At 45.4% G+C, this 57,671-nt stretch carries 60 protein-coding genes (1 of these 60 running past the window's edge); 46 read left to right on the top strand and 14 right to left on the bottom strand.

Going from position 1 to position 57,671, the window contains the following annotated elements; all coding sequences use genetic code 11:
• Positions 1-24 carry the 5' portion of a MarR family winged helix-turn-helix transcriptional regulator gene (locus C1T21_RS26340; RefSeq protein ID WP_076264991.1) on the bottom strand. It extends 531 nt beyond the left edge of the window, so only the first 24 of its 555 coding nucleotides appear in the window; it begins with the start codon at positions 22-24; the stop codon falls past the left edge of the window.
• 351 nt (positions 25-375) lie between these two features.
• On the opposite strand from C1T21_RS26340, the gene C1T21_RS26335 reads away from it, so the two are divergent.
• The 4 genes from C1T21_RS26335 to C1T21_RS26325 all read left to right on the top strand — a co-directional run bounded on the left by C1T21_RS26335 (position 376) and on the right by C1T21_RS26325 (position 4,089).
• Positions 376-1,722, top strand: a complete 1,347-nt coding sequence (locus C1T21_RS26335; protein ID WP_103050322.1) for a cytochrome ubiquinol oxidase subunit I — start codon at positions 376-378, stop codon at positions 1,720-1,722.
• Positions 1,719-2,750 (top strand): cytochrome d ubiquinol oxidase subunit II, encoded by a 1,032-nt coding sequence (locus C1T21_RS26330; protein ID WP_103050321.1) that lies wholly within the window; start codon positions 1,719-1,721, stop codon positions 2,748-2,750. The genes C1T21_RS26335 and C1T21_RS26330 overlap by 4 nt, the downstream gene beginning before the upstream one ends.
• A gap of 6 nt (positions 2,751-2,756) precedes the next feature.
• The gene (gene cydS, locus C1T21_RS28520) at positions 2,757-2,867 is read left to right on the top strand and encodes a cytochrome bd oxidase small subunit CydS family protein (protein ID WP_007432143.1); all 111 of its coding nucleotides are present in this window, start codon (positions 2,757-2,759) and stop codon (positions 2,865-2,867) included.
• A 211-nt stretch (positions 2,868-3,078) separates the two neighbouring features.
• Positions 3,079-4,089, top strand: a complete 1,011-nt coding sequence (locus C1T21_RS26325; protein ID WP_025718701.1) for an MBL fold metallo-hydrolase — start codon at positions 3,079-3,081, stop codon at positions 4,087-4,089.
• Positions 4,090-4,184: 95 nt separating this feature from the next.
• Here C1T21_RS26325 and isdG read toward each other — a convergent pair whose 3' ends face one another.
• The 4 genes from isdG to C1T21_RS26305 are packed head-to-tail and all read right to left on the bottom strand — an operon-like array spanning position 4,185 to position 7,313.
• A complete protein-coding gene (isdG, locus tag C1T21_RS26320; protein WP_061831483.1) occupies positions 4,185-4,535 on the bottom strand; it encodes a heme oxygenase in 351 nt (116 codons plus the stop codon).
• A gap of 1 nt (position 4,536) precedes the next feature.
• A complete protein-coding gene (locus C1T21_RS26315; protein WP_103050320.1) occupies positions 4,537-5,328 on the bottom strand; it encodes an ABC transporter ATP-binding protein in 792 nt (263 codons plus the stop codon).
• Positions 5,325-6,323, bottom strand: a complete 999-nt coding sequence (locus tag C1T21_RS26310; protein ID WP_180984656.1) for a FecCD family ABC transporter permease — start codon at positions 6,321-6,323, stop codon at positions 5,325-5,327. The genes C1T21_RS26315 and C1T21_RS26310 overlap by 4 nt, the downstream gene beginning before the upstream one ends.
• A gap of 9 nt (positions 6,324-6,332) precedes the next feature.
• Positions 6,333-7,313, bottom strand: coding sequence for an ABC transporter substrate-binding protein (locus C1T21_RS26305; RefSeq protein WP_103050318.1), 981 nt, complete (start codon positions 7,311-7,313; stop codon positions 6,333-6,335).
• A gap of 400 nt (positions 7,314-7,713) precedes the next feature.
• Between C1T21_RS26305 and isdC the strand changes: the two genes are divergently transcribed.
• The 9 genes from isdC to C1T21_RS26260 all read left to right on the top strand — a co-directional run bounded on the left by isdC (position 7,714) and on the right by C1T21_RS26260 (position 19,705).
• Positions 7,714-8,229, top strand: a complete 516-nt coding sequence (isdC, locus tag C1T21_RS26300; protein ID WP_103050317.1) for a heme uptake protein IsdC — start codon at positions 7,714-7,716, stop codon at positions 8,227-8,229.
• A 72-nt stretch (positions 8,230-8,301) separates the two neighbouring features.
• Positions 8,302-8,769, top strand: a complete 468-nt coding sequence (locus tag C1T21_RS26295; protein WP_103050316.1) for an NEAT domain-containing protein — start codon at positions 8,302-8,304, stop codon at positions 8,767-8,769.
• 32 nt (positions 8,770-8,801) lie between these two features.
• Positions 8,802-9,299 carry an NEAT domain-containing protein gene (locus C1T21_RS26290; RefSeq protein ID WP_103050315.1) on the top strand — a complete coding sequence of 166 codons (498 nt, stop codon included), beginning with the start codon at positions 8,802-8,804 and terminating at the stop codon, positions 9,297-9,299.
• A gap of 98 nt (positions 9,300-9,397) precedes the next feature.
• Positions 9,398-13,003, top strand: coding sequence for an NEAT domain-containing protein (locus C1T21_RS26285; protein WP_103050314.1), 3,606 nt, complete (start codon positions 9,398-9,400; stop codon positions 13,001-13,003).
• Positions 13,004-13,285: 282 nt separating this feature from the next.
• Entirely contained in the window at positions 13,286-14,245 is a 960-nt protein-coding gene (gene isdE, locus C1T21_RS26280) for a heme ABC transporter substrate-binding protein IsdE (protein WP_103050313.1), read from the top strand.
• A gap of 14 nt (positions 14,246-14,259) precedes the next feature.
• Positions 14,260-15,243 carry a FecCD family ABC transporter permease gene (locus C1T21_RS26275; RefSeq protein WP_103050312.1) on the top strand — a complete coding sequence of 328 codons (984 nt, stop codon included), beginning with the start codon at positions 14,260-14,262 and terminating at the stop codon, positions 15,241-15,243.
• Entirely contained in the window at positions 15,233-16,012 is a 780-nt protein-coding gene (locus C1T21_RS26270; protein WP_103050311.1) for an ABC transporter ATP-binding protein, read from the top strand. The genes C1T21_RS26275 and C1T21_RS26270 overlap by 11 nt, the downstream gene beginning before the upstream one ends.
• 463 nt (positions 16,013-16,475) lie before the next feature.
• Positions 16,476-17,381: a hypothetical protein gene (locus C1T21_RS26265; protein ID WP_223821953.1), complete on the top strand. Its 906-nt coding sequence runs from the start codon at positions 16,476-16,478 to the stop codon at positions 17,379-17,381.
• A gap of 695 nt (positions 17,382-18,076) precedes the next feature.
• Positions 18,077-19,705, top strand: a complete 1,629-nt coding sequence (locus C1T21_RS26260) for an ABC-F family ATP-binding cassette domain-containing protein (RefSeq protein WP_103050310.1) — start codon at positions 18,077-18,079, stop codon at positions 19,703-19,705.
• 156 nt (positions 19,706-19,861) lie between these two features.
• Here C1T21_RS26260 and C1T21_RS26255 read toward each other — a convergent pair whose 3' ends face one another.
• Complete coding sequence (locus tag C1T21_RS26255) at positions 19,862-20,047, bottom strand: hypothetical protein (RefSeq protein ID WP_029517162.1); 186 nt, start codon at positions 20,045-20,047, stop codon at positions 19,862-19,864.
• Between the two features lie 410 nt (positions 20,048-20,457).
• Here C1T21_RS26255 and C1T21_RS26245 point away from each other — a divergent pair, with 410 nt between their 5' ends.
• Positions 20,458-21,327 carry a cation diffusion facilitator family transporter gene (locus C1T21_RS26245; RefSeq protein ID WP_103050308.1) on the top strand — a complete coding sequence of 290 codons (870 nt, stop codon included), beginning with the start codon at positions 20,458-20,460 and terminating at the stop codon, positions 21,325-21,327.
• A 191-nt stretch (positions 21,328-21,518) separates the two neighbouring features.
• The gene (locus C1T21_RS26240; protein ID WP_061831469.1) at positions 21,519-22,685 is read left to right on the top strand and encodes a C40 family peptidase; all 1,167 of its coding nucleotides are present in this window, start codon (positions 21,519-21,521) and stop codon (positions 22,683-22,685) included.
• Positions 22,686-22,806: 121 nt separating this feature from the next.
• Here the strand turns inward: C1T21_RS26240 and C1T21_RS26235 are convergent, their stop codons facing one another.
• Positions 22,807-22,974: a DUF1328 domain-containing protein gene (locus C1T21_RS26235; protein WP_028541846.1), complete on the bottom strand. Its 168-nt coding sequence runs from the start codon at positions 22,972-22,974 to the stop codon at positions 22,807-22,809.
• 260 nt (positions 22,975-23,234) lie between these two features.
• On the opposite strand from C1T21_RS26235, the gene C1T21_RS26230 reads away from it, so the two are divergent.
• The 11 genes from C1T21_RS26230 (at position 23,235) to C1T21_RS26180 (ending at position 35,281) form a co-directional block, all read left to right on the top strand.
• Positions 23,235-23,756, top strand: a complete 522-nt coding sequence (locus C1T21_RS26230; protein ID WP_103050307.1) for a DUF948 domain-containing protein — start codon at positions 23,235-23,237, stop codon at positions 23,754-23,756.
• A 51-nt stretch (positions 23,757-23,807) separates the two neighbouring features.
• Positions 23,808-24,326 (top strand): hypothetical protein, encoded by a 519-nt coding sequence (locus tag C1T21_RS26225; protein WP_028541848.1) that lies wholly within the window; start codon positions 23,808-23,810, stop codon positions 24,324-24,326.
• Positions 24,327-24,422: 96 nt separating this feature from the next.
• Entirely contained in the window at positions 24,423-24,764 is a 342-nt protein-coding gene (locus C1T21_RS26220; RefSeq protein ID WP_023990277.1) for a YflT domain-containing protein, read from the top strand.
• 234 nt (positions 24,765-24,998) lie between these two features.
• A complete protein-coding gene (locus C1T21_RS26215; RefSeq protein ID WP_028541849.1) occupies positions 24,999-26,180 on the top strand; it encodes a PP2C family protein-serine/threonine phosphatase in 1,182 nt (393 codons plus the stop codon).
• The gene (locus C1T21_RS26210) at positions 26,164-29,883 is read left to right on the top strand and encodes a response regulator (RefSeq protein ID WP_103050306.1); all 3,720 of its coding nucleotides are present in this window, start codon (positions 26,164-26,166) and stop codon (positions 29,881-29,883) included. Before C1T21_RS26215 ends, C1T21_RS26210 begins: the two co-directional genes overlap by 17 nt.
• A 79-nt stretch (positions 29,884-29,962) precedes the next feature.
• Complete coding sequence (locus tag C1T21_RS26205; protein WP_103050305.1) at positions 29,963-30,832, top strand: CheR family methyltransferase; 870 nt, start codon at positions 29,963-29,965, stop codon at positions 30,830-30,832.
• A 19-nt stretch (positions 30,833-30,851) separates the two neighbouring features.
• The gene (locus C1T21_RS26200; protein WP_103050304.1) at positions 30,852-32,522 is read left to right on the top strand and encodes a response regulator; all 1,671 of its coding nucleotides are present in this window, start codon (positions 30,852-30,854) and stop codon (positions 32,520-32,522) included.
• A gap of 99 nt (positions 32,523-32,621) precedes the next feature.
• Positions 32,622-32,960, top strand: a complete 339-nt coding sequence (locus C1T21_RS26195) for an STAS domain-containing protein (protein ID WP_023990272.1) — start codon at positions 32,622-32,624, stop codon at positions 32,958-32,960.
• Positions 32,961-32,978: 18 nt separating this feature from the next.
• The gene (gene rsbW, locus C1T21_RS26190; protein WP_023990271.1) at positions 32,979-33,431 is read left to right on the top strand and encodes an anti-sigma B factor RsbW; all 453 of its coding nucleotides are present in this window, start codon (positions 32,979-32,981) and stop codon (positions 33,429-33,431) included.
• Positions 33,428-34,201, top strand: coding sequence for a sigma-70 family RNA polymerase sigma factor (locus C1T21_RS26185; protein ID WP_013311929.1), 774 nt, complete (start codon positions 33,428-33,430; stop codon positions 34,199-34,201). The genes rsbW and C1T21_RS26185 overlap by 4 nt, the downstream gene beginning before the upstream one ends.
• Positions 34,202-34,321: 120 nt before the next feature.
• Entirely contained in the window at positions 34,322-35,281 is a 960-nt protein-coding gene (locus C1T21_RS26180; RefSeq protein WP_103050303.1) for a magnesium transporter CorA family protein, read from the top strand.
• A gap of 115 nt (positions 35,282-35,396) precedes the next feature.
• Here C1T21_RS26180 and C1T21_RS26175 read toward each other — a convergent pair whose 3' ends face one another.
• From C1T21_RS26175 to C1T21_RS26160, 4 genes are all read right to left on the bottom strand, one after another.
• Positions 35,397-35,876 (bottom strand): DUF5665 domain-containing protein, encoded by a 480-nt coding sequence (locus tag C1T21_RS26175; protein ID WP_103050302.1) that lies wholly within the window; start codon positions 35,874-35,876, stop codon positions 35,397-35,399.
• A 94-nt stretch (positions 35,877-35,970) separates the two neighbouring features.
• Positions 35,971-36,372, bottom strand: a complete 402-nt coding sequence (locus C1T21_RS26170) for a YtxH domain-containing protein (RefSeq protein WP_068938232.1) — start codon at positions 36,370-36,372, stop codon at positions 35,971-35,973.
• A gap of 50 nt (positions 36,373-36,422) precedes the next feature.
• Positions 36,423-36,680, bottom strand: a complete 258-nt coding sequence (locus tag C1T21_RS26165) for a GlsB/YeaQ/YmgE family stress response membrane protein (protein ID WP_013311925.1) — start codon at positions 36,678-36,680, stop codon at positions 36,423-36,425.
• Positions 36,681-36,817: 137 nt separating this feature from the next.
• Entirely contained in the window at positions 36,818-37,522 is a 705-nt protein-coding gene (locus tag C1T21_RS26160; RefSeq protein ID WP_103050301.1) for a phosphatase PAP2 family protein, read from the bottom strand.
• Between the two features lie 231 nt (positions 37,523-37,753).
• On the opposite strand from C1T21_RS26160, the gene C1T21_RS26155 reads away from it, so the two are divergent.
• Positions 37,754-38,422 (top strand): pirin family protein, encoded by a 669-nt coding sequence (locus tag C1T21_RS26155; RefSeq protein ID WP_103050300.1) that lies wholly within the window; start codon positions 37,754-37,756, stop codon positions 38,420-38,422.
• Positions 38,423-38,669: 247 nt separating this feature from the next.
• Here the strand turns inward: C1T21_RS26155 and C1T21_RS26150 are convergent, their stop codons facing one another.
• A complete protein-coding gene (locus tag C1T21_RS26150) occupies positions 38,670-38,897 on the bottom strand; it encodes a DUF1128 domain-containing protein (protein ID WP_013373034.1) in 228 nt (75 codons plus the stop codon).
• 120 nt (positions 38,898-39,017) lie between these two features.
• Here C1T21_RS26150 and yyaC point away from each other — a divergent pair, with 120 nt between their 5' ends.
• Positions 39,018-39,608 carry a spore protease YyaC gene (gene yyaC / locus C1T21_RS26145; protein WP_103050299.1) on the top strand — a complete coding sequence of 197 codons (591 nt, stop codon included), beginning with the start codon at positions 39,018-39,020 and terminating at the stop codon, positions 39,606-39,608.
• 88 nt (positions 39,609-39,696) lie between these two features.
• Positions 39,697-40,491 carry an alpha/beta fold hydrolase gene (locus C1T21_RS26140; protein ID WP_103050298.1) on the top strand — a complete coding sequence of 265 codons (795 nt, stop codon included), beginning with the start codon at positions 39,697-39,699 and terminating at the stop codon, positions 40,489-40,491.
• Between the two features lie 93 nt (positions 40,492-40,584).
• Here C1T21_RS26140 and C1T21_RS26135 read toward each other — a convergent pair whose 3' ends face one another.
• A complete protein-coding gene (locus C1T21_RS26135; RefSeq protein ID WP_061831457.1) occupies positions 40,585-41,151 on the bottom strand; it encodes a pyridoxamine 5'-phosphate oxidase family protein in 567 nt (188 codons plus the stop codon).
• 397 nt (positions 41,152-41,548) lie between these two features.
• On the opposite strand from C1T21_RS26135, the gene C1T21_RS26130 reads away from it, so the two are divergent.
• On the top strand, positions 41,549-42,205 hold the full coding sequence (locus tag C1T21_RS26130; RefSeq protein WP_103050297.1) for a DUF6483 family protein: 657 nt from the start codon (positions 41,549-41,551) through the stop codon (positions 42,203-42,205).
• Positions 42,192-43,406, top strand: coding sequence for a class I SAM-dependent methyltransferase (locus C1T21_RS26125; RefSeq protein WP_103050296.1), 1,215 nt, complete (start codon positions 42,192-42,194; stop codon positions 43,404-43,406). Before C1T21_RS26130 ends, C1T21_RS26125 begins: the two co-directional genes overlap by 14 nt.
• 82 nt (positions 43,407-43,488) lie before the next feature.
• Here the strand turns inward: C1T21_RS26125 and C1T21_RS26120 are convergent, their stop codons facing one another.
• Positions 43,489-43,812: a dehydrogenase gene (locus C1T21_RS26120; protein ID WP_103050295.1), complete on the bottom strand. Its 324-nt coding sequence runs from the start codon at positions 43,810-43,812 to the stop codon at positions 43,489-43,491.
• A 144-nt stretch (positions 43,813-43,956) separates the two neighbouring features.
• On the opposite strand from C1T21_RS26120, the gene uptA reads away from it, so the two are divergent.
• The 15 genes from uptA to C1T21_RS26045 all read left to right on the top strand — a co-directional run bounded on the left by uptA (position 43,957) and on the right by C1T21_RS26045 (position 57,291).
• On the top strand, positions 43,957-44,571 hold the full coding sequence (gene uptA, locus C1T21_RS26115; protein ID WP_103050294.1) for an undecaprenyl phosphate transporter UptA: 615 nt from the start codon (positions 43,957-43,959) through the stop codon (positions 44,569-44,571).
• A gap of 1 nt (position 44,572) precedes the next feature.
• Positions 44,573-45,142 carry a thioredoxin family protein gene (locus tag C1T21_RS26110; protein ID WP_061831455.1) on the top strand — a complete coding sequence of 190 codons (570 nt, stop codon included), beginning with the start codon at positions 44,573-44,575 and terminating at the stop codon, positions 45,140-45,142.
• 3 nt (positions 45,143-45,145) lie between these two features.
• Entirely contained in the window at positions 45,146-45,775 is a 630-nt protein-coding gene (locus C1T21_RS26105; RefSeq protein ID WP_103050293.1) for an MBL fold metallo-hydrolase, read from the top strand.
• A 243-nt stretch (positions 45,776-46,018) separates the two neighbouring features.
• Entirely contained in the window at positions 46,019-46,228 is a 210-nt protein-coding gene (locus C1T21_RS26100) for a hypothetical protein (RefSeq protein WP_061831453.1), read from the top strand.
• 81 nt (positions 46,229-46,309) lie between these two features.
• On the top strand, positions 46,310-46,696 hold the full coding sequence (locus C1T21_RS26095; RefSeq protein WP_103050292.1) for an ATPase: 387 nt from the start codon (positions 46,310-46,312) through the stop codon (positions 46,694-46,696).
• Positions 46,697-47,063: 367 nt separating this feature from the next.
• Entirely contained in the window at positions 47,064-47,351 is a 288-nt protein-coding gene (gatC, locus tag C1T21_RS26090) for an Asp-tRNA(Asn)/Glu-tRNA(Gln) amidotransferase subunit GatC (protein WP_013311910.1), read from the top strand.
• Between the two features lie 27 nt (positions 47,352-47,378).
• Complete coding sequence (gatA, locus tag C1T21_RS26085; RefSeq protein WP_103050291.1) at positions 47,379-48,836, top strand: Asp-tRNA(Asn)/Glu-tRNA(Gln) amidotransferase subunit GatA; 1,458 nt, start codon at positions 47,379-47,381, stop codon at positions 48,834-48,836.
• A 26-nt stretch (positions 48,837-48,862) separates the two neighbouring features.
• Entirely contained in the window at positions 48,863-50,308 is a 1,446-nt protein-coding gene (gatB, locus tag C1T21_RS26080) for an Asp-tRNA(Asn)/Glu-tRNA(Gln) amidotransferase subunit GatB (protein ID WP_013311908.1), read from the top strand.
• Between the two features lie 131 nt (positions 50,309-50,439).
• Positions 50,440-50,901, top strand: a complete 462-nt coding sequence (locus C1T21_RS26075) for a GNAT family N-acetyltransferase (protein WP_103050290.1) — start codon at positions 50,440-50,442, stop codon at positions 50,899-50,901.
• 98 nt (positions 50,902-50,999) lie between these two features.
• The gene (locus C1T21_RS26070; RefSeq protein WP_103050289.1) at positions 51,000-51,713 is read left to right on the top strand and encodes an MgtC/SapB family protein; all 714 of its coding nucleotides are present in this window, start codon (positions 51,000-51,002) and stop codon (positions 51,711-51,713) included.
• Between the two features lie 83 nt (positions 51,714-51,796).
• The gene (locus C1T21_RS26065; RefSeq protein ID WP_103050288.1) at positions 51,797-52,450 is read left to right on the top strand and encodes a hypothetical protein; all 654 of its coding nucleotides are present in this window, start codon (positions 51,797-51,799) and stop codon (positions 52,448-52,450) included.
• Positions 52,451-52,457: 7 nt separating this feature from the next.
• Positions 52,458-53,861, top strand: coding sequence for a DUF4097 family beta strand repeat-containing protein (locus C1T21_RS26060; RefSeq protein WP_103050287.1), 1,404 nt, complete (start codon positions 52,458-52,460; stop codon positions 53,859-53,861).
• A gap of 108 nt (positions 53,862-53,969) precedes the next feature.
• Positions 53,970-54,401 (top strand): Fur family transcriptional regulator, encoded by a 432-nt coding sequence (locus tag C1T21_RS26055; RefSeq protein ID WP_013311903.1) that lies wholly within the window; start codon positions 53,970-53,972, stop codon positions 54,399-54,401.
• A 180-nt stretch (positions 54,402-54,581) separates the two neighbouring features.
• The gene (locus tag C1T21_RS26050; RefSeq protein WP_103050286.1) at positions 54,582-56,300 is read left to right on the top strand and encodes a glycosyl hydrolase family 18 protein; all 1,719 of its coding nucleotides are present in this window, start codon (positions 54,582-54,584) and stop codon (positions 56,298-56,300) included.
• Positions 56,301-56,412: 112 nt separating this feature from the next.
• Positions 56,413-57,291, top strand: coding sequence for a nucleotidyltransferase-like protein (locus C1T21_RS26045; RefSeq protein WP_103050285.1), 879 nt, complete (start codon positions 56,413-56,415; stop codon positions 57,289-57,291).
• Positions 57,292-57,671: the final 380 nt, after the last annotated feature.

Below are 57,671 nucleotides of genomic sequence, written 5' to 3'. Positions count from 1 at the left end.
CCGCTTACTTTGTTTTGGTGGCATAAGTTCACTCTTTTCATATAATTAGGTTATCTAACTATATATCAATATAACGTATTGAAATGCATAAGACAATATCTAAAAAGAAATACGGCTACATTCAATGCAGAAGCAGGGTTAAAACTCGGAAGAATGAACCAAACTGTGAATAGGTTACCAAAACGCGCCAATAGATAAGTGAAGGAGGCGTTCCTATGTTCCGCAAGCAGGAAAGAACGCTCATTATTATATGTATAGTAATTGCGGCCATTATGCTATATGCCGTAATTAAAAGCATAGCTCGCTTGACTCCTTAGTTGGTAATCCAGAGTGATCCGCGATGTTTAAAATGTGAAATGAAGGAGTGAAACCCATTTGTCTTCACTGGACCCTGTATTGCTAAGCCGGATGCTGACCGGAATTACCCTGTTTGTTCATATCGTATTTGCATCCATCGGCGTCGGCGTACCCTTAATGATTGCACTAGCAGAATGGCGCGGGCTGCGAACTGGTGATCCGCATTATACACTGCTGGCCCGACGGTGGGCGCGAGGGTTTGTCATTACCGTTGCCGTGGGTGTCGTTACAGGCACCTCCATTGGTCTGCAGCTCAGCTTGCTTTGGCCCACCTTTATGAGGGTGGCTGGACAAGCGATTGCGCTACCCCTGTTTTTGGAGACGTTTGCTTTTTTCATCGAAGCTATATTCCTGGGCATCTACTTGTATACCTGGGATCGGTTTAAAAGCAAATATTTTCACCTGATGCTGCTCATCCCGGTAGCGATTGCCTCATCTGCATCAGCGGTTTTTATTACGACTGTGAACTCGTTCATGAACCAACCTCAAGGCTTTACACTCAAAAATGGAGTCATGACAAATATTCATCCCATCGAGGCTATGCTAAATCCGGCTACGCCGACCAAAGTGTCCCATGTATTGGCTTCCTCGTATACATTGAGCGCTGGTGTGCTGATGGGGCTGGCTGCTTACAGCATGCTGCGAGGGCGTAATCACCCTTATTTTAAAAAGGCGCTGAAGCTGACTGCCACCTGTACCATTGTGTTTGCCATCAGCACCGTGATGATTGGAGACGCATCCGGTAAATTTCTGGCCAAATATCAGCCGGAGAAGCTGGCTGCCGCCGAATGGCATTTTGATACGATGACGCACGCCCCCTTTGTATATGGTGGCTTTATGGATGAAAACGGTGAAATCAAATATGCCTTGAAAGTGCCTTATGCACTTAGTGTGCTGGCTGGTAATTTGCCCAGTACGGAGGTTAAGGGCTTAAATGATTATCCCGTAGATGAGCGTCCGCCACTGTCTATCCATTATATGTTTGACCTCAAAATCACCACAGGGGTGCTGATTCTCGTCATTCCGCTGTTATATCTGATCCGCAAGCGTTTGCCAGGTCGCAAACCATACCCCAGATGGCTGCTGTTGGCGCTCATTCTGGTGGGGCCGATGGCGATGGTAGCTATTGAGCTCGGATGGATGTTTGCGGAGGTCGGTAGACAGCCGTGGATTTTACGCGGATATATGAAGGTCTCCGAAGCAGCAACCACTTCTACGAGTGTCGGGTGGATGCTGGTGTTGTTTGTTATTTTGTATCTGGTGTTGTGTTTCTCGGCCATTAAGGTACTCAGCAAGCTATTCCGCAATAAGGATGCGGTGGAAGAGATAAGGCAGCTGGGCCTGGAAGGGGCTGAAGGCAAGTGAGCTATGAAATTGTAGGTATCGCCATTTTGTGGACATTCCTGTTCGGATATTTGCTTGTGGCATCCATTGATTTTGGTGCAGGTTTTTTCAGCTTTTACAGTGTGTTAACAGGCCACCAGAACAAAATCCACAATATTATTCAACGGTATCTATCCCCGGTGTGGGAGGTAACAAACGTATTTCTCATCTTTTTTGTGGTGGGATTAAACGGGTTCTTCCCGGATGCGGCATATTACTATGGCACGGCGTTACTCGTTCCCGGCAGTATTGCGATTGTGCTTCTCGCCATCCGGGGAGTCTATTATGCGTACAATACGTATGGGCATTCTGGTAAAAATAATATCGTCTACATGGCGTTATACGGTGCGACAGGGTTGCTGATTCCGGCGGCGCTATCCACGGTTCTCGCCATTTCGGAAGGCGGCATTATTGTAGAAAACAGTACAGGTGTACATCTGCAATGGGGTCAACTATTAAGTAATCCCTACACGTGGGCGGTTATTATTCTGGCGCTGGTGAGCGTACTGTATATCTCGGCGATGTTTTTGGCCTATTATGCCAAAAGGGCGGGAGACAAGGTCGCTTTTGAAATCGTACGGGGATATGCGCTGCTTTGGAGCGGTCCAACGATTGTTGCGAGTTTGCTCGCATTTTTTCAGATTAACAAACAAAATCCAGATCATTTTACCAATATGCTGAACATAGCCTGGATGTTTGTTGCATCCTTCATATGCTTCGCGGGAGCAGTTTATCTGGTATGGCAGCGGCGGCATCTGGGGGTTTCATTTATATTGGTGATGCTGCAATTTGCATTTGCCTGGTATGGCTACGGCCGCTCGCATCTCCCGTATGTTCTGTATCCCTACATTAATGTCTACGATAGCTTTACAAATTCTACGATGGCGTATGCGTTGATTACGGCGTTTGTTGCGGGTCTGCTGGTGCTGATCCCTTCGCTGATCCTGATATTAAGATTGTTTCTATTCGATGCAAAATATGTGCGCGGACATGAAGGGAAGAAAGGGTGAGTTAGAGTGGCTGCTTTCGAGCATTTTACGATTATGTACGAGTCACCTATCATTATTGTCGTGGCGATTGTGTTTTTGTTTATTTATTCGGCACGCTTTAAAAATCCACAGGACTGACAACTACAGGTGGAACAGGCCTTCCTGATTGATGCGGGAGGTCTGTTTTTGCTGTATTATCGCAGAATTTCCTTTACAGACGTGATTGAATTATACTTTACATATATCAGGATGTTGTATCATTTTATGTTCACACTCGAGTGACAATATATAGTTAAATTGAACCGCTGCGTTTTTTGGAGAACGGGTTCATCAGGGAGGGAGCTGCATCATGCCCAAAGTTCGTTTTAACAATATGGATCATGTAAATACCGATAAAACAATCAAGCAATTCAGACAATGGCGGCAGGAGCGACGCAGCAAAATAAAGGATTATACGTTCGTTGTGCCAAACCATCCCCCGGAACTGGAGTTCCTGCATAGCAATCGGGAGATGGCGACAGCCACCTGGGTGGGACACTCCACCTTTTTTATCCAGTATCTTGGGCTGAATATCGTCACCGATCCAGTATGGGCAGAGCGTATGGCTTTTGATAAAAGGTTGGCTCCGCCTGGCATTCGTATTCAGGATGTACCACCACTGGACATCATTCTGCTGTCTCATTCACATTATGATCATTTACATTTAGAATCGTTGCGGAAATTATATCGTGCAGATACGCTGATGCTCGTACCTTCGGGGTTAAAGGCGAAAATGATCCGCAAAGGTTTTCGAAACTGTCATGAGCTGCAATGGTGGGAGCATTTTACGGTAGGAGGGGTACGCTTCACATTTGTTCCAGCCCAGCATTGGACACGACGCACGCCGTTTGATACCAATACTTCGCATTGGGGTGGATACGTTCTGCAAAGTGAACAGCAGGTGATTGGCTCTGCCACGTCCGTCACGGAATCCAATCCTCATTCTAGTGCAGACTCAGAGGATGCACCAACGTTGTATTTTGTGGGAGACACCGGATATTTTCGTGGGTTTAAGGAGATTGGCGAGCGATTTGCCATTGATCTGACCTTTATGCCGATTGGCGCGTATGAACCGGAATGGTTCATGACCTCGCAGCACGTGACACCGGAGGAGGCATTGCAAGGGTTTGTAGATTGCGGCGCAGATCAGATGATTCCGATGCACTACGGAGCCTTCAAGCTGGCGGATGATACGCCAAGAGAGGCGCTGGATCGTCTCGAAGCGGAGCGTGAGCGAATGGGTATTGCGAAGGAACGCATTCATGTTCTTGGGCACGGAGAGACGCTGAAAATTGGACGTCGCTGCTCAACTACAATCTGAGGAATTCGACATAATCCTTATAGAAAAAGCGACTCTGCGGACAATTGATGTTGTCTGCGGAGTCGCTTTTTTTGTTTTTGGGCTGTGATGCAGGATTAAACTGCTTCGGAATCACTTGCCAAAGAGGAATCGCTGTTGGCGATGGGATGACGAACGATTTTAACTTCATAGAACGTGATTTTATTTTCAATAATATAGTCCGGAATTTGACGATGGCTATGGGATTCGCGGAATGCTTCGCTTTTCGTCCAGCCTTGGAAGTTCTCTTTTTCTTTCCAGCGTGTACTGATTGTTACTTCCTCATAATCCTTCGTGTTTTCAGTCAGCAGTACTTCCAGACCGAGAAAGCCTTCCATTTTTTCAACTTTTCCTTCTTTGTTAAATCTTTCGATGAGTAAATGTGCATTGCCCGGTGTGATTTTAGATGTATTTGTAACGATAACCATATTAAATTCCTCCTGAATGATGTGGTATGGTCGGTATAATAACCGGATAGCCATCCTCAAATTTGATGGTAGCGTTCATTTCATAAATGTCGCGAAGAAAAGCAGACGTCAAAATCTCACGGGGTTCGCCGGCAACGGCGATTCGTCCCTTTTTAAGCGCAATCATATGATGACAATAGGCCGCAGCTTGCTGCAAATCATGCAGTACCATAACAATCGTCAAGCCGGACTCGTGATTGATACGCCGCAGCATATCCATAACTTCAAATTGGTGGGCGATATCCAGAAAAGTGGTCGGTTCATCGAGCAAAAGAATACCTGTCTGTTGGGCCAAGACCATTGCAATTCGCGCTTTTTGTTGTTCACCTCCCGATAGAGTATGGAACATCCGATCTGCATAGGGCTGGATGCCCGTGATTTTCATGACATGGTCTACGATTTGCTGGTCCTGTCCGGTATGGCGTACTCTCAAGCTCTTGGCATGAGGAGATCTTCCGTAAGCGACCACCTCGCGGACCGTCAATAACGGCAGCATATCCTTCATTTGCGGCAGCATTGTAATCGTCTGGGCAAAATCACGCCGCTTGTACTCCTGAACGGGTTTGCCCAGCACGGAAACCTGACCCTGATCCTGCTTGAGCAACCGGGTCATAATCCGCAAAAGCGTGGACTTGCCTGAACCGTTTGGTCCGACGATCGCGGTGAGCTGACCAGCGGGCAAAGTGATATTCACATCGTCCAGCTGGAAATACCCACGTTGTAAGGAGATATGCTCACCCTGAATGGCTGTCATCCGAAATTCCCCCGTTTCTTGAGCAGGATTAAGAAGAACGGTGCCCCGATGACGGCCAGCAAAATACCTACAGGCAGTTCAATCGGGTCAAACCAGGATCGCGCCACCGTATCTGCGAGAACAACCAGCGTTCCGCCGCCCACAATGGAAAGGGGAAGGAGGAAACGATAATCTTCACCGATCAGCAGCCGTATGACGTGGGGAACAACCAGCCCTACAAAGCCGATTAGCCCGGCTACACTGACCGCTGTACCGGCGAGCAGGGCAGACAGCAGGATAATGAGCATACGTTGAAGCTCTACTCGCTGACCAAGCAGCTGTGCTGAATCGTCGCCCAGCAGCAGTAAATTAGCAGGTTTAATTGCAAAGAAAGAGGCGATTAATCCAATGATGGCGTAAGGCGCCATAAACTCTAGATGATGCCAGCTTCTTCCGTTTAATCCGCCGGATAGCCAAGGAAGAACGGCCTGTACGCGGTCGCTGTACATGACCATTACGCCGTTAGTGAGTGCGCCCAGCAGCGCGTTGATCGCAACGCCAGCGAGCACAATTTTGACAGGCGATGCCCCTCGGTCCCAAGCCAGCAGATAAATGACGATTGCGCTCAGAAAGGCTCCCAAAAAGGCGGTTATCGGAAGAAGGTAGCTGAGCTGTGGAAGCATCACCATCGTAATGACGGCGGCAAGTCCACCTCCAGCCGATACACCAATAATGCCAGGGTCAGCCAATGGATTTTTCATGACACCTTGAAGAAGTGCTCCGGAAGCTGCAAGACAAGCTCCCACCAGTAAACCTACTAATACTCTGGGTAGCCGGAGATCCATCAGGATCGTGCGATATGTAGATTCATCATGATGTAGCAAAACATGATTAATTTCTTGAAGTGGAATCGACACCGAACCGTAGGCCAGACCGTACACAGAGACGGCCAGCATTAGAATCGGAAGGGTAATCCAGGCGATGGTGCGTCTTCTGGCGCGCTGTAGTTTGTTCATCACCATCGCCTATTTCGCCGGATACAGCTTTTGATGCATCAAATCCAGCGCTTTAGTGACCCGTGTGCCCGGATTCGTACCGAACAGATCTGAAGGTAAAACCTCGACCTGATTGTTTTTGACTGCTCGGATTCCGTTCCAAGCTGCATTTTCCTGCATTTCTTTTATAAATGCGGCTTTAACATCTTCCGTATTGCCATGGGTCATGATGAAGATGTAGTCAGGGTCAGCCTGTATGATGCGTTCTGTGTTCAGCTGCGCATATTGCGGGAAATTTTGCAGGCCCGGAAAATCAGCGGCGATATTAGAGCCACCCGCAGCTTCCAGAATGTTTCCACTTAGTGAATTTGGCAGTGCCGCCATATACGTAGCCGGGGCTCCGTAGACTAGCAACACCTTAGGTTTAGAGGCAGAGGCGGTTTCCTTTTGCAACTTGACTACTTGTTGGTCAATTTGCTGATTTAGCTTCACGGCCTGAGCCTGCTTTTGCAGTAATTGTCCGAACAGTGTAATTTGCGACTGAATATCATGAACTGAATTGGCTCCCGTCAGCAGCAGCTGTGAACCGACTCCTTCAATGGCTGGAATGTCTTTTTCATTCATAGGATAATTGCCTAGCACGACATCCGGTTTGAGCATCGTAATTTTCTCCAGATCGACTTCATGAGTGGAGCCTATTTGCTGAACGTTCTCAGCAGCAGGTACGACGGAAGGTCCATTTGAGTTGGGCCTGCCCACGGCTGTCCCGCCCAATGCGTATATAATATCCAGATCGCCATTGCTGAGTGCAACGATATGTTGAGGGACACTTTGAAACGCCAACGTCCGTTTTGAAAAATCAGTAACTTGAATCGCCGCACTGCTTGTCGTGCCAGAAGTGGCAGATACGGATGCACTGGTTGGTTTGTGATCTGCGGTCGAGGCACCATTACTACATCCGGTAACTGCCAATAAAAGCGCTGCGGACGACCACAACACATAAGATTTCATGTTATTCCTCCTGCAATTTTCGAGTTAAACAATAATGATAATCATTTTCATTTATGTATAAGAGAATGATAATGAATATCACTGGGGATTGTCAATTGAAAAAAGCAAATTTTTAAATAAATTTTGAACTAAAAATAAAAGGGCTATATTCGAATTATAGAAGAGGGAACTACAAATTTTTCTTAAAAAATAGCATATATCAAGGGATTATGTACATGCAAATACATATTGACATTTTCGAAAAGTGTAAGATATATTGGTGATGGGTTTACTTTATTTTGCGAAATTCTGGAATAGAAAGGTGGGAAGATACGGCTCAAAAAGAGCTATTTTTTTTAAATTATCAATTGAGAATGATAATCAATTACTTATATTCTCGTGGGGAGGGACTGCTGTCAAAATGAAGAAGGGGTATTCTGCAATTATTGCTGTGTTTCTGCTGGTGAGTGTGCTGAGCTTTTGGCCAACTTCGTCATCTGTAGTAGCCGCTGCGGCTTCTCCAAAATTGGCGGATGGTACATACACGCTCAAATACAATATTCTCAAGGCAGAAAATGATTCGGTGTCCATGGCTAATGATTATTTTGAAAAACCAGCTAAGTTGTATGTAAAAAAAGGTCAAATGACCATGCAAATTAAGCTGAATCATAGCGAATGGACAACTGGGTTTAAAGTAGATTACAAAGGCAAAATCATCGATACAAAGGTCATCCATAAGGATGCTAAAACCGATACCCGCACCGTACAATTTCCAATTACGAGTGTGAACAGCCCGCTAATCTCTAAAATTCATGTTACTGTCCCTGCGTATAACTACGATCATGATTATACGATCCGCTTCGCTTTTGATTCCAAAAGCGTCAAAAAAATAGTAGCCGTCCAGTCAGCGAAATCAACTAAATCTTCCAAGAAGTAAATTCAAGCCATCTTTATCGTTCATAAAATCAACACAAATTGAAGCATAAAAAATTGAGGAGTGTGTGTAGATATGAATATGGTAATGAATCGCTTTGAGCAATTTTCTTTTAAGAAGGTATTTGTAGCATTGATCATGACAGCGCTTGTTTTTGCACTCGTTGCTCCATTCTCAGCTAAAGCGGCAGCATCCGACGGCACGTATAACGTAGACTATACCGTTCTGAAGGACCAAACCAATGAAACTTCTCGATTGGATAGCTACCTGACGAAGCCTGCTCAGGTTACGGTAGCTAATGGCAAAAATGTCGTTCGTCTGACTGTGAAAAGCAGCAATCTGATTACAACGTTCAAAGTAGAGCAGAATGGCGTACTGCAAGATGCGACTGTGGTAAGCACAGATACTGCGAACAACACTCGTGTAGTGGAATTCGAAGTTGCTGATCTGAATGCAAAAGTGAATGCTTACGCTGAAATCACAATTCCAGTAATCGGCTACACAGGCAAGTACGATGTACAACTGCAATTCGACGAAATCTAATCCAAAATAAAACGTAAAAGGAGATTAAGAACATGAACATGATTATGAATCGTATGGAAAAATTGTCTTTGAAAAAAGTAATGCTTACTGTACTGATGGCAGCGCTTGTTTTTGTGGTACTAGCTCCATTTTCTGCCAATAAAGCGAATGCGGCTTTGCCTAATGGAACGTATCAATTGCCTTATACCGTTTATAAAGATGGAACCACTCAGCCATCTTACATGGATACAAATGGTTATGTGAAAAAACCAGCCACACTGATTGTTACGAATGGTCAATATAAAGTGAGAGTAGCTATTACCAAAAGTGCTTGGGTTACTGAATTCAAAACTCAACAAAGCGGTCAGTATGTGAATGCGACTGTAGTAAGCACATCAGGGGATACAAGAATAGTCGAATTCCCTGTAACTAGCCCGTCTCAAAAATTGAACGTTAAACTGCATGTAAGTGTGCCTGCAGAATACACTGGTGGTATTCCGTACGATCACGAATATGTTGTTCAATTCCAATTCGACGACAGCGATATCTAAGACTTCTTTTTGAAAATATAATTTTGAATTGAATACTCATTTGGAGCTTAGTTTCAAAGCACCAAATGAGTATATTTTATGTAGGGGGATACATCACCTTGAAAAGCCGATTTAACAAATTTATAACGACATTTGCTGCTGTTCTAATGTTGTTTTCTTTAGTTTCACCATACGTAGGAGCAACACCTGAGGGTGAGTCCACTTCGTCGAATTTGCCCGATCTAAGCACTACAGTCACTAGTGCTACTTATGCTACTTATGAGATTCCGGTAGAAGTGCCCAGCACATATGCTGAGCCTACCAATGCTGTGACCACTACTGATGCGACCTATGCAGATGGAGAATACCTGATCGATTACAAAACTTTAAGAAAGACAGTCAGCGGTAGCACTAGGGATTCAAGCTTCAAAACAAACTATACCTATCCTGGAGATTTGATCATTAAGGATGGAAAATACCATTTTTCATTTAAGTTTGCGGAATCTCAAGGTCTTTCGAAATTTTTAGTTGAACAAAACGGGGAAACAGTTCCCGCAAAAATAGAGGTGGATTCTGGGAAAACTTCCGGGACTGTAAGCTTCGATGTTTATGATTTTCATCAAAATGTAAATACGGAGTTTGGATTTAATAGCAGTTCTCCATGGTATGTAGATACCGATCCAGACCGTTCAGTGAAGGAATGGATTGAGTTTGATCCTTCCAGTTTGAGACTTAAAAACTCAACGGAGAATCCAACGGTTCCACCTGTAACACCACCGGTAACGCCTCCTAATACAGGAGAGAAACTCGCTGATTTGGACTTTACCCTTTTGAAAGATGAAAGCAATGAAAAGTCAATGATGGATGGGTATACGGAGAAACCAGGCTCTCTAATTGAGCGTGGTGGTAAACGATATGTCCAATTTACATTAAAGAACAGTAAGCAGATTGATGGTTTCAAGGTAGAGCAAAATGGAGTGTTAACCGACACCTCTGTTGTAAGTGAAGATCAAACTGCGAATACACGAATGATCGAGTTTGAAGTAAAAGATCTGCCTGCCAAGCTGAACGCATGGGTAAGCATCAACTGGCCTGAGCTGGGCTACGTGAATACTTATAATGTGGATCTTCAGCTGGCCTCTGTACCCGTAGCATCAGATTTGGCGGATGGAACGTACTCGATTAACTTTAACGCACTGCATGCCACAAAAGATCAATCGTCAGCCATGGCACAATATCTGTTGTCTCCGGCAACTTTGACGGTATCGAAGGGGCAAAAAGAAGTTTCCTTTACCATTAAAGACAGCACCACAGTAACGGAGTTCAAAACAGAACAAAACGGAACGTTAACAGATGCGGATATTGTAAGGGAGGACAAGACAGCCAATACGCGTGTTGTGAAATTCAAAGTAGCGGATTTGGACGCGATTTTAAATGCACAAGTACACGTGAGCACGACCTACCCGGGTGGGGTTTATGAGATGGATCATAAGCTTCGTCTGCAATTTGACAAGAGCAGCATTGCTAATACTCCATCCCCGGTTGATCCTGGGACGCCAGGAAAGGTTTTAGCTGATGGAACGTATTCAATCCATTTCGATGCATTGCACGCAACAAAGGATCAAAAATCGGCAATGGCGCAATATTTATTATCTCCAGCGACACTGACGGCATTGAAAGGCAAGTATGAAGCTTCCTTTACGATCAAAGACAGTGCCACAGTGACGGAGTTCAAAACAGAACAAAACGGAACGTTAGCAGATGCAGATATCGTAAGCGTGGACAAGAAAGCGGACACACGTGTTGTGAAATTCAAAGTGACCGATTTGGACGCTATTCTGAATGCGCAGGTTCACGTAAGCACGAGCTATAACGGAACGGTTTATGAGATGGATCACAAAATCCGTCTTCAATTTGACCGCAGCAGCATTGCGGTAAAAGGGACTGATGGCGGTACAACTCCCGTGACTGAAAACGGGAGATACAGTATTGATTTCTCCGTACTCAAAAATGGAAGCAATGAAATATCTGTGATGGATGGCTATATGCAGAAACCAGCCACGCTGTTAAGACAGTCCGGTAAAAATGTGATTCAGATCAAAATGGACAAGAGCAGTTGGATCAAAACCTTTAAAGTAAATGGTGCAGAAGCTCCGGTGGTTGAGCAATCGACCTCCGCAGATACAAGAACAGTACAATTTGAAGTGCCAAATCTCTCGGATAAAGTGACAGTGAATACACATGTGATCGTACCTGGATTGGATTTGGGTGGCATCCCATATGATCACGTATATGATGTGCAATTTCAATTCGAGCCTGCTACTATTCGCAGCTTTGTCGAGCCTTCCTCTACAGGAGCTACAGATCCTATCGTCAAATTGGATTTTGACAAGCTTGTCAATGGCAAATATGCTTTGAAATTCAGTATCGTATTGTCAGATGGCTCAACAGCAGTGGATTCTCCGGCGCAACGCTTCATCACTGACGAATCGGCGCAATTGGTCGTGGAAGGCGACAAACGGTTTGTAGGTCTGAAGCTGCAAAACAGTAATGAAGTGAAGGCGTTGCGCATTTGGGACAACGCAAGCGGGGACTACCGAGACGCAGAAGTGACCCAGGAAGATGCAGCAAGCAATACGAAGCACGTTCGTTTTAGCGTAAATGACTTTAAAAACAATGTAAAAGGCCAACTGGTTGTCTATGAAGCCCCTAAAGTGGCAAGTGCCACTCCGATGGTCTTTAAGACTGAGGATCGGGTAGAGAAGGTATACGATTTTGAATTTAAATTCGATACCAGTAATGTAGCTTATTACAACGACAAGAAGTTGGCTGAAGCAGAAAAAGGGAAAAACAACTTAGCGGATGGAGAGTACACTGCGAACTTCCGTGTGCTTGCGAACGGAACGGACAAGGATTCTCTAGCGGCTCCTTTTGTACAAAATCTAGCGAAATTGATTGTGAAAAATGGTAAGGTTCAGGCCCATGTAACCGTTACGGACAACCAGGCTTTGAAGCTATTCCAAACGGATTTTGAAGGCCGTTATGCCAATCCGACGATTATGGGTTCGGACACCAAAGGTGATACGCACACTATTGCGTTCGAAGTGCCTGATCTGGATAAAAAGTTGAGTGTGTACACAGAGGTATATCTGCCTGAGAAATACATTCTAAATGAGAAATTCGGCGGACAGATTCAATTTGACCGTGCGTCGCTTAAAGGTGAGGGAGTCAATGCAGCTACAACTGCAACCGCAACTGAACCGACAGCAGCTTCTACGGACAAGGCAGCAGAAACAACTGCATCTGTGGCTGAAACAAAACCAGTAGTTGAGCCACCGGTTCAAACGGCTTCCAAGAAGCAATACACGATTAATTACAACGTATTTAAAGACAAAACGAGTGAAGCTTCCGTTATGGACGGTTATCTCGACAAGCCAGCTACACTGATTGAAAAGGGAGACAAGCGCTATATTCAAATTACTTTGAAAAATAGCTCCTGGATGCCAGCTCTCCAAGTGGAGCAAAACGGTACCCTGAAAGATGTAGAAGTAATCTCGACATCCGGCGATACACGTGTCGTTCAATTCGAGGTAGGGGACTTGTCTCAGAAAATTGGTGCTCACACACACGTCATTGTGCCTGGTTTGGTCCTTGGCGGAGTGCCGTATGATCACTGGTATACAGTTCAGTTCCAATTTGATGAAGAAAGCCTAAAAGCGAAGTAGCCTCAGGTTGTGATAATCAATGAAGTCTGAATAACAGCAAAGTTTGTATGCGAGCAAGTCTTGGTGCCCCGGCATCAAGACTTGTCAGCATTTACATACCCGAGGAATTTGCAAAAATCCAATAAGCGACTTCTAATGAACAATATGTAGATCGAAATGGTCTAGTTCGTCTATATATTGCACTTTGGAGCGACTAGAATCGAATTTTGCAAAATCCGGATACCCGAAAAGTTGGGGCTCCTACTGCTTTTCTATATTTTGAATTGAGGTGACTGGATTTTCATGAAACGGTATATAGCATTGGCTCAAGGAAGAACGTTTGGTTTGTATATGTTAATCAGCATCGTGATCTTGTTGCTGGCTGGATGTTCGGGAGGAGCACAGGCTGGACAGAATCAGAGCGATGTTTTGAAATCAGCGGCAACATCTAATGCAACCGGAAAGTCGTCTGACGGTAAAGCTCAAGCTCCTCGTATTGTGGCCACTACGGTAGCCATTGCGGAAATCACGGATGCGCTGGGCCTGGATTTGGCTGGTAAGCCGACAAGCACAAAAGTGCTGCCTGACCGTTACAAGGATGTGCCTGATGTGGGTAATCCGATGAGTCCTGATATGGAAAAAGTGATGTCACTGAAGCCGACGGACGTACTGTCAGTGACGACACTGAAATATGATCTGGAGCCTAAATTTAAAGATTTGAACATCAATGCCGAATTTTTGAATTTTGAAAGTCTCGCAAATATGCAAAAAGAGATTCAAAAGCTGGGAGACACGTTTGGCAAGGCCGATAAGGCCAAAGAGATTAATGGAGCGTTGGATGCCAAAGTAGCTGAGATCCAACAAAAAATCAAAGGCAAGAAATCCCCTAAAGTATTGATTTTGCTGGGAGTACCGGGAAGCTATCTGGTGGCTACCGAGCATTCCTATATTGGGGATCTGGTTAAAATTGCGGGCGGAACCAATGTGGTTCAGGGCGAGAAGGTGGAGTTCATTGCCCACAATACCGAAGCCTTGCAGCAATCCAACCCCGATATCATTTTGCGCGCCGCACACGGGATGCCGGATGAAGTAGTGAAAATGTTCGATGAAGAGTTTAAAACTAACGATATCTGGAAGCATTTCAACGCTGTGAAAAATGGGCATGTCTATGATCTGCCTGAACCGTTGTTTGGCACAACAGGGAATTTAGCGGCAAACTCGGCGCTGGATGAGCTGATGAAAATGCTGTATCCTTCGAATTAAAGGAAGCTGATGACATGTCCAAAAAAGTATGGAGCCTTATTGTTGTAATTGTCTTGCTCGTTGGCGTCATGCTGTATTCAGCGATGACAGGCAGTCTCAAGGTGGATTTGAGTCAGTTGGTGACCGGATTGTGGACAGGTACAGATGATCAGGTGAATGTGGTCAAGGACCTGAGACTACCGAGAATTTTCGTGTCCGTAATGGCAGGTGCAGCCCTTGCAGTAGCGGGTGTTTTGCTGCAAGCCGTCATGAAAAATCCGTTGGCGGATGCTGGGGTTATCGGCATTTCTTCGGGAGCTGCATTGATCTCGCTGATTGCGGTGACGGTCTTTCCGGCGCTTTATTTCTGGATGCCGTTCTTTTCATTTATTGGCGGTGCGTTAGCCTGTCTAATGGTTTATGGGTTTTCGTGGAAATCTGGCTTGCATCCGATTCGTCTCATTCTGATCGGGGTAGCTGTGAACGCTATTTTTTCCGGTCTAGGTCAGTCGTTTAACTATCGAGGCAGTTATGCGGTCACCAGCATTAACCAGGTCACTACATCAACCTTGTCTATGAAAAAATGGGTAGATGTCGAGGTTATTGTGACCTATGGCGGGATTGGGCTAATTTTAGCCATGCTCGTGTTCTCTTGGTGCAATTTCTTGTCCCTTCAAGATAAAACGGCTAAAAATCTAGGATTCAATGTAACACGCGCACGACTTTTGATTTCTGTGATTGCAGTGCTGCTTGCAGCAACGGCTACAGCCATCGCGGGAGTGATTGCCTTTATCGGCCTGCTCGTTCCGCATTGTGCCCGCTACCTAGTTGGCTCGGATCATAAGTGGCTGATTCCATTTTCCGCATTATGTGGCGGCTTGCTGTTGCTGCTCGCGGATACACTGGGGCGGACAGTGCTTGCTCCCAATGAAATCCCGGCTTCTATTATTATGGCCGTCATTGGCGGGCCGTTCCTGATATTCCTGATCAGAAAGGCGGATCGCACCTATGGACATTAAGGATATAACCTTCTCATATGATCGGAAAACAGATCGTCTACATGCTATTAATGCTGTTATTGAGTTGGGACGGATTACGACCATTATTGGTCCCAACGGATGCGGCAAATCGACGTTGCTCAGTGTGATGTCCAACAATGCTATTCCCCGCTTGGGCCAGGTGGTTCTGGACGGCAAGGAGATAGCCCACTACAAGCCCAAGGAGCTGGCCCGTCAACTGGCAGTAGTCCATCAGCAGAACGAGGCACCTTCCGACTTGACTGTAGAAAAGCTCGTCAGCTTCGGCAGGTTGCCCCATAAGAATATGTTTACAGCGAGACGTGTTGAGGATGAGGAAGCGATTGAGTGGGCGATAGCCTGTACTAACCTGAACGAACGTAGAACTCGCACGTTGGATCAGCTCTCAGGAGGAGAACGGCAGCGTGTATGGATTGCAATGGCCTTGGCACAGCGGACGCCAATTTTATTTTTGGATGAGCCGACCACCTATTTGGATATGTACTACCAGCTTGAAATTTTAGAGCTCATTCGGCAGTTAAACCAGGAACATGGACTGACCATCGTGATGGTGCTGCATGATATCAATCAGGCTATTCGGTATAGCGATGTAATGATTGCCATGAAGGAAGGGCGTATTATAGCGAACGGTCCACCTACAGAGGTCGTTACATCTGAACTGATCCAGGCGGTCTATGACGTGGAGGTCGTAATCAAACAGGATGATGAAGCGGGCATGTACCTCATTCCGATAGGTGTCGGGGTTTCCTGACATTTACAAGCGTGCAGTACGTCAATGCTGCGACTGAATAACACGTCTTTCCTCGTGGTATCTTAACGAATTTAAAACATGAAAATGGTTCTGGTTCATGTGTTTGTCAGGCGACAATGGTGGAGACAGATGTTCTGTGAAAATAAAGTGTTAGACTGAAAAATAAAGCATTAGACCGTGAAAATAAAGTTGTAGACTGGCAGCTGGCATTAGCCGACGGGCAGGCTAACGCAACCATTAGATGGACTTATTGTTCTCATATGATACAATATACCCCAGAAATATCTTCGCGGGTTCATGAAAAGCAGCGATGATGAACTAATAGGAGACCAACACAAAAAAGTGGTAGTTTTATGGATATGCAATAGTCTACTATAGGATCTTATTCCTCGGTTCGTCTAACTGATTGTAACGGAGATTCATGAAGTGCCTGGAGAGATGGAAATAAAAGTGTTGCCTGACAATGGACAGAGCGGGACTGGAAGAGCGGAAGTGGAGTGGCAAAGCCCATAAGCGTAGGTCACAGCTCATAATACGAACGGAGAACTATAGCTTAACCAAGAAATTACTGAAAAGTGCGGAGGATAATTTGGATCGCAATTCGCTGGAATCGAGCGGAGATTCACTTCGCAGACAACTGGTGCCACTACGCGCCGAATGGAACTTGGTACTAAAAGGAGGGGCAGGACACATGCGAGAAGAACAGGAAATATTCGCGGGCGAAGGATATAACAGGTCGTACGCAATTGCTACGGGTCTGCCGATTTTGAATATTAGGGGTAGCTTATCGCGTGAAAGTAACGGCCAACTACCTTTTCCGTGGGTGTCAACGGGCATCAAGATTGATAAAGAACAGATGTTGGAAACCGTTATGAAGCAGAAGTCACTCGAGTATTTGTTCAAGATGCAATTCAGTAAGGAGGAAATGACCGACCGCAATTTGGTTGTAGGCTGTTATGAATACAAGAATCCGAATGACAAGGAACAAATAACGCTATATGCGCTGGTTTCGTTGAAGGAATTTCTCGCGAGATACGGCGATGAACGGGCATTGGAGATTCTGATGCGAGTTGGCTGCGCATACGAGAAGATTATGGATGAATGCGATGAAGCCATTGAAGAACACTATGCAGTGTTGCGCCGGGCACTTCATTTGAAGAATCTGAGGGACAAATATGATGTCGTTTACGAGTGGGTTGAAGAGGAAGGGCAGAAGACGTACATAAACAGATACACCAAATCGAGTTATACGAAGATTAAGGCTGAATCATTCGTAGAGTTAACCAAACTCTATGATGAGCAACGGAAGAAGGACGCAAAGAAGACGTTCTCGACTCTGGAGCCATTAGAAGCATTCATGCAAGTATAAGAAAACCGCCCCTTTACGGGGCGGTTATTCAACATTTCATCGAAGATTCGAGGAATATCCAGTGATAGAGAGGATTCTCGACAGTCGCATCGGAAAGTGCTGACCCGTACGATTCAGGGAGAATTTATCGCCTCGGTGTTTCTTACTGACGGCAAGCCGATCGGCAGCACCGAAACGGTTGTAGATATCAACGGGGATGGCATGTTCTCGCTCCCCAGTGGCAAGTCCTTCGAGGCGTGACAGCGCGACTGGCTGGATCGGTACGGCGGATGACAAGAACCTCATCTTATATCAAATAAACTTTATCAAAACAGCCAGTCTTATCGCATGAAATAATTTTGCACCACTTGTTACGCTAACAGAGAACGTTAGTTCAATAAACCAGCGGCAGTCTAAGACTTTATTTTCAGGTCCTTGACTGCCGCTGGTTTTATATTTGGGTCAGTCTAAAACTTATTATTCCAAGTCTGACGATTTAGCAATTCAGAATCAGCTTAGGACCAACAAATCCAGTCTAAATCTTTATTTTCATCGGACAACAGAAGCATTTTTTATTTTATTTATAAGATATTGGATGAGATTCAGGGGCGGTTATACTTATACTACGGTTCGAATCCGATCTTTTGTGTGTTATACTATTGCCGTCGGTAATTTTGTGTTTAGCACTTTACTAATGATAAGGATGGTATGCTTATATGATCAGTACAAGCGGCGTAACGCTTCGTTATGGTAAACGCCCACTTTTTGAAGACGTAAATATCAAATTTACTCCTGGGAACTGCTACGGCCTGATTGGGGCGAATGGCGCGGGTAAATCCACCTTTTTGAAAATTCTTTCCGGTGAAATCGAAGCCAATTCTGGCGAGGTTCACATGACACCGGGTGAACGGATGGCAGTCCTCAAGCAGAACCATTATGAATACGATGAATTCCCGGTTCTGGAAACCGTTATTATGGGTCACACGCGTCTGTATGAAATCATGAAGGAAAAGGATGCGCTGTATGCCAAAACGGAATTTACCGAAGCGGACGGTCTACGTGCCGGTGAGCTTGAAGGTGAATTTGCGGAGCTGAACGGATGGGATGCCGAGCCGGATGCAGCTTCCTTGCTGATCGGTCTTGGTATTCCGCGTGACCTGCATGACAAGAACATGTCTGAGATGAGCGGGAACGACAAGGTACGCGTTCTCTTGGCTCAAGCGTTGTTTGGTCGTCCGAACAATTTGCTGCTTGATGAGCCTACCAACCATTTGGATCTCGAATCCATTCAATGGCTGGAAAATTTCTTGATGGACTATGAAGGCACCGTCATTGTTGTATCCCATGACCGTCACTTCCTGAACAAGGTGTGTACGCATATTGCGGATATCGATTTTGGTAAAATCCAGATGTACGTAGGCAACTATGACTTCTGGTACGAGTCCAGCCAGCTTGCGCTTGCATTGACTCGTGATGCGAACAAGAAGAAGGAAGAAAAGATCAAGGAACTGCAAGCCTTTATTCAGCGCTTTTCCGCGAATGCTTCCAAGTCCAAACAGGCAACTTCACGTAAAAAGCAACTGGATAAAATTACGCTGGACGATATCCGTCCTTCAAACCGTAAATATCCGTTCATTAACTTCAAGCCTGAGCGTGAAGCGGGCAAACAACTGCTGACAGTAGACAGTCTCAGTAAAACCGTTGAAGGCGAGCAAGTGTTGAACGAGTTCAGTCTGGTTGTGAACAAGGGCGATAAAATCGCGTTTGTGGGTCCGAACGGTTTGCCTAAATCGACGCTCTTCCAGGTGTTGATGAACGAGATTGAAGCAGACAGCGGAGAATTTTCTTGGGGGATTACAACTAGCCAGGCTTATTTCCCGAAAGATAATTCCACCTATTTTGAAGGCGTGGATATGAATCTTGTGGAATGGCTCCGTCAATATTCCAAGGATCAGGACGAAACGTTCCTGCGCGGCTTCTTGGGACGTATGCTTTTCTCTGGAGAAGAAGCGCTTAAGAAAGCAAGTGTGCTGTCCGGGGGCGAAAAGGTTCGCTGTATGCTGGCGAAAATGATGCTGAACGGTGCCAATGTGTTGCTGCTGGAAGAACCGACCAACCACTTGGATCTCGAGTCCATCACAGCGCTGAACAATGGTCTGATTGATTTTGACGGTACTATATTGTTCACATCTCATGACCACCAGTTTATTCAAACGATCGCGAACCGCATCGTGGAAATTACACCAAACGGCGTAATTGACCGTACGATGAGCTATGATGAGTACTTGGAAAATGAAGAAATCACAAAGTTGCGTGAACGTATGTATCCGGTAGAAATCGGCTAACTTCAGCAACTAGATAAACGAAAGAGGAGCTCCTTCAGGCCATTAAGATGGCAGGGAGACTCCTCTTTTTCGTTTTTGTACCATGCCCATAGCTTACTTGGTTCTGGCAGTGAGGTACGCCAGACCTTTGATACCCTATAAAGGCTATGAGGTGGATTATGATCCGCCTGTACGACGGCGTTGGTTGTTCGGCTTCTTCGTATTTTGGCTTTTCAGTGTTTTGGTGGAACCGCCTTGAAAACCGCCCTGCTGTGAAGCGCCGGACTGCTGTTTTTTTTGTGCCAGCTTTTCCCGAATGGCATCTGCGAGATTAACTTTACGTGGTTCATTGGCATCGCTCATGAATAAATTCCTCCTGTTGCCGCCAGATTCATGTCAATCATGCTGGATTGAAGAAAAACGCGGCTGTGTCCTCATTTTATACGTTTTTAAAAGAAGGGACAAGGGCAACAATGATAACACACATCTGGGGTGGGGTGGAAGAGAAAACGTCTGCTTTTTGTGTGAAGGAAAAAGTGTTTTGTGTAACCTACAGGAATGGGGCCTGGCAATACTTTTTCGTTGTTACTACAGCGATGCAAAGCGGAAAGACTGTTTCTCTAGACCCACACAAAGTTCGTCTGCTATCCTGAAAATAACAGTTAACCAAAGAAAAATTGTTATTATTCAGGGCAGCAACGCTGCTATTTTTATTTTGGGCCCGGTGAGATCGTTCTGCTGGAAACTATATACTCGAAGGAGTGTCCTACGTTGTGGTAAATGTCTATGAAGAAATACGAAAAGGTGAGCGTGGGGCGTGGGTGAGCATTGCTGCTTATCTCTTGCTGTCCGCCTTTAAGCTGATTAGCGGATATGTATTTGCTTCTAGCGCGTTGCGGGCGGATGGCTTCAATAATGTCACCGATATTGTAGTGTCGGTTGCTGTACTAGTGGGGCTGAGAATTTCCCAAAAACCACCGGACTCTGACCATGCCTATGGACATTTTCGGGCAGAAACAATCGCGGCACTGCTGGCGTCCTTTATTATGGCTGTCGTCGGTTTGCAGGTGCTTATTGATGGGATAGGGAGCATTTTCAAGGGCGGAAAGCAAATACCGGATATCACCTCCGCGGGTGTAGCTGTGATTTGTGCAATGATTATGCTGGGAGTGTACCTTTACAATAACAGACTGGCACGGCAAATTAACAATAAGGCTTTGCTGGCAGCGGCCAAGGATAATCTATCGGATGCGCTTGTCAGTGTTGGGGCAGCAGTTGGCATTATCGGCGCACAGTTCGGCCTACCCTGGCTGGATACTGTAGCTGCGATTGCGGTAGGATTCATCATTTGTAAAACAGCGTGGGATATTTTTAAGGATTCCACGCACAGCTTGACCGATGGATTTGATGAGCAAGAGCTGTCTGACTTACGGAGTACGATTGCCTGTATACCTGGAGTAGAGGGGATTCGGGACGTTAAGGCACGTGTACACGGCAATCATGCGCTGGTGGATGTGGTCATTGAGGTGAATCCGCAACTCAGCCTGATTGAAGGGCATCGGATCAGCGACCGGATTGAGGAACGCCTGCAAGAGGTTCATAATACGATGCATGTCCATGTCCATGTAGAACCCAAATTATAGATTAATTATTGAATAGTTAGTATTAAAAGTGACTTTAGACCTATATGCAAAAGGCGTATACGCTTCCTTTTGTGACGTTTGGATTATATCTCTCTTCCTGCTGCTTTTACTATAATGAAGGCATGTCCGGCTATATTCGTCGGAATTGGATATGCTCTTCAAATTCGTAAAAACAGCCAGGAGGTGCAACATTGAGAAGACGCGTGATGGGAATGCTCATGACGTCAGCCGCGCTGTTGGCAGCAATTCATGTGGCGCCGGGTCAGGTTGACGCAGCGGCATCAACAGCATCCACAGGACAGAAGGCGGTTATTCAGGCGGCTGTAAAGCTTAGATCCGGTCCTTCGACTACAGGGGATGTAGTCAGCTTTATGAAGCAAGGAGAGGCCGTAACGGTATTGGAGAAAACGAACAGCTATTGGTATAAGATCAAGACTTCTGATGGAGTAACCGGATACACTAGCAGCTCCGACAAGTACATAAAAATTGGCGCTACCAGCGTCGCTGCTGCTGTCACCCCGTCTACCACTCGTAAATCGGAAGCCACAGAGTCAGTTAAAAATGTTTCAGCTAAAGAGGCAGTGGCCTCAGTGAATAGTTCTGCCGGTCAAACGAAAGCCACGATTCAAACGTCCGTTCGTTTGCGGGCGGAGGCATCCACTTCTTCCGAGGTTTTGGGCTATTTGAATGCAGGGGATGTCGTTACGATTACCGACCCAAGTAATGCTTATTGGTTCAAGGTTACCAATGCTGATGGTACGGTGGGCTACGTCAGCTCGTCTCCACAGTATATTCGTATTGGTGAGGGCGTTGTTGTGCAGCAGCCTGTGTCTGCTCCGGTGACAACCACTCCTGATACTACCGCAATACCTGCGACAGCCTCTCCTGTGTCAACTATGAACATGTTTTCCGGTGATGCAGCGGCTGCAATAGAGCAGGTTATTAACACGGGGATGACTTATCTCGGAACTCCATATGAATATGGTTCAGATCGCAACAGTACGGCTACTTTTGATTGCTCGGCATTTACCCGTCAAATTTTCCGTCAGGCTGTAGGTATCCAGCTTCCGGCAGATTCTCGTTCACAGGGTGAGTGGATCAAGCAAAACAGTCAGCCGAATACAGACATGACTACGCTGAAGCGTGGCGATTTGCTCTTCTTTACAAATTATAATGCATCTTCCGGGGCGTACACGTCCTTGGATAATTCCTCCCAAACGATTACACACGTAGCTGTATATTTGGGAGACAACAAGCTTCTCCATACGTTTTCTGTAGCGGGTGGCGGTGTAAAAGTTACGGATTTCAGCAAGCCTTGGCAGGATCGTTTCCTGTTTGGGGGTAGCGTGATTCAATAAAGCGCCGCTAACTGTTAAAAAGCTGCATCAAAAAAGGATGTTCCACAGCCCTGTTGACCAGGGTGGGAACATCCTTTTTTTTATAAACATTTATTGCTTTTGTACTGCTAGCATCCGATAACTATGAAACCCGTTTTCTTCCGGTAAAGAGTGAAATGACGAACAACACCAGAAATATCACAAATAATATTTTAGCGATTGTAGCAGCTATGGACACGACGATACCAAAAAAACCTAAGATCCCGGCGATCACAGCAAAAATTAAGAATAAAGCGGACCATTTTAGCATGTTCTGTATCCTCCTTTAATTGTATATAATGTGGCATACTCACGCTCCGATAGAGCGTGGTTGCAGATGACAATGACTTCTATAGATTATTCGTGGCTGTGCCATCGTTATATGGTGTTTTAAACGGTGCGAGAGTCCGTGAATCATAACGTTTGGAGCGGAGAAGAAGCCAGCCTGGACGTTGTTTCGTGTCTGAATCTAAAGGGTAACTATGCAGTAATCATAAACATCATCGTGAAAGACGAAAGAGAGGTTACGCTATGTTAACACAGGTCAGCATTTTTATTATTGCTATCGCATTTGCAGTTCTCGTTATTTTCCTCATCAAAACATTGAAAGCAGCACAAGGCTCTCTGGATAAGGTGACTCAAACCTTGCAGGATGTACAAAAAACGATAGATGAACTGAGTTATGAAGTAAAACAAACGGTTCGACATGCAAATGACATCACCGCAGACGTTGATCATAAATTGAAGCAAGTGGAGCCAGTGATGGAATCGATTAGAAACTTGGGAGAGGTACTCAGCGAAGTGACGCTGGCTGCCAAGCAGGCTTCAACAGCGTTAATGACACGGTTTCAGAAATCGCATAGCGCTGCGAGTAATACTTCCAGAACGGATCACGCGATCAAGGCAACGACACCGAATAGACCTTTGACCGCAACGGAGCGGACGGTTCAGAGCTACAATGCGACTTATGAGGAGCCTGCGGCCAAGCCGGGTAAAAACTGGTTGGGTTATGTAGACATCGCTGCTGGGGTGTGGCAGAAAATGCGTCAGTAGCATAGTGGCTGAACCGTAAACTACAGGGAATTCATTGAAAGGGTGAGATTTATGATGAAGACGTTATTACTAGCTGCTGGTTTGCTCACTCCCTTTTCCGGACAGGATACGGTTCAGCAAACCGTTTCTCCGCAAACAGCGGGGCATATGGTTAGGACTGTGCAGACGATACCCGCTCCACATGCAGTACCAGCAGATTTTCATACCTTAAATGGCATATCATTGGATGATACACGTGCCGATGTATTGAAAAAGCTGGGCAAGCCACAACGAGTCAAAAAGGATATGCTGCTGCTTTCTACAGAATACCAATATCCAGATGTTGTCGTAGGTATGCGTGAGGACGTCGTTTCTTATGTGCATGTAGATCCTGCTGCCGGTCGAATCAAGGTGAATGATAAGTGGCTGCCGCTGCAACGAAAAACGCTGGATCAGGCGTTGGGTGGCTCGCAATTCACGGCGGAAGACGGAGAGGTATATGTACGCGGACAACGTGCAATCAAAGTGTTTATGGATGAGACGTCTGATAAACCTAAGTATGTTGAGTTTTTTGATGAAACGGAATGGTAATCGATTTTTACGAGGCGTGACATAACATGGAAGTTTCAAATGGATATGTGAAGTGTAATAGTCAGAGAAGTCAATCCTTAAAGGAGCGTGAGAAACATGAATCAGACCAATCATAAATCTTATGCCAAAGTGGTAGATAACGGTGTACAAGCCGTTGAAGCAGTAAATGAGTTGCGTAACACGGGCTATCGTTATGAGGATGTGTTCGTGCTCGCTCATGATCAGGATCGGACAGATCGTATTGCCGATACGGTGGATGCCAAGGAAATCGGGATTAAGGAAGAGGGCGTTTTCGACTCATTAGCCAACTTGTTCCGTTCTCGCGGCGATGAGCTTCGTGCTAAAATTACTTCTTTGGGATTTACAGATACCGAAGCTGACTTTTATGAAAAAGAACTGGATCAGGGTAAAGTGCTGGTCATTGCTAAAAAAGCGTGATATTGCTGTTCACCATAAAAGCAGAGTGACATTAGATTCGAAAAGAGAATGTTGACCGCAGCACAAGTGTTTCGGGGGTCCTCCAAAAACATAGATAAGGAATGGGGTTTTAGCCCCATTCCTTATCTATGTTTTTGGAATGCCTTCTTACGGAAACACTACTTCTAATCAACAAGGGTGTTGCCGTTTAAGCAGGTATAGTATAATACATGAGTTACAGATAAGGAGAGGCCAATGAGAATTCTAATTGTTGACGATAACCCGACGAATGTCATTATTATTCGTGAAATACTGAAAAAAGAAAATTATCGGGATGTGATCTCTGCCAGCTCGGCCGCAGAAATGTTGGAGCATCTGGGAATCGGCGACCGTACCATTAGTCTTCGACCCCGTCCTTCCGATATTGATCTGGTGCTGCTGGATATGATGATGCCTGAAATGGACGGCATTGAAGCTTGCAGTATTGTCCAGGAATATGAGCATTTAAAAGATATTCCGATTATTATGGTAACGGCTGTAGGCGATTCCAAAAAATTGGCCGAAGCTCTGGATGTGGGAGCTGTCGATTACGTCACGAAGCCGATCAACAAGGTAGAGCTCATGGCACGAATTCGGTCTGCCTTGCGTCTCAAACAGGAGAAGGACTGGCATAAGGATCGGGATCAGCGAATTCAGGATGAGTTGAAGCTGGCCGCGATGGTGCAGCAGGCGGTGCTTAGTCCTGCCATCCATGACCCAGTGCTGCAAGTGAATGCGCTCTATCAGCCTTCCTTTGAACTGGCAGGGGATTTATATTCATGGTATCCGTTAGGGGAGGGGCGATATGCCATCATTTTGCTTGATATGATGGGGCATGGCATTTCTTCCTCGCTGTTCTGCATGTTCATTGCGTCTGTACTTAAGGATACGGTGACCACATATGTGGAGCCTGAGAAAGTCATACAAGAGCTGAATCGTCGTTTTAACCAACTGGATCTGGGCAAGCAGCTGGTACAGTATTATTTTACGGCGATTTATATGGTGATTGATACCCGTTCACGGCGAATTGACTATGTAAATGCGGGACATCCTCCCGGTTTGCTGTTCAACCAGGATGGCAGCATTACCAAATTTGACCGTGCATGTAGCCCGGTTGGTTTGTTTGATAAGATTGATGCAGAAATGCACACGATTCATTATGAAGGAACTGGACATATCGCTTTGTATACGGATGGCTTGCTGGAAGCGGTGGAAGGTGAATATGAGGAGCAGTTGGAGTATCTGACTGAGTGTCTACGTAAGTATGAGGAATGGAACGAAGAAGCGATGCTGGATGCATTTTTTCGTAATGAGACGCCGCAGGATCGCGATGATGATAAGTGCCTGATCTGGATTTCATTGAAAGAGGGAGAGAGCTTGCATGAAAATCAGAAATAAACTGCTGATCGGCTTTGGATCGCTTATGGCGATCCTCCTTGTGCTGACGCTAATCAGCTATGACCGTATGGGGAACCTGAATGAGCAGCTGAATCAGGTTTACCAGGACCGATATGTGAAGGTCCGGAAAACAACGGCTATTCGCGGTCAGGTGAATGATATGGCCAAAGTGATGGCCAACCTGATTTTAAATCCGGGCTCCTCCGTCGGCGAGGCCAAACGTGAGCTCGATGATATTTCTGCTACTGGAACGAAAGTGCTGGCAAGTTTGCAAACATATTCAGGCACCAGTGAAGAGCAGCAGCAGGTTGATCGGGTAGCCGTCGCCTGGAATGAATTTTTAAGTTACGAACAAAGGTTAGTTTCCTTACTGGGACAAGATCGCATTGATGAGGCTAACGCTTTCCGCAATAGTACTGGTTTGCCTGCTCAAGAGGAGGCAATGGATAGCATTAATGCCCTTGCCGTTTTTCAGGATCGGGAGATTGATAACGACATGAAGCAAGCCAATCAGGCCTATGAGGAATCTGTGCAGATTACCACAATTCTGATGGCCGCCGGTCTGATCATGGGCTTACTGGTTATTTTGTGGGTGCTCCCAAGCATTGCCAAAGGTCTAAATATCGTGAATCTCATGATTAACGGTTTTGGCAAGGGGAAATACAGGGCCATTAGCCGAATGAGTGTTTCTTCCAAGGATGAAATCGGGGAGGTCGCTCGTGTATTTCAACAAATGGCCGGGGACTTGGAAGAAAAGCGGAAATTCGAGCATTCCGTCCTTCAAACGCAGAAGGATCAAACTTGGCTTAATGCCAATACTGCACGGGTAACTGAGCTGTTCCGTGGTGTGAATTCACTGGAGCAGGTTGCTCAGATGTTCATTAGTGAGTTTACGCCCATCTTGGGAGGCAGCTATGGAGCCATCTATTTGCAAGGGAAAGATGTAGAAGACAACCAATTTAAGTTATACGGCTCCTATGCAAAGGTGACTGGCGAAAATTCGATTAGGGACGTTATCCATGTGGGCGAAGGATTGCTCGGACAATGTGTTCTGGATCGTAAGCCGATCTTGATTACAGAGGCTCCTGACGGATATTTGTCCATAGGCTCTGCCCTAGGAGAAAGTAAGCCAGTGGGAATTATGATTTTCCCTATCTTGTTCGAGGATGAGTGCATCGGTGCTGTAGAGATAGCATCACTGGATCGCTTCAGTGATCTGGAAACGAAGCTGTTTGCTCAATTAGTAGAGAGCATGGGGATCATTCTGAACAACATCAAGGGACGGATGCGTGTAGAGCAATTGCTGCGCGAATCTCAGGCACTTACTGAGGAATTGCAATGCCAATCCGAGGAACTACAAACTCAGCAAGAGGAACTCAAGCGCTCCAACGAAAATTTGGAGGAGCAAACAGAAGAGCTCAAGCGTTCAGAGGAATTGTTACAACGTCAACAAGAAGAATTGGAGCATTTTAATACTGAACTGATTGCCAAAACCAGAGCGCTAGAAGAACAGGTTCGAGAAGTGGAAGAAAAGAACGACGAGATTGAACATGCACGAGCTCAGTTGGAGCAACAGGCAATGCAGCTAGGAATCACAAGCAAATACAAATCCGAGTTTTTGGCCAATATGTCTCATGAGCTGCGTACTCCGCTAAATAGCTTGCTTATTCTTTCTCAGCTCTTGTCTGAGAACAAGGAAGGCAATCTCAAGCCAAAGCAGGTGGAATATGCACAAACCATTTATATGTCAGGCGCCGATTTGTTGAAAATGATTGATGAAATTCTGGATTTATCCAAAGTGGACGCTGGAAAAATGGATATTAACCATGAAGCGGTCCACTTGAAGGAACTGGAATTGTTTGTGGAGCAGAATTTTGCTCCGGTTGCAGCCCAACGTGAGCTTCAACTGCATACCGAAATCGAAGAGAACCTGCCGGATGCCATTATCAGTGACGGTTATCGTCTCAAACAAATTTTACGTAATTTGCTGTCCAATGCCTTCAAGTTCACCACGGAAGGTTCTATTAGTTTCAATGTATCTCGGGCAAATGGAGAGCAGCTTCCTGGTCTGCTAAATCCACGAAGATCCTATCTGGCTCTATCTGTGCGTGATACGGGCATTGGGATTGCTTCCGATAAAACGGATCTGATCTTCGAAGCCTTCCAGCAGGTAGACGGTACAACCAGCCGGAAATATGGGGGGACAGGACTAGGTCTGTCGATCAGCCGCGAGCTTTCCAGATTGTTGGGCGGCGTTATTACGGTGGAATCCGAGCAGGGACAGGGCAGTTGCTTCACACTGTATTTGCCGGAACAAACGCCAACGGCTGAGGATATGGATTCTCATTCGAGAGAGGGATTTAACGGTACGGATGTGAATTCGGATTTTGAGAATGTGGAAGCCTCGGCAGAAACGGACCTTCCCATGATTATGCCTGCTGAACGGTTGCCATTATATCAGATGCCTTCGAAAAACAAAGCGGCGGACATTATACATCCGGGGGACGACCGAAACGAGATTACCTCACAGGATAAAGTGCTGCTGATTATTGAGGATGATATTAATTTTGCTAATATTTTGTACGATATGGCCCGTAGCCGGGGCTTTAAGGCACTGATCGCTCTCCAAGGAGACGATGGGCTCAACATGGCTCAGTCTTATTTGCCGGACGCCATTATATTAGATATTCAATTACCTGTGATGGATGGCTGGTCTATTTTGGGCGAGCTAAAAGGAAATTCATCGACACGTCATATTCCAGTGCATGTTATTTCGGTCATAGATGATGTGAAGCAGGGCTTGATGATGGGCGCGATTGCCTATCTCAAAAAGCCTTCTTCGAAGGAAAGTCTGGATAAGGCATTTTCACATATCAAATCGTATACGGACCAAATGGTCAAACGTCTTCTTGTGGTTGAAGATGATGATAATCAGCGTAAATCCATTATTGAGCTGATCGATCATGATGATGTTGCCATTACGGCGGTATCGACAGGTCAGGAAGCACTGAATGAGCTGGCCACCCAGCGGTATGACTGCATGGTACTGGATCTGATGCTGAGCGACATGACTGGTTTTGAACTGCTGGATCGTATTCGAGAGAATGAGCAGCTAACTGATCTGCCGATCATTATTTATACAGGCAAAGATCTGGATAGCAAAGAAGAAACGCAACTTCGTAAATATGCAGAGTCTATTATTATTAAGGATGTTAAATCGCCGGAACGGCTTTTGGACGAAACAACGTTGTTCTTGCATCGTGTAGAGGCGAATCTTCCTGAGGACAAACGCAAAATTTTGCAGAAGCTATACAACAAGGAAGAGCTGTTTGAAGGTAAAAAAATATTGTTGGTAGACGATGATATTCGCAATGTATTTGCTCTGTCCAGTGTGCTGGAAAGCTATCGTATGGAGGTTACCTTTGCGGAAAATGGAAGAGAAGCACTGGAACTGCTGGAACAGACACCTGATTTTGATCTGGTGCTGATGGATATGATGATGCCGGAAATGGATGGATATGAAGCGATGCGACGTATCCGGCTAATGCCACAATTCGAGAAGATGCCTATTATTGCCCTGACAGCCAAGGCCATGAAGGATGATCGTTCCAAGTGTATTGAGGCAGGCGCTTCCGATTATGTAAAAAAACCGATTCAAACCGAACAGCTTTTATCATTAATGCGGGTGTGGTTGTATTCGTAACCCAAAAAAATGGGTAATATAAATCGACACATGATTGGAGCGGCACAGGCAAAACCTATTTACGAATTGGAGAGAGATTATGACATCTAAGGATATGGCGGATAATGCTGCTAAGGAAATAAAATCGAACGACGCTGAGCGAGAAATGATTGAGATTGAGCTGTTGCTGGAAGGTATACATCGGCTGTACGGCTACGATTTTCGTAACTATGCTCTGCCTTCGATTAAGCGGCGTGTTTATTATCATGCGCAGTCCGAGAATGTAAGCACGATATCAGGACTTCAGGAGAAGGTGCTGCATGATCGCAGCGCCTTCGATAGACTGGTACAAAGCCTTTCTATTCCGGTGACCGAGATGTTCCGTGACCCGGAGCTGTTTCTGAATTTCAGGCAGAAAATCATTCCTATTTTGCGAACGTATCCGTACATTCGAATCTGGCATGCAGGTTGCTCCACTGGTGAGGAAGTATATTCTATGGCGATCTTGCTGCATGAAGAAGGCTTATATGATAAGGCCCGCATTTATGCGACGGATATGAATAACCTGTCTTTACAGCAGGCGAAGGAAGGCGTATACGGGATCGACCGAATGAAGCTGTATACCAAAAATTATTTGGAGTCCGGGGGCACACAATCGTTCTCTGAATATTATACAGCCAAGTATGATTCAGTGATGTTTCATCCTTTTTTACGGAAAAATATTATTTTTGCGGAGCACAACTTAGCGACTGACCGGTCCTTTAATGAGTTCAATGTTATTTTTTGCCGGAATGTCATGATCTATTTTAACGACGAACTTCGCAACCACGTGCATGGGTTGTTCTATGATAGCTTGAGTCATTTTGGTGTGTTGGTGCTTGGGGCCAAGGAATCCATACATTTTACCGATTATAGTGATTCCTACGAGCCGCTGGACCGGATAGAAAAAATATACCGGAAGATTAAATAGAGATGCTTAGGAGGATTCCATGGGGCTTCATGAACCGATTCATATATTGCTGGTAGATGACAGACCTGAGAACCTGCTCGCTCTTGAGGCAGTGCTGGAGAGTGAACAATATAATCTGGTAAAAGCCACATCCGGGGAAGAAGCGCTGCGATGTCTATTAAAAGATGAATTCGCACTTGTAGTCCTTGATGTACAGATGCCGGGTATGGATGGAATTGAGACTGCGAAGTTAATCAAGGCTAGAGAGAAAACAAAGGATATTCCGATTATCTTTATTTCAGCTAACAGCAAGGAAGCAGAGCATTTGTTTGCGGGATATTCAGCAGGTGGTATTGATTATATGGTGAAGCCGTTCATCCCTCAAATTCTCAAGTCTAAAATTGAAGGCTTCGTGCAAATGTATCTGACAAACAAACGCTTGAAGACACAGTCCATGCTGCTTCACCACAAGACGCAGGAGCTCGAGAAGATGAACAGCGAACTGATTGCCGCCAAGGAGGCAGCAGAGATTGCTGCCAATGCCAAAACGGAATTTCTGGCAATGATGAGCCATGAGATCCGCACACCTATGAATGGCGTTATTGGCATGATTGATCTGCTGATGGAGACGGAGCTGCAAAGCGACCAACAGGAATATGCCGATATCATCCGTCGCAGTGCAGACGCGCTGGTAGCGGTCATTAATGATATTCTGGACTTTACCAAGCTGGAGTCAGGCAAAATGGAGGTAGAGGAATATCCTTTTGATCTGGTTTCCTGTATCAAGGAAGTTTTCAGCCTGTTTACGGTAGAAGTCAACCGAAAGAATTTGGAGCTGGTTTATTTTCTCGATGAACAGATGCCACCGGTGTTATATGGAGATATGGGGAGATTGCGTCAAGTACTGATTAACCTAGTATCCAATGCCGTCAAATTTACAGACCGGGGCGGGGTATATGTCTTCGCATCTGTCAAAGAGCAAAGCGACAATGGACTTACCGTAGAGTTTTCTGTGAAGGATACAGGCATTGGCATTGATTCGGCTAAGGTCGGAAAGCTGTTTCAGCCCTTTTCCCAACTGGATTCTTCAATGACGCGTAAATATGGTGGTACCGGGTTAGGACTCGCCATTTGTAAAACCTTAGTGAATATGATGGGCGGAGATATCCGTGTAGATACGAGCGGAGAACAGGGCGTGACGTTTCATTTTACAATGAAGCTCGGCTTTGCTCAGGAAAATGAACTGGAGGGGGAGTCCAGCCACGATTGGGAAATTCCACATCAGGAGTCTCCAAGCCGTAAACCTGTACTGGTCGTAGATGATCATCCGATTAACCAGAAGCTAATGGTTAATATACTGGATAAGCTCGGTTTAGCTTCAGATGTGGCAGCAGATGGGCAACAGGCGCTTGATATGGTCATGGCGAATCAGGACTATGATTATATCTTTATGGACTTGCAGATGCCTGTGATGGACGGTCTGGAATGTACGGGTAGAGTGCGTGAGCAATTAGCGGGAAGATCCCAACCTGCCATTATCGCCATGACGGCTAACGTCATGGAGGGTATTCAGCCTCGATGTATTGAAGCTGGGATGAACGATTATATTAGTAAGCCCGTTAAAATCAGCAGTGTAAAGCAGGCGTTGCTACGGCATTCTCCGGACCATTTTCCAATGCAGTCGGGTAAAGATCAAATCAATGAAGCCTAGATGGTGGCATTTGGTAGTGTTTAAAAAGTTATACCGTGATTCAAACGCTCGTATAATGGGTTAGTATGTAGGGAAATCTTTTTTCGGGAGAGTAGGCCTATGAATACAAATAAAAATGAGAAGTTTAATGCAATTACAGAAACAACCGATGGCGTAAATACCGTTTATCTGAGTGGAGAGTTGGATCTTTCGGTAGCACCTGATTTTCGTCTGGTGATGGAGCCTTTGGTGGGGGAGTCCAGCCAAGATTTGATTATTAACTTGAGAGACCTTAAATACATTGACAGCACGGGTATTGGTATCTTGTTATCCATTTTAAAAGCAAGGCATGGGATGGAGTCTCGCTTTGCTGTTCAAGAGGTACCGCCTCAAATTCAAAAGCTGTTTGATATGACCGGTATTGCCAAATTCTTTGTCCCCCAGGAGAATTCCCAATAGGAAAGGAAAGAAAAAGAAATGAATGCTCAAATTCAAAAAGTAGTTCTTAATTTGCCGGCAACTGCTGACTTTGTTGATATTGTAAGATTAAATTTATACGGTATTGCCGCGAAAATGGGATTCTCTTATGAGGATATTGAAGACATGAAAGTGGCTGTATCGGAAGCCTGTAATAACTCTGTCCTTTATGCTTATGGTCATGAGGGGGGAGTCGTGGAAGTAATATTCGAATTTGATGAAGTTTCGTTGTCCATTCGTGTCAAAGATGAAGGGGAGAGCTTTGAACGTGTGGAGGACCCGTCCCGCATCGCATCCTTGCATGACAAGGAGTTGAATGATGCGCAGATAGGCGGATTAGGCTTTTATCTCATGCAGGCGCTTATGGACGATGTCCATATCTTGAATGAGACAGGAAAAGGCACCGAAGTGGTGCTTGTAAAGCGACTGACCAGAAGTGAGGAAAGAGTATGAATGAAAAGGTAACTCCCCCGGAGTCGATGGATGAAGCCGTTGGTCTAATCTGGGAGTACCAGCAAACAAAAGATAACGAGATTGCTACCGTGCTGATCCGCAAGTATGAGCCGATGGTCAAGATGGCTGCCGGGAAGATCTCCCGTAACCGTCCGGACTTATACGAGGATTTATATCAGACCGGTCAGATGGCTTTGATACGTCTGCTTCAGCAATACGATATCAGCTTGGGTATCCCATTTGAACCGTACGCTATGAAAAGTATGCTGGGACATATGAAAAATTATTTGCGCGACAAATCCTGGTACATCCAGGTTCCTCGCCGCATTAAAGAAAAGGGTGCGCTTGTTCAACATGCTATTGATGAACTGACCGTTAAATTGGAACGCTCACCCAATGTGGACGAGATTGCGACCTATTTGGATCTTACCGTGGAAGAAACGATTGAGGTGCTTGCTGGCCGTGAGTGCTATCACTATGTTTCACTGGACTCGCCTTTATCCCAGGAAGAGAGTGCAGCTACGTTAGGCGAGCTCATTAGCTCGGATGCTAACGATTATGACACTGTGGAAAAACGAATGGATTTGCAGCAGGCTTTAAGCCAACTGAAGGAGCAGGAACAAAAGGTGCTTCTTCTGGCATTTCAGGACGGTCAATCTCAACGTGCGATTGCACAGACGTTGGGCGTATCGCAGATGAGCGTTTCCCGTATTCAGAAGCGAGCAACGGAAAAGCTGAAGCAGATTATGTCTAATTCCTCTATTTCATGAGAAGACCGCGGAATTCTTGGCTTAACATATTTGACGTCACATCGTAAGGACACGTTATTCCGATATGGGAAGCGTGTCCTTTTTATAAAGCGAAAAAGGTTGGGAGGAAGGCTGGAATCCATGACAGCATTTGAACAGATTTCTTCTTTTCGTGGAGGATGGGAATGGTGGGACATCAGTGCTGGGAATTGGCAAGATTCGGTCATACAGCACTTGAAGGAGAAGCTCCCAGAAGCCGCAGAATGGCTGGACAGGGTAGAGGACATTCCATCCAGCTTTATATCTGTGCGCTTTCCAGATGGCAATCAGCCCTTAATGTACGGGTCGCTGATCTACTCCGTTCAGGAGGAGATCGACAGTCAGCGTAATTGCAACAAGTTTTATTTTCTGGTTCTAAACCAAAAGTTAGTGACTTTAAATTTGGATCAAAATACCCGTGAAATTATGCACACCGCGGAACGCCAAAAAATGCTGGAACAGTGTGAGGATGCAGCTGACGGCATGTTTGTATTGGCGAGAGCCGTGCTCCATTACTTTCATACAGGTATGGATAAGTTCGAGATCAACCTGAGAAGACTGGAAGAGGACATGGAGAAAAGGAATGCTCGTACGCTGATGGATTCTATATTGAATGCACGTTTTGAGCTGTTGTATTGGAGCAATATGTTCATTCCTTTTTCAGAGCTGGTAACGGCTTCCCGGGAGGCATATCTGGATCAACTGGAGGAGAATCGCTTTTTTAAGCAGTTACTTTACCGTGTTACTCGGATGGAAGGACTTTTCCTGCATTATGAAAAGGAAATCGACACATTGATCTCCATTGACGACGCCATTTCCGCATTTAGAGGGAATGAGATTACGAAGACGCTGACCATTGTCACCGCCGTATTTACACCAGCAACCGTAGTGGGCGCTATATGGGGCATGAACTTTGAAAATCTGCCTTGGATTAAAACAGGCTGGGGTTTTACCACCGTGATTATTGCCACATTGCTAAGTATGGCGGGAATGTACGGCTGGCTGATGATGAAGGGGTGGACAGGAGACTTATTGAAAGCTAACAAGCGCAACAAATTGTAGCAGCTGATTACAGCTGTTACAATTTAAAAATAAAAAACGATCCATCGTAACTGGAGGCTCTTTGAGGAGTCTATTACCGGTTACGATGGATCGTTTTTATATGAGATAGGGACAATTACTTAGTACCTTGGCTCATTTTGATATATCCTAATAATTCGGCGATGAAATCTCCGATGACCGGAAGATTTAATTGTACCAGGAAACTGAGCAACCAAGCGAGCAAGGCGAGTATGACCACTGTACCCAGCGTAAGACCGAGACCACGTGCAATGCCTGCGGTGAGGTTGCTCATAATTCTCCTTTTAGTGCTGGAGTAGTTCTCCAGAATATCTTTGAATTCTGCTCTTTCGAGCGTATCTGCTATTTGATCTAAGCGTTTGTTAAGCCGCTTGACCTCATGGCGCAGCTCAAAAGGATGCTCATTTACATCAAAGTCTCTCTCGTGATCATGCGTTTTAACATGATTATGAGTAGAAGAAGCCTGCTTGGATGAAACCTCATCATCTGGCTGATCTTGAGCCTGGAGGGGATGAAAGGTTCTTTTGTTGTTCGCGGTAAGATCATCTCCATAGGAATTTGGCTTGTTCATTGTCATCCCAGCCTTTCTATCATTTAAAAACAGCCAGCTTCTTGCATGCTGGCTGTTCAGTGTCTAGGGCTTATTTTTTTGTCATCAGAATGTGTAACTATTAGGAATTTGCATTCAATTGTTTCTGCGTATCCTTGGCCGCCTGAGCGGTGGCATCCATAACTTCTTTATCCGCTTTGGCCGCTTCATTAGCGACATCGGCAGAAGCTTTGGTTACGCTGGAAACGATATTGTCTTTGCTCTCGGATACCGTTTTGGCTACATCTGCTGTTTTGGTGGAAACGGTTTTGGCCAAATCTGTCGCTTTGCTGCTAACTACAGATGCCACGTCCTTTGTTTTATCGGAGACAACTGTAATTTTATCAGACAGATCACTACGCAAATCACGACCCGGCTTCGGCGCGAACAGCAGGGCTGCGGCAGCACCAATCAAACCTCCAATAAATAAACCTTTTGCAAAACCTGAAGTACCTGCCATATTTTGATTGTCAATGTTACTCATGTTATATCACTCCTCTTATAGAATTAAAGAATAAAAAATATATATAAATGTTAGGTAGCCCTTCTTAATAGCCTAGACACCAGTCCGAGCAAGAACACGAACAATGCAGTTCCGAGTATGGCTGGAATGACTGCAAAATCTCCGATGACCGGGCCCCAGTCTCCCAATAGCATGACACCTAGCCAAGCTCCTACAAATCCAGCAATCATAGAGCCCGCAATGCCGCCAGGCATTTCATGACCAGCCAGTGCATCGCCAATCAATCCGATAATAATAGCCATTACAATACTTAGTACAATTCCCCACACAAGGATCGCCTCCCTTATCCTAAGTTCACAAAACCATAACGTTTTTGATGAATGCTGAGCTTCGATATTGCTGTGCCTTGCTTACTTCGTATATAAACGTCGTGACCCGGAGTGAAACAAAAAGCCGTCTCGGACATTTACCGGTGGGGGGTGGAAGGAAGCTGCATGCGCGCTTGCCAATAGATCACAGGAACGGTAAACACCAGCCAAATAATACCTGCAATATAGCCACCCACGATATCTGTAGGAAAGTGAACGCCTAGATATACGCGGCTTAATCCAATCAAGAGAATCAGTAGTGCACCCAGAGCGCACGGAAGAAAGAGCGAACGCCCACGAATCTTTCGTTCTATGGCCCAAATGGCAAATATCATTCCGAAAAATCCCATAGAAATCATCGCATGACCGCTGGGAAAACTATAACCCCCGGCTTCAACCAAATGTTGAAGTGACGGGCGTTCCCGTTGCAAAATTTCCTTAATGAGCGTATTCAGCACCCACATCGCCGTAAAGCTGCTTAGGATCGCAAAGGAATAAGCTTTTGAACGAAGGCTGACCCAACACAAGGTAGCAGCACCGAGGGCGATGATCAACGACATGCGGAATGAACCGAAAGATGTAATGAATATAGCGATGGTTAGCAGTTGGTAACGAGCAGCTGCTGTGTCTGGAAAAATGGCATCCTGTATGCGTTCATCCCAATATAGAAAAGGAGCTGTGCCAATCCACTTCACAGAGTAGGCGATGAGAAGCAACACAGCGATCATGATAATAGATGCATACAGACTACGGCGCAAATAGCTCGGTAGGAAACGGGATGATTGGGGTTCATGAGATAGCATATGTAATAAATCTCCTCCTTATGGCTGTGATAGATTCAATTTTTCGTACTATTAACTTAACTAATAATGAACTTAAGAGCAAAACCCGACGGAGACGACAGGCTGATTGAGGCATATAAGCCCGGGGTAAAGGGATCGTATCACAGCGTTTGTAATGCCAGGGCCGGAAGTGGAATAGTCATCACGAAGCAAAGCTGCTTTACGGAACTGTAATCCATGGAGGTGTTAAGGATGATTAAAATAGTGACATCGGCAGAAAGACATACCTCAAATAAAGGGTGGATTTATAGTGAGTTTAGCTTTTCGTTTGCCGATTATGAAGATCCGAGCAATGCCCATTTTGGCTGTATGCTAGCCCATAATGATAACGAGCTTGAACCGCAGCAAGGCTTCAAAAGACATCCGCATCACGATTTGGAAATCGTCACCTACGTGATTGAAGGCCAATTGCATCATAGCGACAGCTTAGGACATGAGCAGGATTTGAAAAGCGGCTCGATCCAGGTTCTGAGTGCAGGCACCGGAATTGAACATGAAGAGCGAAATACTGGGGATGAAAGACCGGTTCGTTTTTTGCAAATGTGGTTTTTACCCGAGAGTCCTGGCATTCAGCCTTCTTATCAGGTGCAAAGATTCAAGCACAGTGAACGTCTAAATCGGCTTCAGCCTGTTGTGTCTGGTTCAGAAGTGGAGGGAGCGTTATCCATCGCGCAGGATATAAATCTGTATCTGAGCAGATTGGAAAAAGGACAGCAGCTTGAATATCCGCAGCAAGAGGAGCGCCGCACCCACATCTATGTAGTTAGCGGTCATGTGGAAGTTACGTGCCAGGATGGGGATTTTCAGTTAGGGCCTGGTGATGCCGCGCGAATTCAAAAAAGCTGTAACTTAAAGATATGAGCTACAGGCAATGAGGATATATCTGAACTGGTGTTAGCGGATTTGCCTTGAAGCATCCTTGAATGAGTGAAGAAGTGTATGAAAATGCGCATATGCAATCGAAAAAATAAAGCTCGTATCCCGGTGCACGTCTGTTGAGACGAGCGGAGATACGAGCTTTATTTACGCTGACAGGGCCACTATCATGAAGGCTGTTGTTCATGATGATAGGTTGTAATACAGCTAAGCTGTATTCCTATAAGCTAATTCAGGAGGACTTACGCAATCTACCCAGTTCAGAAACAATAGCTTCAACCTCTGAAATGCTCAGGTTAGGCTTGCTTATCACCATATCATAGACATCATGGATGTCCTCGTATTGCTCCAGCGAGAAAGCGGATGCCTGCATAGCAGCACCACTCGCCATACGGAGCTTGGTTTTAATACCCTCAATCATATACTCAATGTTGGCATGAGACGGTACAGACAAATCCATCGTTAATTTTCCATCCTTTCATAACAGGGGAAGTTGCCTGTATTGTATCATGTTTTTGTTGTAGAATGTACTGAAAGCCAGATTACCGATATACAACCTAATCAAGGAGGATGGACAAAGTTGTCTTTGTATAATCGAGCTTCCGCCCCCGGTCGCTCGTCCTTAGAACATAATGTAAAGAAAACAGATCGAGATGGACTCGCGCCGTTTTTCCGAGAAATTCATCATCAGCATGCTATAGATAAGTTGACTTTTGTTTGCATTGGTACAGATCGCTCATCGGGTGATTCACTCGGGCCACTGGTAGGCACCATGCTCAAGGAGCAAGGCTTTCCGCACGTGATTGGCACAATGACGGAGCCCTGTGATGCAGATCATCTGGTTTCATGCTTGGAGTGCATTCCCCAAGATCATCATGTGATCGCCATAGATGCTTGTCTTGGACAGCACGGCTCAACGGGAATGTTTCTTATTGCGCGTGAACCGCTAACTCCTGCGCGATCGGTGGGGCTGTCTCTGCCATCTGTCGGTCATTATAGTGTTGCAGCGATTGTGAATGAGCGCAGTCCCAAACCCTATTGGACACTCCAAATGACGTCGCTTCACTTGGTCATGACAATGGCTGCGCATATTGCTAATGCGGCGGCTTATGAATTTGGTTTAAAAACAGCTTCGCAAGATTTTCCAGAGGGTTACCGTTTCAGATATTGATGGTCTGCTTAATAATATACATCAGCATGTTCTACTCACTAATATATTCAGATCCAATAGATTATATACAGAGAAGGAAGGGTTCCACATGGAAAAGGTATTATGCGAAGGAACGACGATCTGCTATGCCGAACAGGGAAAAGGAGATCCGATCATTCTATTGCACGGATTTTGCGGAAGCTCTTCCTACTGGGATGAGGTTGTTCCCTTGCTATCCCCAAGCTATCGTTGTATTGTTCCAGACTTGCGTGGACACGGACGCAGCGATGCTCCACTAGGAGCCTATACTATTGATCAAATGGCAGATGATGTGTTTAAACTTCAAGAACAATTGGACATTCCTCAGGCTGCCTGGTTTGGTCACTCCCTAGGAGGCTATCTTGCCCTTTCGGCAGTGCAGAGACATGCAGAGCGCCTTACAGCCTTTGGACTGATTCATTCCACAGCATATGCAGATACGGATGAAGGTAAAGAAAAGCGGAATAAGGCTGTATCCACCATCCAAACGGAGGGGATTACGACCTTTGTAGATGGACTCGTACCGGGACTGTTTGCTCCTGATCATGTGGAGTCGATGTCCAGCCAATTACTTAAAGTCAAAGAAATTGGCTACAAAACACCACCACAAGGAGCCGTAGGAGCATCACTGGCTATGCGCGAGCGTACTGATCGGCGGGATGTGTTGTCGGCTTCTGCATTGCCAGCCCTTTTAGTAGCGGGTGAGCAGGATCAGGCGGTTCCTCCAGCGCGGACGTTTACAACAGATCGGGCCGGAGTAACTCAGGTTACCCTACCGGAAGCAGGTCACATGAGCCTGTTCGAGGCACCGGAGTTATTAGCCAACACCATCTTGACATTTTTAGAGCAAAACTTGAAAAGGTAGACTAAGGTAAGCCCAAAAACCGGAACCTTCTGATGTGATAAACAGAAGGTTCCGGTTTTTGGGTGGTCAATTATTTTTAGGTGTGTAAGGTGTCTAATTTATATTGCTTTTGTTAAAGGCAAACGCTGTCGGCAAACCGTCAATACTTTCCAGATTTTTCTCATAGGCATATTTTTTAAGTGCTTCTTCTCCCATCTGAATCGAGACTTCCTTCAGCTTTTCCCGTTCGCTCGTGTATGTCATAAAGGGAACCGCAAAACCACATGAATTCTGCACCATGTGAACGTCCACAACAATGATTTGTCTTGCACCGGGAAGCGGGTTGAAGAGAGGGTACAGTTCATTCCATTGCTTAGTATCGGGCAGCGCGACGGTACCAGTACCATAGAGCTTTAGTACACTGGGAGCGCCCTCAAATGCACAAAACATGATTGTTACCCGTCCGTTCTCGATAATGTGGGCGCTTGTCTCGTTGCCGCTTCCCGCCAAGTCGAGATAGGCTACCCTTTGGTCCGATAGAATACGAAAGGAATCATATCCCTTGGGGGAAAGGTTAACGTGCCCTGTCTTGGATAGCGGTGCTGATCCTACAAAGAAAATGTGCTGCCGCTGTATAAACTCTTGATGTTCCGGTAATATCGAGCTAAATTGTTTACCCAAACTCCATCATCCTTTCTCACAAAAATATTCATATAAATTTTGTTTCTAAAGAAAATAATTATTATAAATAATTTTATGGAATGTTTAAATATACTGATTGATTTTTTGTTTCGTATGAAACAAAAATATCACAACACTAACGAAGAAGCAATATTGATTTAAAAAAAACCGTCATTCGCTAGTCAAATGATCTGCTACAAAGTGCTGTACCGTAGGAATTCACTGCCATACGTGAGCATTCTGACTTCCTGATCATTGATGTTGTTAACTGAGGGTGAAGGTTATAAGTGGTATTTCTGCATGGTAGGGCATTTGGCTTTTAGACAAGGATGTCTTACAATCAGAAGGGACAGGGTTCCTGGTTGTCTAGGCATCGGGATGAAAGGAAGGGAACGGCTTGCTTAGAAAAGATTATTTGCTCAGTATGATGGAAGAATTGACATCCGCAGTAGCATCGGTGCTCGGTCTAAGGCGTGAAAATAAACATGTCGAAGCGCTGAAACAACTAGATGACCTGCTCAACAAGCAGTTTCGTCTTCGTTCAGATTTGCTCAGACGATTGCCGCCGGAACAAATTATTGAGCTTTTCCGATTGGGCCCTGGAATTGAAGCGGATAAGCTTCAGCAGGTGGCTCGCATTTTGGAAGAAGAAGCCGTGATTTACCTGGAAACCAGCAGAACAGACGAGGGCATACGAATCTTGATGAAATCTCTTCATTTATATTTGTACAGCGATACGAATGGCGCGACTCGTGATCTGCAGGTCCTGCCTGAACGAATAGCGTGTATCGTGAAACTGGTGCGTGAATATGAGCTTCCCCCTGAAACCAGCAAACTGTTGGCTGTTCATTACGAGCGAGAAAACAGGCTGGACGAAGCAGCCGATGTCTGGTTTGGATTGGCATGGGAGCAGCCAGAGCTGCTAGCGGAAGCGGAGACGTTTTATAGTCAATTACTGGATAAGACCAATGCAGAGCTGGAGCTGGGTGGAATTTCACGCCAGGAAGTCACCGAGGGTTTGACCGAGATCACCCAATTACATGAAAGAAAGTGAGATGTACCTTTTGGATTCACTGCGCGAACTTATATACCATTTGACCACGGGAGGATCCCTCATAACAGCGACGCTGAGTCAGCTTCGCAAACGGGAGGATGCTTCTTTTACTAAAGTGCAAATCAAACCTGTAGAATTGAAAAATAAGCTGCATTACCAGTTTGCTTTTCATTATAGCAACAAAGTCATTCATGAAAATCTGACCCCTGACGAAGCTAATGAGCGTATGACTGCCTTGTTTGAGGACACGTTCCGCCAAGGACTTCTATGCGCCAAGGATGCAGACTACCAAGTGCTGATCAGTAAAAAATATAAAGTATCCATTCTGACAAAGTCACCGAGCAAAAGTAAAGCCGACCTGTCTCATAATCGCAAAAAGCAATATGTGCTCGAAGAAGGGGAGCGAATTCCTTTCCTGATTGAGCTTGGGATTATGAATGAGGATGGTAAGGTACTGGCCCGCAAGTATGATAAGTTTCGTCAAATTAACCGGTTTCTCGAAATGGTGCAGGATGTATTGCCCAGCCTTCCGGTAGGCCGCCCATTGACGATTGTGGATTTTGGCTGTGGCAAATCGTATTTGACCTTTGCTCTGTATCACTATTTGGCTGTACAGCAAAAACGACCATTGCAGATCGTTGGTTTGGATTTGAAGGCAGATGTCATTGAAACCTGTAATCTTCTGGCTCAAAAGCTGCAATATCGACAGTTGGAGTTTCTGGTCGGTGATATCGCAGACTACAACGAACTGGAGCAGGTGGATATGGTCGTTACCTTGCATGCCTGCGATACAGCAACGGATGCTGCGCTGGAAAAGGCCGTCCGCTGGGGAGCATCCGTCATTTTGTCGGTTCCGTGTTGCCAGCATGAGCTGTTCAGCCAACTGGAAAATCCGGTACTGGAGCCGTTGCTCTCCCATGGTATTTTGAAGGAGCGTTTTTCTGCACTGGCAACGGATGGAATCCGGGCCAAACTGCTGGATATGATGGGATATCGGACACAGCTGTTGGAATTTATCGACATGGAGCATACACCTAAAAATATTCTGATTCGTGCCGTCAAAGGCCAAGCGGGAGAGCAGTCCGTTCTGTGGCGTGAGTACACAGCATTTCGAGATTTTATTCATGCTGATCCTTATTTGGAACGCGCTTGTGCGGATTTGCTTCCCGAAGGGGCGGGGAAGAAGCAGACACACAGCTAGGAATATAGTAAAAGTGGAGCCACTGCGGGGTGGCTCCACTTTTTTTGTAGTTCACAGTTCACGGTTGTAGTACGCAAAACATCTATCCGCCATAGGCACTTCTAAAAGCGGTGCACAAGACATCGCGATCCACCTTCCACAATGCCGCGAGTTCCTCGCTAACATCTTCGTCCCACCAGTCGCACAGTAGTTTGCGATTGCTATGGTTTTCCGCAATCCAGATGAGGTGTCCGACGACCTTGCGGCAGTATAGCTCCTCGCCCTGCTTGACCAGATCAGGAGCAATGTGAACAGGCAGACGTTTGCAGGTTCGGTACAGCTCTTTGCTGCACGCGCGGCGGATACCACGAGCCGTGGGTAAACGGGATTGTGAATTGTCATGTTTGGGGAATTTGCCGGGAGGCATATTGTACCCCCTCCTCTCTCTCACAACTTATGCGGACAGAGGAGCTGGGGTCACTGACCTCCCTATTTGAGCGAAGTGGCGACTTGTTCTGCCGCTGTGATACACTAATGAAAATAGAGAAACAGGCAGGGAGTGGGAATAAAAATGGACTATATATCTAGTATCATTAATTATTTGTTTGAGATCATTCGTAGTCTTGGGTATTTTGGTATTATGCTAGGCTTGATGGTTGAGGTCATTCCAAGTGAAATTGTCCTCGCTTATGGTGGCTTTTTAGTGTCCTCGGGTCATATTAATTTTTTTGGCGCGGTCGTTTTTGGAACGATTGGCGGGGTGCTGGCCCAGCTGTTTATTTACTGGATTGGGCGCTATGGCGGCAGACCAGTATTAGATAAGTATGGGAAATACATACTCATCAAAAAAAGTCATGTCGACCATGCTGAAGCCTGGTTTAACAAATACGGCACAGGGGTCATTTTCACAGCTCGCTTTATCCCTGTTGTGCGTCACGCGATCTCAATCCCTGCCGGGTTGGCTCGAATGAACGTATGGCGCTTTATTATTTTGACGACGCTAGCGATTATACCTTGGTCAGTTTTGTTTATATATTTAGGTATGCTGCTAGGAGACAAGTGGGAGCAAATTGACGAAGTGGCAGCACCTTACATCAAACCGATTTTGCTGGTTGCCCTTGCGCTCTTGATCATTTATTTTGTTATCAAATGGATTTTGTCCAAAAACAAAAAAGGAAGTGTATAACATGAGCCGTACTAATGTATCGCAATACTTCGGAAAGGGCTTAAGCCCTGAACAGTTTATGGAGGGCATGGAAAAGAACAAAGAAGCCTTCCGCTCTGGGTACGATCAGTTTGTGTGGAATCGCGAAGAGGATCGAGAGTATTTTGAAAGCCTGAACCATCGGGATGATCTGCGCGTGCTTATTTTGGCTGCCGACTGGTGTGGGGATGTGGTACGTAATGTGCCAGTTGTGTTCCGTGCCCTGGAGAATAGCGGGATTCCGACCGAAGTATTAATCTTGGAAAACCATCAGGCGCTGATGGATGACTTCCTGACAATGGGCGGACGTGCTGTACCGATTGTGATTTTTGCGGATACAGGAGGTCACGTACTTGGCCACTGGGGACCACGCCCTGCACATGTCCAACAAATTATGATCGAATTCAAACGTGAAAATCCAGATCGGGAAGCCGATGATTATCAAGAAAAAATCGCAGTTGCTCGTAAAGAAATGGCTGAAAAATATGGGGAGGGAACCGAGGTCCATCCTGTGATTGTTCAGGAATTACGTGAGCTGATCTCGGGATTTTAACTTATGGTGCTATCTATTCGCAGCTTTAATCTCGGTCCACTTCAGACGAACGCTTATTTGCTTCAAGGGGATGATCCACAGCGCGCCATTATTATTGATCCGGGAATGAATCCGGGTCCTTTGCTGAGGGCGATTGAGTCTCTGACTATTGAAGCTATCCTACTGACTCATGCTCATTTTGACCATATCGGAGGAGTAGAGGAGATTCGCAATGCCAAAGGATGCCCGGTGTATTTGCACGCCTTGGAGCAAGACTGGCTCACATCTCCTAAGCTGAATGGCTCCTTGATGTGGCCAGAGGCATCTCCACCAATCTCAACCGGTCCTGCCGAATATGATTTGGCGGAAGGTCAGCAATTGAACCTGATCGGGCACACGTTCAAGGTGTTCCATACACCGGGCCATTCACCCGGAAGTGTCAGCTTTTTGTGTGGCAAAGATCTTTTTTCCGGGGATGTGCTATTCCGTCAGGGCGTTGGACGCACGGATCTGACGGGTGGCCGGGAACGGGATCTATACGATTCTATTCAAAACAAATTGTTTTCGCTTGGAGATGACGTTACAGTCTATTCCGGTCACGGTCCCAAAACGTCCATCGGTTATGAGAAAGCTAATAATCCGTATATCCGGTAAATGTGATGAACGTTTTCAGTAGGGGCAAAATCAAAGGTGTGACAGGTTTTGCCTCATTTCGACAACAAATTATAAATTATGTATAGACAAAGGTTTTTATTTTTGTTAACATAAATTTATTAAAGTTACATACTAAACTCGCGAAGCACGCAAGCTGTGGATGAATCCCGGTTTGCGTTCTTTTTTTTGCCCATTAAGAGGATAAAGAGGCATGGTGCCGTCAGATCACAAGGGGGAGCAAGAATGAAAAGAAAACATATATATGGGGTACAACGTGAGATTGGAGGTAGTTTCCGTGTTCCCAATATAATAGATATTGAAGATTCTGTGGTAGGTTCCGAACCGAAGATCATAACTTGGAAAAAGGTGAAACGACGGGGCGGAATCCCTTCACAAAACTGGCATGTGAGGCTGAATGAACACAGGCTGGGACGTGGAGACGGTCGATTATGAAGATACATAGATGATATAGACAAGCTACTTTTTTTTTAGTAGACTTAGCAGATAAGTTCAGACAAACGGGGGGGGCTAACGATGCATCATTTAGGAGCTAGAATTATGATCGTCGCGGATGCTTTTGAGCAGAATCTTCCTGTGGGCGAACATGGTTATATCATTGCTTACGACCGTAATGCGGACAATGCTTTTGACTATGTCATTCGCGTACCGAAGGTGAACCGCAATTTTTTTGTACCATCCGGGGACATCGAGCTCGAAGAGAGTATTCTCAAGCTGGAAGCTGAGCGGATTGAGCGTGAAGCGCTGATAGATTACGCCCTTGCTACTCATAATGAGCAACTGTTCAAGCATGTAATGAACGGTGGTCTTGATTCGGTAGAGACTGAAGAAGAAGAAACCGCGGCAGAGGTGTTGTCACAGGCTGATTTTATCAGACAAGTCAATTTGCGTGCTTGGATATAGGAGTCGGCTACTGCCGACTCTTTTTAAAAATATATAATGGGCACAATCTCAGCTCCTATAGTTTTCTCGCAAGAGCACCGAGAGGTGCTTTTTTTATATTCTTTTAACAACATTTACCTCATTGATGTACAGTTTGCTTCTGTACCGCGTCAAAGATTGAATTGTAAAGGGTTCTATCCTATAATTAAAAACGTTATTTCAAAGTTCGGTGCAGCATTTTTTAATATCAGGATTTTGCAAATTTCGATTCCAGTCGCTCCGAAGTGCAATATATAGACGAACTAAACCATTTTGATCTATACCTTGCTCATTGGAAGTTGCTTATTGGTTTTTTGCAAAATCCTCATATACATGAGGAGGGTTTTGTATGAACATTTCCACGGAAGATGTCCGTCACGTAGCCAAGCTGTCCAGGTTGAATCTGACCGCGGCTGAGGAAGAAACGATGACAGGACAATTAAACGCCATTCTCCATTATGCGGAGAAGCTGAATGAGCTGGATACGGAGCAGGTAAAACCGACCACTCATGTGCTGCACGTCAGCAATGTCATGCGAGACGACGAAGTTCGTGAAAGTTTGACACATGAGCAAGTGATGCGCAATGCACCTGAAGAAGAAGACGGACAGTTTAAGGTTCCTGCTGTTCTGGAATAGATCTCATATTTGAAAGGAGGATGCAAATTGAGCTTGTTCAATAACACATTGCCCGAGATACATAACAAGCTGCATCAAAAGGAAATTTCCGTGAGTGATCTGGTGGGACACGCTCTGGAGACGATTGGTGCGCGGGAAGACAAGATCAGAGCCTATATTACCGTTGACGAGGAACAGGCCCGTGCATCCGCACGTCAGCTGGATGATCAGCTGATTACCGGAGAGGAAAGAGGGTTGTTGTTTGGTCTGCCGGTTGGTATTAAGGATAATATTGTGACAGAAGGGCTGCGTACAACATGTGGCAGTCAGTTTTTGAAAAATTTTGATCCCGTTTACGATGCCACAGTTGTTAGTAAGTTGCGCGCAGCGCAAACCGTGACACTCGGTAAAATGAACATGGACGAATTCGCCATGGGCGGCTCTAACGAGAACTCCAGCTTTTTCCCTGCACGTAACCCTTGGGATTTAGAACGTGTTCCCGGCGGTTCCAGTGGCGGTTCGGCTGCGGCTGTTGCAGCGGGTGAGGCTTATTTCACGCTCGGTTCGGATACAGGTGGTTCCATTCGCCAGCCCGCTTCTTACTGCGGTGTAGTTGGCCTGAAACCAACCTATGGTTTAGTATCCCGTTTTGGACTGGTGGCTTTTGCCTCCTCTTTAGACCAAATTGGACCTATTACTAAAAATGTTCAGGATTCGGCCTATGTCCTGCAAGCCATTGCAGGCTACGACCAGAAGGACTCCACTTCTGCAAAGGTAGACATTCCTGATTATTTGAACGCTTTAACCGGGGATGTAAAAGGACTTCGTATCGCTGTGCCTAAAGAGTATCTTGGTGAGGGCGTCGATCCTCAGGTCAAGGAAAAGGTACTGGATGCACTGAAAACGCTGGAAGGACTGGGTGCTGTATGGGAAGAAGTGTCTCTCCCTCATACAGAATATGCGGTAGCTACATATTATCTGCTGGCTTCATCCGAAGCGTCATCCAATCTGGCCCGTTTTGACGGCGTGCGCTATGGTGTGCGTTCTGACAATCCGGACAACCTGCTTGATCTATACCATCAGTCCCGCACGCAGGGTTTTGGTCCCGAGGTGAAGCGTAGGATTATGTTGGGTACCTATGCACTCAGCTCCGGGTACTACGATGCTTATTATTTGAAAGCTCAAAAAGTGCGCACACTGATTAAACAGGATTTTGATCGTGTATTTGAACAATATGATGTAATTATCGGACCTACTGCACCGACAACTGCTTTCAAAATCGGCTCACAAGTGGATGATCCATTGACGATGTATTTGAATGACATTTTGACGATTCCGGTGAGCTTGGCTGGTGTGCCAGCCATCAGCATTCCGTGTGGTCTTGCGGATGGAATGCCAGTCGGACTACAAATTATCGGAAAAGCCTTTGACGAGTCTTCCGTGCTACGCGTAGCCCATGCTTTTGAACAAAATACCGAATTTCACAAGCAGCGTCCGCAGCTGTAATTTGCTAAAAAGGAGGGAACCTATTTATGTCTACAACTACATCCAAATATGAGACGGTCATCGGACTTGAAGTGCACGTGGAATTGCATACGAAGTCTAAAATATTCTGTGGATGCTCGACATCCTTCGGAGCACCACCCAACTCTCATACATGTCCGGTCTGTCTTGGTCATCCAGGGGTGCTGCCGGTATTGAACCGTCAGGCCGTTGATTATGCGATGAAAGCAGCAATGGCGCTGAATTGCACCATTGCTGATGTGAGCAAGTTTGACCGCAAGAACTATTTTTACCCCGATTCACCTAAGGCTTACCAAATCTCACAATACGATCAACCCATTGGCGAAAATGGCTGGATTGATATTGAAGTGAATGGTGAGACAAAGCGTATCGGTATTACTCGACTGCATCTGGAAGAGGACGCAGGGAAATTAACACATGTTGATGGTGGCTACGCATCTTTGGTCGATTTTAACCGGGTCGGCACACCATTGGTTGAGATCGTTTCGGAGCCGGAAATATCTTCGCCGGAAGAAGCCAAGGCCTATCTGGAAAAAATACGTGCCATTATGCAGTATTGTGACGTATCCGATGTGAAGATGGAGGAAGGATCACTTCGCTGCGACGCGAATATCAGTCTTCGTCCGCATGGACAAAAAGAGCTGGGAACTAAAGCGGAACTGAAAAACATGAACTCCTTCCGTGGCGTACAGCGCGGACTGGAATATGAGCAGTTCCGGCAGGAGCAGACGCTGGACGAAGGCGGAACGATTGTACAGGAGACACGTCGTTGGGATGAGGCACAAGGTAAAACCTTGTCCATGCGTGGTAAGGAACAGGCTCATGACTATCGTTATTTCCCAGACCCGGATCTCGTTACACTGCATATAGATGAGGAATGGAAAGAACGTATCCGTGCTTCGATTCCTGAATTGCCTGACCAGCGTAAAGCACGCTACACTTCGGAATATGGATTACCTGAGTATGATGCCCAGGTGATTACGTCCTCCAAGCCATTGGCCGATTTGTTCGAGGATAGCCTTCAATTCACCAAGGATGCCAAAGCAGTATCCAACTGGATTATGGGGGATCTACTCGGTTATTTGAACAGTGCCGGTGTAGAGCTGTCGCAGGTTAAATTGACCGGTCGGGGCTTGGGTGAAATGATCGGACTGCTGGAGAAGGGAACGATCAATAGCAAAATCGCTAAAACGGTCTTCAAGGAAATGCTGGAAAGTGATAAACTGCCACAGCAAATTGTTGAAGAAAAAGGGCTTGTACAGATCAGTGATGAGGGTGCAATCCTGACAATTGTCGAACAAGTTGTAGCAGCTAACCCGCAATCGGTCGAAGATTACAAAGCCGGCAAGCAAAAGGCCATCGGCTTCCTAGTTGGTCAAGTGATGAAGGAGAGCAAGGGAAAGGCAAACCCTGGCCTTGCTAATAAGTTGCTGACGGAAGTGCTGAACCGCTAATGGCATAGATTTGACAGGGGGCTTGTCTTTTAGGGACAGGCCCCTTTTGCATAGACGCTGAGAACGATTGGTGCGAACAAGCTTTAGAAGCGTGATGACATATTATGAGTTTCCTTAGGAGGGAAAACAGCATGATTAATCTATGTTCATTGGAAGATGATGATTTCGTCAGTCAGATATGGCGTCTTCAGCACGTAGCCTATAGGCTGGAAGCTGAGCTGATTGGGTTTGATGAGATTCCTCCACTGATGGATACATTGGAGACGCTGAGAAGCTGTGGAGAGTCTTTTTATGGGTGGCTGGAGGACGGTGAATTGTTAGGAGCACTGGCTGTGCAGTCTGAGTCGCCCGATTCGCTTACCCTTACACGTATGATGGTTCACCCAGATCATTTTCGTAAAGGCATTGCAGACTCTTTAATGAAGCATGTTTTGAAAGAATATCAAAATATCCCGTTGTTTATCGTCTCTACAGGAACTTTAAATACTCCTGCGGTGACATTATATCGAAAACATGGCTTTCGCCCCGTATCTGCGGCGGAGGTCGCCCCAGGCGTGGAATTAACCACCTACCATCTGCATAAGTTGGAATAGCATTGAGATATCATTAAATTGGCATTAAAAATGCACATAAGCCCACAAACCGCGCACCCGGAGTGGGAAGCACGACATAACCGGGAGGAGTGACTTGAATGAATAATCCGTGGATTATAGACGATTCACATATCATTTTACGACTTTTACTGTCCATGCTTCTCGGTGGATTCATTGGCTTTGAACGCGAACGTTCCAATCATGCAGCTGGTTTGAGGACTCATATTATGGTCAGTCTTGGTTCGACGCTGATTATGCTACTCTCCATTTACGGCTTTGCCGATTTTATTAAAGAAGCTAATGTACGCATAGATCCCGCTCGTTTGGCTACGGCTGTGATCACTGGCGTAGGCTTTTTAGGTGCAGGGACGATTATGTTCACAGGTAAATCCATTACCGGACTAACGACTGCGGCTTCCATTTGGGTCGTGGCTGCTATTGGCCTTGGGGTCGGAGCAGGTTTTTATTTCCCGTCTATAGCGGCGACAGTGCTCGTATTTTTAAATTTATGGGTGTTTAACAAAGTTGAGCTTCGGTATATGCGTGGACGCAAGCGTCATCTTATTACATTGTACGGATTGGCCTCTCACGGATTGCTGGAGCAGATTTCGACTTATTTAGAGCAAGAAAAAGTGGAAATACGTAAAATAATGATTAAAGAACATGAAAATGTTCCATTTCATGAATTACACCCAGATCGGCAGAGTATGGAGGTTTCCCTAGAGGTCCTGGCCCGTCATGATTTTAATCCCGTACGTATTGCAGCTGATTTACGACAATGGGAAGATATAGCTGCAGTCTCTGTTGAGTGATAGGATACCTTTTTTTTACAGTTACTCTTAAATCCGATTGGGGTACTATGTAAGCATCGAAGTATTTTTCAGCGGAGCCACGCATGGGATTCAAAGGGGAGGATGGCATGAACTCGGAACAACCGTTACCGTCTGGAGAGGCTGGACAGCTACAAGCGCCGGAACAGCGGGAACAACCCAAACAGGGGAAGCGTCTAAAATACGCTAAATTTCGCAAAGTGATTGCCATTATCATGGCGGCATTGTTACCCGGACTGGGACATCTTTTTTTAGGGCTGTTTATTAGGGGGCTTAGTTTTATTGTATTGCTCCTGCTAGATATTTTTGCGATGCTGTATGTTTCCTCTGACGGCTTAAGGATCAACATTCCATTACTTATTTTGCTTGGATTGTTCATACCCGTTTTATATTTTTATAATGTATATGATGTCTTACAGTCAGCAGATTACATGGTTCGTTATCGGCGTAAGCCAGATCGTTATGCACGAATGGATGCTAGAGGCCAGCAAAGTAGTCCTTTTTATGCATGGGAGAGAGGCTTTGCTTTTGCCGTGCTGATGGTGGTAGGCGGTGGGCTTATGATTTTGTTTCGCATGAAACCTCGCTGGTTGAGCAATTTCTTTGAGGATTATGGATTCCTGACGCTGGCCATTTTATTAATGATGATCGGTTTATTCCTTTTTCTGAGGGAAGCCTTTCTGACCTTTAAGCGTAAAAAGTTGAAAGAAAGAGGGTGAAGCTGGCGTGCACCGTAAAATAAGAGTCGGGCGCTACACCTCTTCGCTTCTGTTGATGGCTGTAGGTATTTTGCTTATTGTAGATGTGTTTCAAAATACTGAATATATGCTTCAGCTCCTCGTTTGGTGGCCCGTAATCTTTGTGCTTTGGGGACTGGAGTATCTGATTTTTTTTGCTGTGTACTATCGGAAAGAAGGCAAGTCTGACAACGGAAGGCGATTCAGACCTGACCTTAAGGGGATCCTGTCCGCTTTGGTAGTGGCAGCCTCGGTTTTTATCGTGACCCAGCAAAATCATTATATGTATCTGTGGAACCGGGTCAGTCTCAATCTGACGTCAGCCTCTATGGATTTTAGCCAGGCTAAAGAGAATCGGTATGATATGGGTGGTGTGCTGGTACCTGTAACTATGCAGACGTCCGATTTAGTAGTTGATTCGGTTAATGGTGATGTAACACTGATCAGACGGCCTGTGTCCAATATAGAGGTACGAGGGACTCTATGGGTGGATCAAGCGCCTGCTGCCGAAGCGGACAAGATTGCTCAAGCTTCTTCACTGACTTCTACCGACGGCAAGACCATCCAGATTCGTCCGGAGGCACAGTCATACGGAGCATCAAGCAAACGTCAGCCCCGTGTGAACATGCTGATCACCGTGCCGGAGGACCGGCGGTTCAATGTGCAGATTAGAACCTCCAACGGGAATATTACCCTGAATGGAGTTGATGCTATTGACAGCATTCGGCTCGAGAGCGGTAATGGAAATCTCACCGTTAATGACGCTATCGGCAATGTCAAGGGAGGCACGCTGAACGGTCAGGTTAAATTGCATCGGATTTCTGGAGATGTGGATGTGCGCACGAACCGTGGCGATATGCAAGCAGGTGATATTGAAGGAGCTGTGACACTGCACACCATGGTAGGTGATATTCAGCTCGCTCGTTCGGAAGGGGACATCAACGTAGATACTCAGAATGGTGACATGAATGTGCTGAATTCTACAGCCAAGCTGAATGCAAATTCGCTTAATGGCTCTATCAAAGTGCATAGCGAGCAGGTGGGCGGAGATTGGAAAATATACAGTGCTGTCGGTGATATCGTATTGGATCTTCCGTCGAATGGAGATTTTCAGTTAGAGGGTTCAAGCAGTTATGGTCATCTTCAATCCGATTTTCCATTTAAAATAGATAGTAAAAGTATTTCAGGCAAGAACGGGACAGGTAAGTATGCGATCGACGTAGAGGGTAACAGCAATTTAACCATTAAAAAGTTACTGATGCCGTCGTTACCCGACTTGGATGATTCCGGGGGTACGACTGCGCCCGATACATCTGAAAGCTCTCCGGCTGAACCCGGAGCTCCTGAGACAGATACCTCTATAGGAACATCCGGCGACAATACGGCGCGTTGACAAGAAACTTGAGTAGACCGTACAATGTGAGTAGGTTTAGAAGTAAGTTGTAAATAGATGCGTGGTAATTGATAGGATCGTAAGTAAGGGATAAGGCGGTGGACAAATATGGCGGCACGCGTCCAGCATGCTTTGGAACTTCTGAAGAAGACAGGTGTACGCATAACACCCCAGCGTCATGCCATATTAAACTATTTGATGGAAACCATGGGGCATCCGACTGCAGATGAAATATATCGAGCGCTTGAGTCCAAGTTTCCAAGTATGAGTGTGGCTACGGTTTATAATAACTTAAAGATGTTTATAGAAGCGGGTATGGTACATGAGTTGACCTATGGAGATAACGCCAGTCGTTATGATGCCAATATTTCGGAGCACTATCACATCATTTGCGAAAAATGCGGAAAGATTGAAGATTTCAGTTATCCCTATTTGGCCGATGTGGAACGCCATGCCGCGTTGGAAACAGGCTTCGAGGTGCATGGACATCGTATGGAGTTACACGGAGTATGCAAAGCTTGTAGTAACAAACAAACGTAACGAAACAAGGAATAGAAGTTTTTGTGCGGTATATATTGTAATGGATTGGAAACGTGAGGAATTCCCCATAAGCGGGGATTTACCGCGTTTTTTTGTTTAAATCACTTTATTTTTGTTGTGAATAATCTGTTTTGGTTACAAAATACGGGAATTCAAAGTTCATACAATGGAGGTTCAATATTGGCCAGAAATCATTCTAGACGCCGCCGTAAACGTTCACGATTCAAAGGAGCGGCAAGCCTGCTATTATTTGCAGCGATTATATGCGCAATTACTGTCGTATGGTTTGGTAATCCCCTTCACGAGAAACCCGATTGGCAGGGCAGTGTCCGTCCTATTTTTATGCAGGGCAAGTTGACTGGGTATGAAGCTCAAAGCTCCGGCAAGAACATGCTGATGCCGCTTAAATTGGTGCAAAGTAAAATTGATCCTACGGTTCGCTATGAGGATGATAGCCAAACCGTCATTATGGCGACGAGACAAAGCCTGCTCTATATGAAGGTTTCGAAGGCACAAGGGGAACTGAATGGTAAAGCATATGCGCTGAGCGTAGCCCCTCAGGTGATCAGTGGAGAGGTATATATCCCGATAGAGGCTGTACGTGATGTATACGGCGTTTCTATACATGAAGACCCTGTAACTGGTGCTGTCATCCTAATGAAAGCTGGAGAGAAGGTCAGGCTGGGGATTGTAGAAAAGAAGGATGGCCCACAGGATGCTACAATCGCCTTACGTAAAGAAGCCTCTAGCCTATCTTTTATTTTGACAGATATATCTCAGCGGACGAAGGTACGTATTTGGTCCAAACAGGGAGATTGGTATTTTGTTCAATTAGACAATGGCTATGCGGGATACATTAAGTCAGACCATATCGCTGAAGGAGAAGAGCTTGTGATCCCTTCGGCTAAAGACGATTTGTCCATCTCGGAAAAACATTGGGAGGGTAGGCCAGTAAACCTCGCTTGGGAAGCCGTCTATAATCGCAAGCCCGATCCTTCCAAGTTTGATCCTATGCCTGGAGTAAATGTGGTGAGTCCTACGTGGTTCAGTGTCGTCGATCATGAGGGCACTGTAGAAAGCAAGGCAGATCCTGCCTATGTCAGCTGGGCACATCGCAAGGGGATGGAGGTTTGGGGCTTGTTGAGCAACAGCTTCAATCCCGAATTAACAACTGAAGCATTGTCTACCTTTGAACGTCGAAAGTCGATTGTAGATCAGATGATTTCATTTGCCCTAGAAAATGATCTGGATGGTATTAATATTGACTTTGAAAATGTTCATACGAAGGATGGCCCCAATGTCACCCAATTTTTGCGGGAACTTAAACCGATGGCTCGGGAACATGATTTGATACTGTCCATTGATGTTACACCTAAATCTCAAAGTGAAATGTGGTCAGCTTTTTTGGATCGAAAATCATTAGGCACCATCACAGATTACCTCATGGTAATGGCATATGATGAGCATTGGGCGGCTAGTCCAAAGGCTGGTTCTGTCGCCTCGCTACCATGGACGGAAGCGTCAATTAAGCGAATTATTCAGGAAGATGAAGTGCCGCCTCAAAAAGTAGTTTTAGGTATTCCGTTATATACTCGCGTGTGGTCCGAGACTCCCAAAGAAGGGAAGATTAAGGTCACCTCCAAATCACTTGGTATGAAGTCAGCAGCCGGTATCATAGCCGAATTTAAGTTGAAGCCCAAGTTTAGAGCTGCCGAAGGCCAGAATTATGTCGAGTATACAGAAGACGGCGTGGTCAAAAAGATTTGGCTAGAGGATCAGGTATCTCTGAAGGCAAGAGTAGAACTTGCCAAATCGCTGAAGCTCGGAGGAATTGGGGCGTGGAATCGAACCTTTGCAGATGAAAACGCTTGGGTAACACTGAAAAAAATAAGTGAATAAGATAAAAATTTATACAATTGAAGAAGGAAGTTTCTTATTTATGTAGAAATGATCACATGTATCCAAATATCCAATTTGCGGTCATAGCCGCCTTGCAGGTATGGAGGGAGAAGTGCAGCTAACCAAATTAAACCTAATGTATGATGAATTGTTGCAGGAAGATTCAATAGGTATTATTTCGTACAGAAAGCCGGGAGAGTATTTTCACGGTTCGATGTTGTATGACTTTGATGAACTCATTCTAATTATTGGAGAAGGCACCAAGCCAGTTCGTTCTATTCAACACTTATTTATGAATGGCTTAAGATGCCAAGTGTTGTACGCAACGCTTAGTTGTCTGAAGAAATGGATTATCGCTGGTGAACAAGCCAACATTATAGATTATGTGCTAGAAGGTCGTATTGTCTGGGAACGGGATGACAGGGTCCGTCTTTTAAGACAGGAAATTGTTGATTTTAACGATCCACTGCGGGAGCAGAAGCGATTTCATGAGTTCTCCCGCTTTCTGGTCAATTACGTTCATGGCAAAAGAGCGGTGCGAGAAGGGCGGATCATTGACGCTTATCAAAGTGTTCTGAAAGCATTGGATCATTGGGCATCTATTGAACTCATTGAACGGGGGATTTATCCAAAGATTCACTTATGGGTTCAGGTACAGCCTCTGGATCGAACGATTGACAAACTGTATAACGAACTCACATTAAGTACGGAAACCTTGGAACAACGGGTTGAACTAGTACTGCTTGCTTGTGAATTTTCAGTTATGTCAAAAATGGAGGAGTGCTCATCTCCGCTATTCCGTATATTAGGCAGCAGACGGGAACCCTGGTCTATAAATGAACTTATTAACCATCCAGAGCTAAAGAATCTTCAATTGGATCTTACCGTCGTGCTCCGTAAACTGGTATATCGTTCACTTATTAGAGAAACAGCTGCCGGGGATTTTAGGGATCGTGGGCAAAATCGTGAACTGCGTTACTCCCTTATTTGATGTGCAGGGGTTGATTTGTCAGGAAGAAAGGTTGTTAAATCGACTTTTCTTCCTTTTTTTGTACGTGATTTAGTATTTATAGATAGTTAAAAAATATAAATTATTAATTTAGGTTGACGAGTATATAAAATATGTGCTAAGTTATAACTCGCCCCATTAAGCAGCATGAATAATTTAGAACTGTTTAAAGCAGGATAAACGTGTTGCTTCAAGCGAAAAAAATAAATTTTCAAAAAAAAGCTTGACGAAAAATGAGGTTATGTGTTACATTATTTAAGTCGCCACTGAGACGCGGTGGTGAAACAAAGTAAGACATTATGCAGGTTTGATCTTTGAAAACTGAACAACGAGTGAGTAAAACGATTTTGTTCGCAAAATCA

This window comes from Paenibacillus sp. F4, assembly GCF_002894905.1.
Classification (GTDB): domain Bacteria; phylum Bacillota; class Bacilli; order Paenibacillales; family Paenibacillaceae; genus Paenibacillus; species Paenibacillus polymyxa_B.
The sequence above is the reverse complement of the archived record's forward strand: the minus strand, read 5'-3'. Positions and strand labels throughout refer to the sequence as shown.

What these genes read in the sequence shown, in the direction of transcription:
- C1T21_RS26295 (WP_103050316.1), top strand. Translation starts at nt 8,302, where the DNA reads ATGAATATGGTAATGAATCGCTTTGAGCAATTTTCTTTTAAGAAGGTA.
- rsbW (WP_023990271.1), top strand. Translation starts at nt 32,979, where the DNA reads ATGAATGCTCAAATTCAAAAAGTAGTTCTTAATTTGCCGGCAACTGCT.
- C1T21_RS26180 (WP_103050303.1), top strand. Translation starts at nt 34,322, where the DNA reads ATGACAGCATTTGAACAGATTTCTTCTTTTCGTGGAGGATGGGAATGG.
- C1T21_RS26225 (WP_028541848.1), top strand. Translation starts at nt 23,808, where the DNA reads ATGATGAAGACGTTATTACTAGCTGCTGGTTTGCTCACTCCCTTTTCC.
- C1T21_RS26265 (WP_223821953.1), top strand. Translation starts at nt 16,476, where the DNA reads ATGGACAGAGCGGGACTGGAAGAGCGGAAGTGGAGTGGCAAAGCCCAT.
- C1T21_RS26150 (WP_013373034.1), bottom strand. Translation starts at nt 38,897, where the DNA reads ATGGATTTGTCTGTACCGTCTCATGCCAACATTGAGTATATGATTGAG.
- C1T21_RS26325 (WP_025718701.1), top strand. Translation starts at nt 3,079, where the DNA reads ATGCCCAAAGTTCGTTTTAACAATATGGATCATGTAAATACCGATAAA.
- C1T21_RS26155 (WP_103050300.1), top strand. Translation starts at nt 37,754, where the DNA reads ATGATTAAAATAGTGACATCGGCAGAAAGACATACCTCAAATAAAGGG.
- C1T21_RS26170 (WP_068938232.1), bottom strand. Translation starts at nt 36,372, where the DNA reads ATGAGTAACATTGACAATCAAAATATGGCAGGTACTTCAGGTTTTGCA.
- C1T21_RS26095 (WP_103050292.1), top strand. Translation starts at nt 46,310, where the DNA reads ATGCATCATTTAGGAGCTAGAATTATGATCGTCGCGGATGCTTTTGAG.
- C1T21_RS26100 (WP_061831453.1), top strand. Translation starts at nt 46,019, where the DNA reads ATGAAAAGAAAACATATATATGGGGTACAACGTGAGATTGGAGGTAGT.
- C1T21_RS26160 (WP_103050301.1), bottom strand. Translation starts at nt 37,522, where the DNA reads ATGCTATCTCATGAACCCCAATCATCCCGTTTCCTACCGAGCTATTTG.
- C1T21_RS26200 (WP_103050304.1), top strand. Translation starts at nt 30,852, where the DNA reads ATGGGGCTTCATGAACCGATTCATATATTGCTGGTAGATGACAGACCT.
- C1T21_RS26310 (WP_180984656.1), bottom strand. Translation starts at nt 6,323, where the DNA reads ATGAACAAACTACAGCGCGCCAGAAGACGCACCATCGCCTGGATTACC.
- C1T21_RS26305 (WP_103050318.1), bottom strand. Translation starts at nt 7,313, where the DNA reads ATGAAATCTTATGTGTTGTGGTCGTCCGCAGCGCTTTTATTGGCAGTT.
- C1T21_RS26315 (WP_103050320.1), bottom strand. Translation starts at nt 5,328, where the DNA reads ATGACAGCCATTCAGGGTGAGCATATCTCCTTACAACGTGGGTATTTC.
- gatC (WP_013311910.1), top strand. Translation starts at nt 47,064, where the DNA reads ATGAACATTTCCACGGAAGATGTCCGTCACGTAGCCAAGCTGTCCAGG.
- isdG (WP_061831483.1), bottom strand. Translation starts at nt 4,535, where the DNA reads ATGGTTATCGTTACAAATACATCTAAAATCACACCGGGCAATGCACAT.
- C1T21_RS26065 (WP_103050288.1), top strand. Translation starts at nt 51,797, where the DNA reads ATGGGATTCAAAGGGGAGGATGGCATGAACTCGGAACAACCGTTACCG.
- C1T21_RS26140 (WP_103050298.1), top strand. Translation starts at nt 39,697, where the DNA reads ATGGAAAAGGTATTATGCGAAGGAACGACGATCTGCTATGCCGAACAG.
- C1T21_RS26110 (WP_061831455.1), top strand. Translation starts at nt 44,573, where the DNA reads ATGAGCCGTACTAATGTATCGCAATACTTCGGAAAGGGCTTAAGCCCT.
- C1T21_RS26075 (WP_103050290.1), top strand. Translation starts at nt 50,440, where the DNA reads ATGATTAATCTATGTTCATTGGAAGATGATGATTTCGTCAGTCAGATA.
- C1T21_RS26185 (WP_013311929.1), top strand. Translation starts at nt 33,428, where the DNA reads ATGAATGAAAAGGTAACTCCCCCGGAGTCGATGGATGAAGCCGTTGGT.
- C1T21_RS26055 (WP_013311903.1), top strand. Translation starts at nt 53,970, where the DNA reads ATGGCGGCACGCGTCCAGCATGCTTTGGAACTTCTGAAGAAGACAGGT.
- C1T21_RS26070 (WP_103050289.1), top strand. Translation starts at nt 51,000, where the DNA reads ATGAATAATCCGTGGATTATAGACGATTCACATATCATTTTACGACTT.
- C1T21_RS26195 (WP_023990272.1), top strand. Translation starts at nt 32,622, where the DNA reads ATGAATACAAATAAAAATGAGAAGTTTAATGCAATTACAGAAACAACC.
- C1T21_RS26175 (WP_103050302.1), bottom strand. Translation starts at nt 35,876, where the DNA reads ATGACAATGAACAAGCCAAATTCCTATGGAGATGATCTTACCGCGAAC.
- isdC (WP_103050317.1), top strand. Translation starts at nt 7,714, where the DNA reads ATGAAGAAGGGGTATTCTGCAATTATTGCTGTGTTTCTGCTGGTGAGT.
- C1T21_RS26235 (WP_028541846.1), bottom strand. Translation starts at nt 22,974, where the DNA reads ATGCTAAAATGGTCCGCTTTATTCTTAATTTTTGCTGTGATCGCCGGG.
- C1T21_RS26290 (WP_103050315.1), top strand. Translation starts at nt 8,802, where the DNA reads ATGAACATGATTATGAATCGTATGGAAAAATTGTCTTTGAAAAAAGTA.
- C1T21_RS26125 (WP_103050296.1), top strand. Translation starts at nt 42,192, where the DNA reads ATGAAAGAAAGTGAGATGTACCTTTTGGATTCACTGCGCGAACTTATA.
- uptA (WP_103050294.1), top strand. Translation starts at nt 43,957, where the DNA reads ATGGACTATATATCTAGTATCATTAATTATTTGTTTGAGATCATTCGT.
- C1T21_RS26220 (WP_023990277.1), top strand. Translation starts at nt 24,423, where the DNA reads ATGAATCAGACCAATCATAAATCTTATGCCAAAGTGGTAGATAACGGT.
- C1T21_RS26260 (WP_103050310.1), top strand. Translation starts at nt 18,077, where the DNA reads ATGATCAGTACAAGCGGCGTAACGCTTCGTTATGGTAAACGCCCACTT.
- C1T21_RS26215 (WP_028541849.1), top strand. Translation starts at nt 24,999, where the DNA reads ATGAGAATTCTAATTGTTGACGATAACCCGACGAATGTCATTATTATT.
- C1T21_RS26120 (WP_103050295.1), bottom strand. Translation starts at nt 43,812, where the DNA reads ATGCCTCCCGGCAAATTCCCCAAACATGACAATTCACAATCCCGTTTA.
- isdE (WP_103050313.1), top strand. Translation starts at nt 13,286, where the DNA reads ATGAAACGGTATATAGCATTGGCTCAAGGAAGAACGTTTGGTTTGTAT.
- C1T21_RS26205 (WP_103050305.1), top strand. Translation starts at nt 29,963, where the DNA reads ATGACATCTAAGGATATGGCGGATAATGCTGCTAAGGAAATAAAATCG.
- C1T21_RS26230 (WP_103050307.1), top strand. Translation starts at nt 23,235, where the DNA reads ATGTTAACACAGGTCAGCATTTTTATTATTGCTATCGCATTTGCAGTT.
- C1T21_RS26105 (WP_103050293.1), top strand. Translation starts at nt 45,146, where the DNA reads ATGGTGCTATCTATTCGCAGCTTTAATCTCGGTCCACTTCAGACGAAC.
- C1T21_RS26255 (WP_029517162.1), bottom strand. Translation starts at nt 20,047, where the DNA reads ATGAGCGATGCCAATGAACCACGTAAAGTTAATCTCGCAGATGCCATT.
- C1T21_RS26210 (WP_103050306.1), top strand. Translation starts at nt 26,164, where the DNA reads ATGAAAATCAGAAATAAACTGCTGATCGGCTTTGGATCGCTTATGGCG.
- C1T21_RS26275 (WP_103050312.1), top strand. Translation starts at nt 14,260, where the DNA reads ATGTCCAAAAAAGTATGGAGCCTTATTGTTGTAATTGTCTTGCTCGTT.
- gatB (WP_013311908.1), top strand. Translation starts at nt 48,863, where the DNA reads ATGTCTACAACTACATCCAAATATGAGACGGTCATCGGACTTGAAGTG.
- C1T21_RS26270 (WP_103050311.1), top strand. Translation starts at nt 15,233, where the DNA reads ATGGACATTAAGGATATAACCTTCTCATATGATCGGAAAACAGATCGT.